Annotated in this window: 52 protein-coding genes (1 of these 52 running past the window's edge); 33 read left to right on the forward strand and 19 right to left on the reverse strand. The window is 60.1% G+C overall.

The window, feature by feature from the left end:
• Window positions 1-1588: SulP family inorganic anion transporter (locus tag B2589_RS13490; protein WP_286816936.1), on the forward strand; the 1588-nt coding region annotated here is incomplete at its 5' end.
• A gap of 87 nt (window positions 1589-1675) precedes the next feature.
• The gene (locus tag B2589_RS13495) at window positions 1676-2335 is read left to right on the forward strand and encodes an energy-coupling factor ABC transporter permease (protein ID WP_286816937.1); all 660 of its coding nucleotides are present in this window, start codon (window positions 1676-1678) and stop codon (window positions 2333-2335) included.
• Here the strand turns inward: B2589_RS13495 and B2589_RS13500 are convergent.
• From B2589_RS13500 to gdhA, 5 genes are all read right to left on the reverse strand, one after another.
• Complete coding sequence (locus B2589_RS13500; protein WP_286816938.1) at window positions 2256-4433, reverse strand: GGDEF and EAL domain-containing protein; 2178 nt, start codon at window positions 4431-4433, stop codon at window positions 2256-2258. The two genes, B2589_RS13495 and B2589_RS13500, sit on opposite strands and share 80 nt — an antisense overlap.
• A 250-nt stretch (window positions 4434-4683) precedes the next feature.
• Window positions 4684-5217, reverse strand: coding sequence for a response regulator transcription factor (locus tag B2589_RS13505; RefSeq protein ID WP_286816939.1), 534 nt, complete (start codon window positions 5215-5217; stop codon window positions 4684-4686).
• On the reverse strand, window positions 5210-6484 hold the full coding sequence (locus tag B2589_RS13510; RefSeq protein ID WP_286816940.1) for a sensor histidine kinase: 1275 nt from the start codon (window positions 6482-6484) through the stop codon (window positions 5210-5212). The genes B2589_RS13505 and B2589_RS13510 overlap by 8 nt, the downstream gene beginning before the upstream one ends.
• A 63-nt stretch (window positions 6485-6547) precedes the next feature.
• Window positions 6548-9121 (reverse strand): PEP/pyruvate-binding domain-containing protein, encoded by a 2574-nt coding sequence (locus tag B2589_RS13515; RefSeq protein ID WP_286816941.1) that lies wholly within the window; start codon window positions 9119-9121, stop codon window positions 6548-6550.
• Window positions 9122-9128: 7 nt separating this feature from the next.
• Entirely contained in the window at window positions 9129-10478 is a 1350-nt protein-coding gene (gene gdhA / locus B2589_RS13520; RefSeq protein ID WP_022990586.1) for an NADP-specific glutamate dehydrogenase, read from the reverse strand.
• A gap of 249 nt (window positions 10479-10727) precedes the next feature.
• Here gdhA and B2589_RS13525 point away from each other — a divergent pair, with 249 nt between their 5' ends.
• From B2589_RS13525 to B2589_RS13540, 4 genes are all read left to right on the forward strand, one after another.
• The gene (locus B2589_RS13525; protein ID WP_286816942.1) at window positions 10728-12728 is read left to right on the forward strand and encodes a TonB-dependent receptor domain-containing protein; all 2001 of its coding nucleotides are present in this window, start codon (window positions 10728-10730) and stop codon (window positions 12726-12728) included.
• A gap of 154 nt (window positions 12729-12882) precedes the next feature.
• Window positions 12883-14514: a BCCT family transporter gene (locus tag B2589_RS13530; RefSeq protein WP_232901686.1), complete on the forward strand. Its 1632-nt coding sequence runs from the start codon at window positions 12883-12885 to the stop codon at window positions 14512-14514.
• Window positions 14515-14577: 63 nt separating this feature from the next.
• Window positions 14578-15633 (forward strand): efflux RND transporter periplasmic adaptor subunit, encoded by a 1056-nt coding sequence (locus B2589_RS13535; protein ID WP_286816943.1) that lies wholly within the window; start codon window positions 14578-14580, stop codon window positions 15631-15633.
• 5 nt (window positions 15634-15638) lie between these two features.
• The gene (locus B2589_RS13540) at window positions 15639-18869 is read left to right on the forward strand and encodes an efflux RND transporter permease subunit (protein WP_286816944.1); all 3231 of its coding nucleotides are present in this window, start codon (window positions 15639-15641) and stop codon (window positions 18867-18869) included.
• A 5-nt stretch (window positions 18870-18874) separates the two neighbouring features.
• Here B2589_RS13540 and B2589_RS13545 read toward each other — a convergent pair whose 3' ends face one another.
• Window positions 18875-19321: a potassium channel family protein gene (locus B2589_RS13545; RefSeq protein ID WP_286816945.1), complete on the reverse strand. Its 447-nt coding sequence runs from the start codon at window positions 19319-19321 to the stop codon at window positions 18875-18877.
• A gap of 135 nt (window positions 19322-19456) precedes the next feature.
• On the opposite strand from B2589_RS13545, the gene B2589_RS13550 reads away from it, so the two are divergent.
• Entirely contained in the window at window positions 19457-20695 is a 1239-nt protein-coding gene (locus tag B2589_RS13550) for an efflux RND transporter periplasmic adaptor subunit (RefSeq protein WP_286816946.1), read from the forward strand.
• Window positions 20692-23853: an efflux RND transporter permease subunit gene (locus B2589_RS13555; protein WP_286816947.1), complete on the forward strand. Its 3162-nt coding sequence runs from the start codon at window positions 20692-20694 to the stop codon at window positions 23851-23853. Before B2589_RS13550 ends, B2589_RS13555 begins: the two co-directional genes overlap by 4 nt.
• Before the next feature lie 10 nt (window positions 23854-23863).
• Here B2589_RS13555 and B2589_RS13560 read toward each other — a convergent pair whose 3' ends face one another.
• Window positions 23864-24259 carry a YkvA family protein gene (locus tag B2589_RS13560; protein WP_286816948.1) on the reverse strand — a complete coding sequence of 132 codons (396 nt, stop codon included), beginning with the start codon at window positions 24257-24259 and terminating at the stop codon, window positions 23864-23866.
• Between the two features lie 124 nt (window positions 24260-24383).
• Window positions 24384-25658, reverse strand: coding sequence for a DASH family cryptochrome (locus B2589_RS13565; protein ID WP_286816949.1), 1275 nt, complete (start codon window positions 25656-25658; stop codon window positions 24384-24386).
• Between the two features lie 152 nt (window positions 25659-25810).
• Between B2589_RS13565 and B2589_RS13570 the strand changes: the two genes are divergently transcribed.
• Window positions 25811-26923: an S-(hydroxymethyl)glutathione dehydrogenase/class III alcohol dehydrogenase gene (locus B2589_RS13570; RefSeq protein ID WP_094624449.1), complete on the forward strand. Its 1113-nt coding sequence runs from the start codon at window positions 25811-25813 to the stop codon at window positions 26921-26923.
• A gap of 61 nt (window positions 26924-26984) precedes the next feature.
• Here the strand turns inward: B2589_RS13570 and B2589_RS13575 are convergent, their stop codons facing one another.
• The 4 genes from B2589_RS13575 to B2589_RS13590 are packed head-to-tail and all read right to left on the reverse strand — an operon-like array spanning window position 26985 to window position 30600.
• Window positions 26985-27773 (reverse strand): alpha/beta fold hydrolase, encoded by a 789-nt coding sequence (locus B2589_RS13575; protein ID WP_022990597.1) that lies wholly within the window; start codon window positions 27771-27773, stop codon window positions 26985-26987.
• A gap of 24 nt (window positions 27774-27797) precedes the next feature.
• Window positions 27798-29000, reverse strand: a complete 1203-nt coding sequence (pcaF, locus tag B2589_RS13580) for a 3-oxoadipyl-CoA thiolase (RefSeq protein WP_286816950.1) — start codon at window positions 28998-29000, stop codon at window positions 27798-27800.
• An 8-nt stretch (window positions 29001-29008) separates the two neighbouring features.
• Window positions 29009-29785 carry a CoA-transferase subunit beta gene (locus tag B2589_RS13585; RefSeq protein WP_022990599.1) on the reverse strand — a complete coding sequence of 259 codons (777 nt, stop codon included), beginning with the start codon at window positions 29783-29785 and terminating at the stop codon, window positions 29009-29011.
• On the reverse strand, window positions 29785-30600 hold the full coding sequence (locus tag B2589_RS13590) for a CoA transferase subunit A (RefSeq protein WP_286816951.1): 816 nt from the start codon (window positions 30598-30600) through the stop codon (window positions 29785-29787). Before B2589_RS13590 ends, B2589_RS13585 begins: the two co-directional genes overlap by 1 nt.
• A 196-nt stretch (window positions 30601-30796) precedes the next feature.
• Here B2589_RS13590 and B2589_RS13595 point away from each other — a divergent pair, with 196 nt between their 5' ends.
• Window positions 30797-31576, forward strand: coding sequence for an IclR family transcriptional regulator domain-containing protein (locus tag B2589_RS13595; protein ID WP_286816952.1), 780 nt, complete (start codon window positions 30797-30799; stop codon window positions 31574-31576).
• Window positions 31577-31579: 3 nt separating this feature from the next.
• Here the strand turns inward: B2589_RS13595 and B2589_RS13600 are convergent, their stop codons facing one another.
• Window positions 31580-32482 (reverse strand): LysR family transcriptional regulator, encoded by a 903-nt coding sequence (locus B2589_RS13600; protein WP_286816953.1) that lies wholly within the window; start codon window positions 32480-32482, stop codon window positions 31580-31582.
• Window positions 32483-32588: 106 nt separating this feature from the next.
• Here B2589_RS13600 and B2589_RS13605 point away from each other — a divergent pair, with 106 nt between their 5' ends.
• The 9 genes from B2589_RS13605 (at window position 32589) to B2589_RS13645 (ending at window position 41543) form a co-directional block, all read left to right on the forward strand.
• Window positions 32589-33710, forward strand: coding sequence for a muconate/chloromuconate family cycloisomerase (locus tag B2589_RS13605; RefSeq protein WP_286816954.1), 1122 nt, complete (start codon window positions 32589-32591; stop codon window positions 33708-33710).
• Window positions 33711-33743: 33 nt separating this feature from the next.
• Complete coding sequence (gene catC / locus B2589_RS13610; protein WP_286816955.1) at window positions 33744-34034, forward strand: muconolactone Delta-isomerase; 291 nt, start codon at window positions 33744-33746, stop codon at window positions 34032-34034.
• A gap of 70 nt (window positions 34035-34104) precedes the next feature.
• The gene (gene catA, locus B2589_RS13615; RefSeq protein WP_286816956.1) at window positions 34105-35046 is read left to right on the forward strand and encodes a catechol 1,2-dioxygenase; all 942 of its coding nucleotides are present in this window, start codon (window positions 34105-34107) and stop codon (window positions 35044-35046) included.
• 116 nt (window positions 35047-35162) lie between these two features.
• A complete protein-coding gene (locus B2589_RS13620; protein WP_286816957.1) occupies window positions 35163-36536 on the forward strand; it encodes a Rieske 2Fe-2S domain-containing protein in 1374 nt (457 codons plus the stop codon).
• On the forward strand, window positions 36533-37024 hold the full coding sequence (benB, locus tag B2589_RS13625) for a benzoate 1,2-dioxygenase small subunit (protein WP_232901696.1): 492 nt from the start codon (window positions 36533-36535) through the stop codon (window positions 37022-37024). Before B2589_RS13620 ends, benB begins: the two co-directional genes overlap by 4 nt.
• Before the next feature lie 20 nt (window positions 37025-37044).
• Window positions 37045-38076 carry a benzoate 1,2-dioxygenase electron transfer component BenC gene (gene benC, locus B2589_RS13630; RefSeq protein WP_286816958.1) on the forward strand — a complete coding sequence of 344 codons (1032 nt, stop codon included), beginning with the start codon at window positions 37045-37047 and terminating at the stop codon, window positions 38074-38076.
• A complete protein-coding gene (gene benD / locus B2589_RS13635) occupies window positions 38073-38852 on the forward strand; it encodes a benzoate diol dehydrogenase BenD (protein ID WP_286816959.1) in 780 nt (259 codons plus the stop codon). The genes benC and benD overlap by 4 nt, the downstream gene beginning before the upstream one ends.
• A gap of 47 nt (window positions 38853-38899) precedes the next feature.
• A complete protein-coding gene (locus tag B2589_RS13640; protein WP_286816960.1) occupies window positions 38900-40246 on the forward strand; it encodes an MFS transporter in 1347 nt (448 codons plus the stop codon).
• 130 nt (window positions 40247-40376) lie between these two features.
• Window positions 40377-41543 (forward strand): benzoate/H(+) symporter BenE family transporter, encoded by a 1167-nt coding sequence (locus B2589_RS13645; protein ID WP_286816961.1) that lies wholly within the window; start codon window positions 40377-40379, stop codon window positions 41541-41543.
• Window positions 41544-41577: 34 nt separating this feature from the next.
• Here the strand turns inward: B2589_RS13645 and B2589_RS13650 are convergent, their stop codons facing one another.
• Window positions 41578-42261, reverse strand: coding sequence for a type 1 glutamine amidotransferase domain-containing protein (locus B2589_RS13650; RefSeq protein ID WP_286816962.1), 684 nt, complete (start codon window positions 42259-42261; stop codon window positions 41578-41580).
• A gap of 173 nt (window positions 42262-42434) precedes the next feature.
• On the opposite strand from B2589_RS13650, the gene B2589_RS13655 reads away from it, so the two are divergent.
• Together B2589_RS13655 and B2589_RS13660 are read left to right on the forward strand one after the other, a co-directional pair.
• Window positions 42435-43202 (forward strand): substrate-binding periplasmic protein, encoded by a 768-nt coding sequence (locus B2589_RS13655; protein WP_286816963.1) that lies wholly within the window; start codon window positions 42435-42437, stop codon window positions 43200-43202.
• Between the two features lie 120 nt (window positions 43203-43322).
• The gene (locus tag B2589_RS13660; protein ID WP_286816964.1) at window positions 43323-44009 is read left to right on the forward strand and encodes a cytochrome b/b6 domain-containing protein; all 687 of its coding nucleotides are present in this window, start codon (window positions 43323-43325) and stop codon (window positions 44007-44009) included.
• Window positions 44010-44022: 13 nt separating this feature from the next.
• Here the strand turns inward: B2589_RS13660 and B2589_RS13665 are convergent, their stop codons facing one another.
• Window positions 44023-44487 carry a c-type cytochrome gene (locus tag B2589_RS13665; protein ID WP_286816965.1) on the reverse strand — a complete coding sequence of 155 codons (465 nt, stop codon included), beginning with the start codon at window positions 44485-44487 and terminating at the stop codon, window positions 44023-44025.
• A 148-nt stretch (window positions 44488-44635) separates the two neighbouring features.
• Here B2589_RS13665 and B2589_RS13670 point away from each other — a divergent pair, with 148 nt between their 5' ends.
• Complete coding sequence (locus B2589_RS13670; protein WP_022990615.1) at window positions 44636-45061, forward strand: hotdog fold thioesterase; 426 nt, start codon at window positions 44636-44638, stop codon at window positions 45059-45061.
• Window positions 45062-45088: 27 nt separating this feature from the next.
• On the opposite strand, the gene B2589_RS13675 is transcribed toward B2589_RS13670, so the two are convergent.
• Complete coding sequence (locus B2589_RS13675; protein WP_286816966.1) at window positions 45089-45628, reverse strand: GGDEF domain-containing protein; 540 nt, start codon at window positions 45626-45628, stop codon at window positions 45089-45091.
• On the reverse strand, window positions 45565-45843 hold the full coding sequence (locus B2589_RS13680; protein ID WP_286816967.1) for a hypothetical protein: 279 nt from the start codon (window positions 45841-45843) through the stop codon (window positions 45565-45567). Before B2589_RS13680 ends, B2589_RS13675 begins: the two co-directional genes overlap by 64 nt.
• A 102-nt stretch (window positions 45844-45945) precedes the next feature.
• Here B2589_RS13680 and B2589_RS13685 point away from each other — a divergent pair, with 102 nt between their 5' ends.
• The 4 genes from B2589_RS13685 to B2589_RS13700 all read left to right on the forward strand — a co-directional run bounded on the left by B2589_RS13685 (window position 45946) and on the right by B2589_RS13700 (window position 48303).
• Window positions 45946-46410, forward strand: a complete 465-nt coding sequence (locus B2589_RS13685) for a YchJ family protein (RefSeq protein WP_286816968.1) — start codon at window positions 45946-45948, stop codon at window positions 46408-46410.
• A gap of 7 nt (window positions 46411-46417) precedes the next feature.
• Window positions 46418-47308, forward strand: a complete 891-nt coding sequence (rarD, locus tag B2589_RS13690; protein WP_286816969.1) for an EamA family transporter RarD — start codon at window positions 46418-46420, stop codon at window positions 47306-47308.
• 119 nt (window positions 47309-47427) lie between these two features.
• Window positions 47428-48030, forward strand: coding sequence for an outer membrane beta-barrel protein (locus tag B2589_RS13695; protein WP_286816970.1), 603 nt, complete (start codon window positions 47428-47430; stop codon window positions 48028-48030).
• A 39-nt stretch (window positions 48031-48069) separates the two neighbouring features.
• A complete protein-coding gene (locus tag B2589_RS13700) occupies window positions 48070-48303 on the forward strand; it encodes a DUF3565 domain-containing protein (RefSeq protein WP_286816971.1) in 234 nt (77 codons plus the stop codon).
• On the opposite strand, the gene B2589_RS13705 is transcribed toward B2589_RS13700, so the two are convergent.
• Window positions 48300-49181 carry a LysR family transcriptional regulator gene (locus B2589_RS13705; RefSeq protein WP_286816972.1) on the reverse strand — a complete coding sequence of 294 codons (882 nt, stop codon included), beginning with the start codon at window positions 49179-49181 and terminating at the stop codon, window positions 48300-48302. The two genes, B2589_RS13700 and B2589_RS13705, sit on opposite strands and share 4 nt — an antisense overlap.
• Window positions 49182-49274: 93 nt before the next feature.
• Between B2589_RS13705 and B2589_RS13710 the strand changes: the two genes are divergently transcribed.
• On the forward strand, window positions 49275-50048 hold the full coding sequence (locus tag B2589_RS13710; RefSeq protein ID WP_286816973.1) for a cation diffusion facilitator family transporter: 774 nt from the start codon (window positions 49275-49277) through the stop codon (window positions 50046-50048).
• Window positions 50049-50055: 7 nt separating this feature from the next.
• Here B2589_RS13710 and B2589_RS13715 read toward each other — a convergent pair whose 3' ends face one another.
• Window positions 50056-51408, reverse strand: coding sequence for a CHAD domain-containing protein (locus B2589_RS13715; protein WP_286816974.1), 1353 nt, complete (start codon window positions 51406-51408; stop codon window positions 50056-50058).
• Window positions 51409-51569: 161 nt separating this feature from the next.
• On the opposite strand from B2589_RS13715, the gene B2589_RS13720 reads away from it, so the two are divergent.
• From B2589_RS13720 to B2589_RS13745, 6 genes are all read left to right on the forward strand, one after another.
• The gene (locus B2589_RS13720) at window positions 51570-52637 is read left to right on the forward strand and encodes a TRAP transporter substrate-binding protein (protein ID WP_286816975.1); all 1068 of its coding nucleotides are present in this window, start codon (window positions 51570-51572) and stop codon (window positions 52635-52637) included.
• A gap of 118 nt (window positions 52638-52755) precedes the next feature.
• Entirely contained in the window at window positions 52756-53877 is a 1122-nt protein-coding gene (potA, locus tag B2589_RS13725) for a spermidine/putrescine ABC transporter ATP-binding protein PotA (RefSeq protein WP_232901711.1), read from the forward strand.
• Window positions 53870-54727, forward strand: a complete 858-nt coding sequence (gene potB, locus B2589_RS13730; RefSeq protein ID WP_022990626.1) for a spermidine/putrescine ABC transporter permease PotB — start codon at window positions 53870-53872, stop codon at window positions 54725-54727. The genes potA and potB overlap by 8 nt, the downstream gene beginning before the upstream one ends.
• A complete protein-coding gene (gene potC / locus B2589_RS13735; protein WP_022990627.1) occupies window positions 54724-55494 on the forward strand; it encodes a spermidine/putrescine ABC transporter permease PotC in 771 nt (256 codons plus the stop codon). The genes potB and potC overlap by 4 nt, the downstream gene beginning before the upstream one ends.
• Window positions 55491-56531: an extracellular solute-binding protein gene (locus B2589_RS13740; RefSeq protein ID WP_286816976.1), complete on the forward strand. Its 1041-nt coding sequence runs from the start codon at window positions 55491-55493 to the stop codon at window positions 56529-56531. Before potC ends, B2589_RS13740 begins: the two co-directional genes overlap by 4 nt.
• A 153-nt stretch (window positions 56532-56684) precedes the next feature.
• A protein-coding gene (locus tag B2589_RS13745) for an extracellular solute-binding protein (RefSeq protein WP_286817003.1) crosses the window boundary here: on the forward strand, window positions 56685-57340 show its 5' portion. It continues 418 nt past the right edge of the window; the window shows 656 of its 1074 coding nt (coding positions 1-656); it begins with the start codon at window positions 56685-56687; the stop codon falls past the right edge of the window.

Consider the following 57340-nt stretch of genomic DNA (forward strand, 5'->3'; position numbering starts at 1 on the left):
GGCGGGCCTGCCGGCCCATGTCGGGCTGTATGCCAGTATCCTGCCGCTGGCGATCTACGCGGTGTTCGGCACCAGCCGAACCCTGTCGGTGGGGCCGGTTGCCGTGGCTTCATTGATGACAGCGGCTGCCCTGGCGCCACTGGCGGAGGCTGGTACGCCCGAATACGTTGCCGGTGCGGTGTTGCTGGCGGTGATGTCGGGCCTGATGCTGACTGTCATGGGGGTGATGCGGCTCGGTTTCCTGGCCAACTTCCTCAGCCATCCGGTGATTTCCGGGTTTATCACCGCCTCCGGCATCGTCATTGCTGCCAGCCAGCTGAAGCACCTGTTCGGTATCCAGTCTTCCGGCCACAACCTGATTGATATCGTCGGTTCGCTGTTCAGCGGCCTGGCTGATACCAACCTGCCCACTTTACTGGTGGGTGGCGGTGCCCTGCTGTTCCTGGTGTGGTCCCGTCGCTACCTGAAGCCGCTGCTGAGCAAGCTGGGCCTGGCGCCCCGTGCCGCGGATATTTTCACCAAGACGGCACCGATCCTGGCGGTGGTGGTGACCACCCTGGTGGCCTGGGCCCTGAGACTGGATGAGCAGGGGGTAAGGCTGGTGGGTGACATACCCTCTGGCTTGCCTGTTTTCACCATGCCCAGCCTGGATCCGTCCCTGTGGTCCCAGTTGGCGGTAAGCGCCCTGCTGATCAGTGTGGTGGGCTTTGTGGAGTCGGTATCGGTAGGCCAAACCCTGGCCGCCAAGCGCAGGCAGCGCATCGACCCGGACCAGGAGCTGATCGGCCTGGGCACCGCCAATCTGGGCTCCGGATTCTCCGGTGGCATGCCGGTAACCGGTGGCTTCTCCCGCTCGGTGGTCAATTTTGATGCCGGCGCGGAAACACCGGCTGCGGGGGCTTACACGGCTGTAGGTATTGCCCTGGCTACCCTGTTCCTGACTCCGGCTATCGCCTGGTTGCCCCAGGCGACGCTGGCAGCAACCATTATCGTGGCGGTGGCAACACTGATCGACCTACCGGCGCTGGTGCGTACATTCCGGTACTCCCGTACCGATTTTGGCGCCATGCTGGCGACGATTGTGCTGACACTGGCCCACAGTGTGGAGGCGGGGATTATCGCCGGGGTGGCGTTGTCTATCGGGCTGTTCCTGTTCCGGACCAGCCGGCCCCACAGTGCCGTGGTGGGCCTGGTGCCGGGTACCGAGCATTTCCGCAATGTGTTGCGCCATGACGTGGAACTGTGCCCGAAGGTAACCTTCCTGCGGGTAGACGAGAGTCTGTACTTTGCCAATGCCCGTTTCCTTGAGGAAACAGTGATGGACCTGGTCAGCCGGGAGCCGGAGCTGACAGACCTGGTGCTGGTGTGCCCCGCGGTTAACCTGATTGATGCCTCGGCGCTGGAAAGCCTAGAAGCCATCAATGAGCGCCTGCACGATGCCGGCGCAAGGCTGCACCTGTCTGAGGTGAAAGGCCCGGTGATGGACCGGCTCAAGGGCACGGAGTTTCTTGAGCACCTGGGCGGTGGCGTGTACCTGAGCACCTATGAGGCCTGGCAGGCACTCACCAAACGGGCGGCGATCGCATGATCTGAGCGCAGTGATCCCATTGACCGGCGCGGGGGTATGTTGAACACTGCCCCCGTGTTTCTTGGCGCTAGTAACCGGTGACCACTGATGGGAATGACTGACAACCTGCTCTCCACTGGCCAGTGGCTGTTCACGGCACTGCTGTTTGTGCTGGTTCTGATTGCGGCACTTCGGGCCGTGGACTGGCGGGCCTTCCGCAACGATGACGCGGCCCAGCACACGCTGTTTGGCGCTGCGGTGGTGTTGGGGTTTGTCTGGCAGTTAAGGGCGGGGATATCGCCCGGGCTGGCCATTCATATTTTCGGTATCACTGTGATTACCCTGATGGTGGGCTGGGCCCTGGCAGTGCTCGCCGGCCTGCTGGCGCTGGTGATTACGGTGATTACCGGGCGCGAACCGCTGATGATGTTTGCCGCCAACGGGCTGGTCACTGTGATGGTGCCGGCCCTGGTGAGCCACGGCATCATGCTGTGGGAGCGTCGGCGTAACTTCCGAAATTTCTTCGCTTATATCTTCTTTTGCGGGTTCTTTGGTGCCGGGCTGTCAGTGGCGGCGGCCGGGGTGGTGATGTGTTTGCTGCTCTGGACCAGCGGAGCCTATAGTTTCGACATGCTGGTGCACGAATACCTGCGCTACCTGCCGCTGTTCATGATTCCCGAAGGCTTTATCAACGGAGCGTTTGTGACCGGCCTGATGGTGTTCCATCCCGACCGGTTGAGCACCCTGGACCAGCGCCGGTATCGCTAGCGGGGGGCTCCGGCTGGGTCTTGCAGGAGGCGTTTTCGCGCCACATGGCCAGCCAGGGCAGCACCTCGGAAGCCGGCATGGGCTGGGCCACGGCATAGCCTTGCACCAGGTTGCAGCCCATGGCCATGAGCGCTTCGGCCTGGGCCATGGTTTCCACGCCTTCGGCCAGGGTCGGTTTTTCGAAGCGCTGGGCCATGAAGATGACACTTTCCACAATCGCCCGGTCACTGTCGTCCTGCAGCATGTCGCGGATGAAACTTTGGTCGATCTTGATCATGTTGATCGGCAGGGTGCGCAGGTAAGTCAGGGATGAGAATCCGGTTCCGAAATCATCCAGGGCAACCTGGAGCCCCAGGGTCTGGCACTTTGCCAGTACGTTTTCGGCGCGCTGAATGTCCTCCAGGGCGGTGGATTCCAGCACTTCCAGTGTGATCTGTTCCGGATTTACCTCCGGGTGGCTTTGCAGGTAGCTTTCCAGGTAGTGCACAAAGCTCCGGTCCATCAGGTGCGGTGCGCCGATGTTAATGCTCACCGCAAGCTGCTCGCCGGCCTCGTTCCACAGGTTCATCTGGTGGATGGCTTCTTTCAGCACCCAGCTGCCCAGCGGTACTTCCAGGTGGCTGTTCTCTACAGCAGGCAGGAACTCCCCGGGCGTGGTCAGGCCCTTGGCCGGGTGGTTCCAGCGGATCAGGGCTTCAAAACCCACTACCTGGTAGTCTGCCAGCCGCACCTGGGGCTGGAAATACAGTTCGAATTCATTGTGCTCCAGCGCATTGCCGATTTCCACCAGCTGGTTGCGGCGCTGGCGCCGGAAGGCGTCTTCACCGGGGTCAAAAATGTGGAACTGGTTACGACCTTTTTCCTTGGCCGCGTACATGGCCTGGTCGGCGTGGCGGATCAGGCCTTCAGCGTCGGTGTTGTCGTCCGGATAAATGGCGGCGCCCAGGCTGGCGGTGACCGTAATAAAGGTATCCGCCACCGGGATCGGCTGGCTCACTTCCGACAGCAGTCGCTGATAGACGATTTCCGGATTGTCGCTCTGAACCAGGATGACAAACTCGTCGCCGCCGATCCGCGCGATGGTGTCGCCCCGTCGCAAGCTGTGGGCCAGGCGGTCGGCCACGGTTTTCAGGGCCTTGTCGCCGGCGTCGTGGCCGAATTCGTCGTTGATGGCTTTGAAACCGTCAATGTCCAGGTAACACACCGAGAGCGAACGTTTCTGGCGGTCGGCGTGCTGGCGGGCCGTGCGCAGGCGTTCCACCAGCAACTGCCGGTTGGGCAGGCCGGTGAGTTCATCGTAGTTAGCAGCCCGGTCCAGGTCCCGGGCATGGTTTTTCAGTGCGGTGATGTCGGAAAACGACGCGACGTGGAAATATTGCCCCGGCTCCTCCAGGTGAACCCGGCTGACCGACAACAACTCCACATATTCCTCACCATTCTTGCGTCGGTTCCACAGCTCGCCACGCCAGAAATCGTTTTGCTCGATAGAGCGCCACATGGACTGGTAATAGGCCTTGGAGTGCCGGCCGGAGCTGAGAATGTTCGGGTTCAGGCCCAGCACTTCTTCCCGGCTGTAGCCCGTGATGCGGGCGAAGGCCGGGTTCACATCCATGATGCGGTTGTGCTTGTCGGTGATCAGGATGGCTTCGTGGCTGCGGTCGAATACGCTGGCGGCAATGCGCAGGCCCCGCTCGCCGTGCTTGCGGTCGGAAATATTGGTCTGGATAACCACATAACCAGGCTCCACACCCTCTGCTTTGCCAATCGGCATGCTGCAGGTGTGCACCCAGTACGGGGTGCCGCTGGCGGTGTAATGCAGGATGTCTTCTTCGAAGGGTTCACCGCTGGCGTAGTGTGCATGGATGCGGGCGATGGTTTCCTTGTCGGTGCCGGTTCCGGGCAACAGGTCAAACGGTTTTTTGCCACGGATATCGGCCAGGGTGTAGCCGGTTTGGGCCTCAAACGCGTCGTTTACCCATTCGATGCGGGCTTCGCCATCCAGGATCAGCACCATGTTGCTGGTGGTGGTAGCGACCAGGGCCAGCCGGGCAGGGGAAATGTCCGCAGGCGGCGTGATGTGTTCCGGGCTTGTCGGCATCTGGGGTAAATCCGGTAATTGACGGTTGGCTTCCCTCCTTGTGAATGCGCCTGAAAGTATAGCAATCGCAACCAGTTTAACCGTCCGTAGAGGCCGAAATGGCCGCAGTGACGGCCAGCTGGTTATCCGTTTATTGCAAAAGCCAGGCGCCGCGCAATCCTAGCGTATACGTGAATTGCGGGCATTACACATTAGTCGGAGGAAATTGATGTCCGTCAAAATTGTGCGGATTGAATAGCTTGCGTTGGAATTATTGCCGCCAGCGGGAATGTTTCTGCAGCTTTCTTTGCAAGGTGCGCCGGTGCATGTTCAGGGCTCGGGCGGTGGCGGAGATGTTGCCTTCGTGTTCGTTCAGCACCCGCTGGATGTGCTCCCATTCCATTTCTTCCACCGAGGGTGGCTCCGGGCGCAGTTCGGGCGGGGCATCCAGCGGCTCAAAGCCGCTGATCAGCTGCTGTACGGTCACCGGTTTGCACAGGTAGTTGGCAGCCCCCCGGCGCATGGCCTCCACGGCAGTGGCAATGCTGCCGTAGCCGGTGAGCACCAGTACGTCCAGGTCCGGGTTGGTGTCGAGAAGTTCCGGCAGCAACTGAAGTCCGCTCTCGCCGGCCAGGTTCAGGTCGAGCACGCAGCGGCGGATGTTGTGGGCATCCAGCGCATCCAGGGCGCTGTCGTGGTTGCTGGCGGTGATGGCCTCGATACCCTGCCGGGCCAGGGAGCGGCTCAGCACCTGCAGGAAGGCCAGGTCGTCATCAACAATCAGCCATTGTTCCTGTTCAGACATGCTCTGGCTCTCCTGCAGTGGGTGTTGAGGCCTGCGGCAGATCGATCACCATGGTGGTGCCGGCGTTACCCGTCCGGGCTTTCAGGTTGCCGCCCAGCCGCTGGATGGTGGCATTAGACAAAAACAGGCCAACTCCCAGACCGTTCCTGGAATCGACTATGTCTTCGCCGGGGGCTCCGGCCAGGGCGGCCTCCAACCCTCCACCGTGGTCTTCGACCACGATCTCTATGCGGCCGTTATCGGTTTGCCGACTGCTGACTGCTACCCACTGGGGGCTGGCGGTCAGGGCATTGGCCAACAGGTTCAGGATGGCCTGGTCGAGGGTGGCGTCGACCGCAATGCGGCCATCGGGATGATCCTTTGCCCACTGGATAGGGCCGGATGGCCACAGCAGGGTGGCGGATTCCCGCAACCTGGCCAGCCACTCACCTACTGGCAGGGTTTCCAGTTGGGCGGTCTTGGCTTCTACGGCGGTTTTGGTGAGCTGCTGCAGGTGGCTGCTGCACAGCATCACCTGCTGGCCCATCATGTCCAGGTCTTCTTCCAGCTCCGGGTTGCCCTGGCCGCTGTGGGAACGGATTTCATCCAGCAGCAAGGTCATGGTGTTCAGTGGTGTGCCGAGCCGGTGTGCAACCGCCGCCGCCGAGAGGCCAAGGGCAATCACCTGCTCATCCCGCAACCGGTTTTCCCGGAACCGGGACAGCTGGCTTTGCTGGTGTCGCAGGCGACGGGCCAGGGTGCCCACCACCAGCAGCAGAATGCCGGCGGTCAGGGCAAAGGTCACCCACATGCCGACAAGGTGTAGCTGGGCGAGGTCGCCACCGTGGTGATCGTGCACCACCGGGGTGTGCCAGATGACGAGGGCGGTGTACACGGCAATGCCGGTGAGCGTCAGCGCAATGCTCTGGCGGGTTGGTACCAGGATAATGGCCACGGCAATGGGTAGCAGCAATACCGACACCAGCGGATTGGTATAGCCGCCGGTGTAGAACAGCCAGAGACCGATCAGGGTCAGGTCCGTGGCCAGGGTCAGGCTGACCGGAACCGAGGATTCGGGCGGTTTGCGGTTGAACCAGAGCCAGCCAAGGGTGGCCAGCACGCCATACAGCAGGCAAACCAGCAGGGCCTCGGCCCGATGCGCCAGCGTGATGACGGATTCGGCAACGGTAATAGCCACCAGTTGCGTGGTGATGATGGCCAGCCGCATGCCCAGCAGGTAGCGGGCAGCCTGGCGAAAACCGGTCTGAGAGTGAGTGAGCCATTCCATGAGGGCATTCTAGCAGCAAGCGGCTGCGGCGCACCTGAACAACGTGCGACCTTTTGTCAGGGGTTAATCGGTGAAATAACACACCAGTTGCTGGCTTACCACATCGCCGGTCAGTTGCAGCTGGCCCCGGGTGATGTGATGGACTTCCACGGCTTCTGCGGTCTGTCCGGCTTGTTCTATCGGCTTGCAGGGTGGCAGGCGATCGGGGTGGTACTGGCAATGGGCGGTATCCGGGAACAGGGCCGCATAGGCTATGCCGGTTTCCACCAGGTCCTGGAAGAAATGCGAACCGTAGGACAGGTCCGGCACCATGTCGCCGGCGTTTTCGGACACTTCCACCAGCGCGGCCACGCCGGCAATGTCGGAAAACCGCACCGGAACCCCCAGTTCCGGGCTGCTGGTGCCCCAGCGACCGGGGCCGACCAGCATTGTGGGTTCGGCCGATGCTCGCACGGTTTCACCGACCAGTCGTGCTACCTCGTAGCGCTCACTGGTATTCAGGCCGGCATAGACGGCGGCGTTTACCCGGATCACCCTTGTGATGGCCAGGTTGATGTTGCCGCCCATGAAATGGCCCCGGGTCCGGAACAGCAGCCGGGGCTCGGGCAGCGGGTCCGGAATCTGCACCGGGCCGGTTTCGCCAATGGTGGCCAGTGGGCGGCATTGCACCAGGTTGAAAGACGGCTCTCCCTCGGCATTCAGATGCAGGGTAAATTCCACATCCACCGGATGCCGGTAACCGGCTTCCAGGGTGGCCAGCAGGCTCGATAGCCGGCTGATAAACCGGCTGCCCTGCACCAGCGGCCGGAAGGTCAGGCGCCAGACCGGGCCATCAAGGCCGATCTGCTCGGCCCTGGCGGTGGCGTCCCGGTCGATTTCGGCAAGGTGGTTCATGGGCAGGTTTGGCGCAGATGGAAGCATCTGGCTCAGGGGCCGGGTTTCGAGGCCCCCGGTTTCCAGGTCCAGCAGGTCCACCAGGTGCTGGGAGAACCGGAAGCTTTCGTCCTGGTTGCGGAACGGTTGCCGGGTGGGATGGTCCAGTGCCATCACGCAGGCGTGGTCGCCTTCAATACGGTCCACCGCCCGGGTGCCCAGGCCCATCACCAGTCGCACCATGCCGGCTTTCGGGTCCATGTTGCTGTCCCAGGCAAAGGTGTTGCGGGACACCCCCACGCCGGCAGCATCCGGCAGGTAATAGCGGTTGTGGAACCGGCCGTTTACCCGCTGGATCAGCAGTGCCATGGGTTCTTCCCGCTGGTCCAGGCCCCGCTGTTTGCGGTACACCAGCGCATCTGTGCTCATGGACGATGCATACACCTGCCGGATGGCATCTTCCAGCGCGGCCAGTCGCTGTTCGGGCGAGCCCTGGTTGACCAGGAATACGCTGTCGTACTTGCCCGCAAAGGCATTGCCGAAACCGTCTTCCTGCAGGCTGGATGAGCGCACCAGGATCGGGTACTGGCCGTAGTGGTCCAGCAGGCGCTCCAGGTCGGCCCGGATTTCATCGGGAAAGCGGCCTTCCAGAATACCGTTTTGCAGGGCCGGGGCTTCTGCCAGGTAACCGGTGGCGGAGCGCTGGCGCATGATCGCCGGCCACAGGCCGTTGTGCACCAGGAAGGCATAGTAGGCATCGGTGCCCAGATAGCTGGAGTCGTGGGGTTCCAGCATGTCCTGCCATTGTTGCGGATCGTCTTTCAGCAGGATGTTCCGGGCAATCAGCATGCCCGTAGCCTTACCGCCGATATAGCCGCTGCCCACCAGCCGGCCGCGGATGGCCAGCAGGTCTTCCAGCGACAGATAACGGCGGGCCAGTTCCAGTATCTGCGGGTCCCGGCTGACCAGAACCTGCAGCACCTGCTCCTGCAGGTTGGCAATGGCGGCGGGATCGTTTTCGGACAGGGCCCGGCTGGCGTCCTGGAACAATCGGTCCCAGTAATCCAGAAGGGGCTGCCGGTGCAGGCCTTCCTGTTCCAGGCTCGCCTGTAACCGGGTGGCATCGCTGCTGTCGGTAATCGGGCAGAACTGGCCGTTATGCTCCCGGTGGGGCAGGAACATGGTGGGTGATTGCCGGCGCCAGGCCTTGATTGGCTGTACCTGCACATTGTCGCCATGGCGGCGAACGTCCAGCATTACCTGGGTGGTCTGGCGGATTCTGTCCAGGGTCATCCGGGAGTGGCGCTCCGGGTGCAGCGCAAACCAGGCCACGGTATCCAGCTCGAACAGGAACGGACATACCACCCGGAAGAAATTACCCACCATGGCGTCGGTGGCCCAGGCATTGAGCAACTCGCTCAGGCTGTCACAGACATAGAACGCGCCGCGACCGTGTTGCTCGATCAGGTGCCAGACCCGGCTGGTGAAGCTTTCAAAACCGCCAAGGGCGTCGATTTCGATCGTGCGGACGGCAGGGTGGTTTTCAATGATCGGCGGATGGTCGCCAAACCGGAGGTAGAGAATCTGCCGGCCGGCATCGGCGGCGGCATCAACGAAGGGAAGGACGAAACGGCGATAGTCATCAAGGTGGGAGACCCGCCAGACAACGTTATCGCCGATTCTGAGGTAATCCAGAACCTCGTCCAGTCCGGCCAGACCGGTAGATACCCGGTCTTCGGACTGGCGAGGTTCTTCGCCGTTCATGGCAGGATCAGATAACGCCCATGGCGTTCATGGCCTTGGCAACCCGCAGGAAGCCATTGATGTTGGCACCCAGTACGTAGTTGCCTTCGGCGCCGAACTCGGCCGCGGTCTCGTAGCAGTTCTTGTGGATATCAATCATGATTTCCTCAAGGCGCTTCTGGGTGTAATCGAAGGTCCAGGAGTCACGGCTGGCGTTCTGCTGCATTTCCAGCGCAGAGGTGGCAACACCACCGGCGTTGGCTGCCTTGCCCGGGCCGTAGGCGATCTTGGCGTCCTGGAAGATGATGATGCCTTCCGGGGTGGTCGGCATGTTGGCGCCTTCAGCAACGGCGATACAGCCGTTTTCGACCAGGGTCTTGGCATCGCTGCCGTTGAGCTCGTTCTGGGTGGCGCAAGGCAGGGCCACGTCACACGGAACGCTCCAGATGTTGCCGTCTTCCACGTACTTGGCGTCTTTGTGGAACTCGGTGTAGGCACTGATGCGACGACGCTCAACTTCCTTGATACGCTTGAGGGTCTGCAGGTTGATGCCGTTCTCGTCCACGATCATGCCCTGGGAGTCGGAGCAGGCAATGACCTTGGCGCCCAGCTCGTGGCACTTGTCGATGGCGTAGATGGCCACGTTACCGGAGCCGGAAACCACGACAGTCTTGCCTTCCAGGGAGTCACCACGGGCTTTCAGCATTTCGTGGGTGAAGAATACAGTGCCGTAGCCGGTAGCTTCGGTTCGGGCACGGCTGCCGCCCCAGTCCAGGCCCTTGCCGGTGAACACGCCGGACTCGTAACGGTTGGTGATGCGCTTGTACTGGCCGAACAGGTAGCCAATCTCGCGGCCGCCCACGCCGATGTCACCGGCAGGAACGTCGGTGTACTCGCCCAGGTGACGGTACAGCTCGGTCATCAGGCTCTGGCAGAAACGCATGATTTCGTCGTCGGACTTGCCCTTCGGATCGAAGTCGCTGCCACCTTTACCGCCGCCAATGGGCAGGCCGGTCAGGGCGTTCTTGAAGATCTGCTCGAAGCCCAGGAACTTGATGATGCCCAGGTAAACGGAAGGGTGGAAACGCATGCCGCCTTTATAGGGCCCCAGGGCGCTGTTGAATTCAACACGGAAGGCGCGGTTGATGTGGATCTCGCCGCTGTCGTCCTGCCAGGGTACACGGAAGATGATCTGGCGCTCTGGTTCGCAGATGCGCTGGATGATCTTCTTGTCGGCGAACTCGGGGTACTTCACCAACACAGGCCCCAGAGTTTCCAGCACTTCATGAACCGCCTGGTGGAACTCTTTCTCACCGGGGTTGCGGTGCAGAACGTCCTGGTAAATCGGTTCCAGCTTTTCGTCGAGTTTTGCTGTCATGGGATAAGCCCTCGGAATTCGCGTATTGAAAGCCGCAAGAATTTGCGACCACCCAAAAAAAGGGACGAGATTTCACCACATCTGACGGTAGTTTTGCAAGTGCAGGGCGAAACAATGTGCTTCAGCACCTATCGGAGATACCCCCAAAGAGGTGCGGCATTGTGTCTCAAGCCAGGCTTAAGGAAGGGTCTTACAATTCCGGATCATTAGTCATGCAACCAACTAAAACGATCCAAGGACTGCCAACCGATGTTGAGACAAACCCGCCTGGCTCGCTGTATCAGCCTTGTGATGGCCGGCTATGCCGTCGCACCCCTTGCCAATGCCCGGTCCGAAGCTGAAAACCCGGTGGTCATCCGGGTAACCGAAGGCCAGTCCGCCGAAGCGGCCAGGCTTTCTGCGGCGGCTATCCAGACCGAGCCGGTACAACGGTTGTCGTCTGATGCGTCTGTGTCGCTGTCCCGTATGGGTGGCCGTGGCCTGGACCCGGTAATCCGTGGCCAGAACGAAGAGCGGGTTGAGGTATTGCTGGACGGCATGCGGGTGGAGGGCGCCTGCCCGAGCCGTATGGATCCGCCCACCAGCCGGTTGAGCACGGCGCTGGCGCCGGTGCTGGAAGTGCGCACCAGCAACCGCACCCTGCGCTGGGGGCCGATTGCCGGCGGCCAGGTGGTGGCCACCACTGCAGCTCCGGAATTTGCGGATGACAACCGCACAACCGGCCACCTGACCCTGGGCGGCGCCGACAATGGCGAAGGCAAACTGGTGAACGGCAGCGTGGCGGCCGGTAGCAAGGATGCCTTCATTCGATTGGCCGGCGGATACGACGAAGCGGACGACTACGAAGACGGCGATGGTAGCGAAGTTCGCAGCTCCTATGAAAACACCGAAGGCCGGGTGGATGGTGCCTGGACAGCTGACAACGGTCTCTACATCAAAGGCATGGTCAGCCGCCAGGAAGAGCGGGATGTCAGCTTCCCGGGCCGGGGTATGGACGCGCCGAAAACCGATACCGACCTGTATCGACTGGAGCTGGGTGCGCCGGTGGCCAATGGCGGCTGGAACCTGATGGCCTGGCAGGCGGACGTTGACCATGTGATGGATAACTTCAGTCTGCGTGAGCAAACGGCTCCCATGAAAATGTTGACCGCCTCGGAGACGAGTACTCAAGGCGTGCGACTGGTGCTGGATCAGACCATCAACTACACCAAAGACATTGCTATCGGTGTCGATGTGGAAAGCAACGACTGGGATGCCGCCCTGAACAACGTGGATAAAGACGTTGTGGCCTCTTACATGTGGCCGGGCGTTGAGAGAGATCGGGTGGGTGTGTTTGTTGAAGCCTTCCACCAGATCCGCATGAACACCCGGTTGGGTGCCGGTATTCGTTACGACCGTGTAGAGATGCAGGCCACCAAGGCTGACCAGACCTACATGCTTAAAAAGCCAGATGGAACCATGGTGTCGATGAGTGCGGCCAAGGCTTACGAGCAGGTATATGGCACCACCAGCACCGATGCCAATGATGACAACGTCAGTGGCTTTGTCAGTGGTGAGTGGCGTTACGCGCCGAACCGTAGCCTGGATGTCGTGGCCAGCCACAGTGTGCGCAGCCCTGGAGTGACCGAACGCTACGTCAACAAAATGTTGGGTTGGGTGGGTAACCCGGGCCTGGATACCGAAAAGCACAACAAGCTGGAAATCAGCCTGTCGGGCCGTGAAGGCAACTGGAACTGGCGTCCGGCGGTCTGGGTAGACCAGGTGGACGACTATGTTCTGCGTTCCCAGGACCGCTACCACAACATTGATGCCCGCTTGCTGGGTGTCGAAGGCCAGCTGGGCTGGAGCAACGGTACCTGGAGCACGAACAGCAAGCTGGCGTCTGTAAGGGGTGAAAACCGGGATGCCGACAAGGCGCTGCCGCGGATTCCGCCGATTCAGTTTATCCAGACCCTTGGCTGGCATCATCAGGGTCACACCCTGGAAGCTGAATGGCAACTGGCGCGCCGGCAGGATCGGGTAGACCTGGAGTCTGGCCTTGATCCCAGCACCTCACCGGGTTACGGCGTCTTCAACCTGTCCGGTACCCATCCGCTTATGGCCAACCTGAGCCTGACCTGGGCGGTCGATAACGTGTTCGACAAGACCTGGGCATCCCACGTGAGCAAAGCGGATGCTCTGGGCGAGGAGTTTTTCAAGGTCAACGAACCGGGCCGTACCGTGCGCGCAGCACTCACGGCCCGGTGGTAAAGACGATTATGGCGGTTACCCGCTTCTCATAGCCGGCGGGTGACATTTATACCCCGGGCAGATGTTGAGTCTGTCCGGGGTTTTTTTGTGCCTTTCTGCAGGGGGGCTAGAATGGGACGCTATCAATTCAGCAAGATCAGGTAAAAGGGTGGTTATGAGTCATCGTCCCGGTTGGGTTTTCTACAGTTCATTTGTTCTGCTGGCGGTCTTTGTGGTGGCCGGCGGGCTGATGCCGGACCAGTTGTCCTTCTATGCCCACAAGGCCCTGGAGTTCACCACCCTGCACTTTGGCTGGCTTTATCTGTTTGCCACCTCGGGTTTCCTGGTGTTCTGCATAGCGATTGCCGGCAGTGACTACGGCCGGATACGCCTGGGGGCCGACGGCGAGGCGCCGGAGTTCTCCTACCTGACCTGGCTGGGCATGATCTTTTCCGCCGGTATGGGGGTGGGGCTGGTGTTCTGGGCGGTGGCCGAGCCCATGAGCCACTTTGTTTCGCCGCCGTTTGGTTCCGCTGAACCGGAAAGCCCGCAGGCGGCCAGTATGGCCATGCGTTATTCGCTGTTTCATTGGGGCTTTCATCAATGGGCCAACTTTGCCCTGGTGGGGCTGGCCATTGCCTATGTGCGTTTCCGGCTGCAGCGCCCCGGCCTGATCAGTGAAGCCTTTCGCTCCACCATGGGCGACCGGGTGGATTCCGGGGCCGGCCATGCCATCAATATCCTGGCGGTGGTCTCCACGGTGTTCGGGGTTGCCACCACACTCGGGCTGGGGGTTATCCAGATTAACAGTGGTCTGGGGGCGGTGGCCGGCACGGCATTCGGGGTCAGCCAGCAGCTGTTCATCCTGGCGGGAGTGGCCGCGGTATTTCTGCTGTGTTCGCTGGCGCCGCTGGAAAGCGGTATCCGATACGTGAGTGATGCCAACATGGTTCTGGCAGCGGGGTTGCTGGTATTCGTGTTTTTCTTCGGGCCCACCGATTTCATTACGGCGGCCATGACCAATGCCATCGGGGATTACTTTTCCAACATGGTGGGCATGAGCCTAGTGATGACACCTTATACCGGCGACGACTGGGTAGAGCGCTGGACCATTTTCTACTGGGCCTGGGGGCTGTCGTGGGCGCCGTTTGTAGGCAGCTTCATTGCCCGTATTTCCCGCGGCCGCACCATCCGAGAGTTCGTGTTCGGGGTGATCGGCATGCCGGTGCTGCTGAGTATTGTCTGGTTCTCCACCTTTGGCGGTTCGGCGCTGTATTTCGAACTGTTCGAGGGCGCGGCGCTGGGCGAGGCGGTGACCACGGAAATGAGTTCGGCCTTGTTTGCCACCCTGGAATACCTGCCGGGTACCGCCATTCTGGGCGGGCTGATGCTGGTGCTGATCGTTTTGTTTGTTATTACTTCCGCTAACTCGGCTACCTTTGTATTGGGGATGTTCACCAGCAAGGGGGTGCTCAACCCGAAACGCTGGTCCCGCTTGACCTGGGGCATAGTGCAGGTGTCTGTGGCCGGTGTACTGTTGCTCAGTGGCGGGCTGGAGGCGTTGCAGACCATCTCCATACTGGCAGCCTTTCCGTTCATGATGCTGATGATCTTCATGGCAACGGCACTGCTGAAATCCCTGCGTAACGAACAGCGCCAGATCGAGCTGCACGAGGCCATGACCCGGGAGCGCCTGCTGCGGTTGCTGGCGGAAAGTGACGACCTGGGTGACAAAGGCTGGAAACCAGCCGAAGAGGGCGGCTCAGAGGCTCCGCCGGAACAGCCGGAAAATAACCCCCGGGCCTGATTTCATCGGGTGAAAAGGGTGCTAGAATTCGGTTATTAGCAAATACCAAAAAGGAATAAGTTAATGGCTAAGCGCGCGTTGATCGGATGGATGCTGGCACCCTGGTTACTCTTTCCCATCGCAGCTCCGGCACAGGATCTCCAGGCCACGCCGGTAACCCGGGCGCCGTTCAATGAAACCGTACACCTTGACGGGCTGATCGAAGCGGTTCAGCAAAGCACGGTGTCGGCCCAGACCAGCGGTACGGTGGTCGAGCTGCCGTTTGATGTGGACGATTCGGTAGCAGCCGGAGACCTCATCGTGCGCCTTGAAGACAGCGAGCAGCAGTCGCGCCTTCGGCAGGCGGAAGCCGGCCTTGGAGAAGCCCGCTCCGGTTTGCAGGATGCCCGGCAGCAGTACACCCGTATCGAAGCCATCCATGAGCGGGGCCTGGTGTCGCGGCAAGAGTTTGACCAGGCCAGGAACAACCTCAGTGCGGCCATGGCCCGGGTGGAGCGGGCGGAAGCCTCTGTGGCAGAAGCGCAGAAACAACTGGACTACACCCGCATTATTGCCCCTTATGGCGGAATCCTGACCGAGCGCCATGTGGAATTGGGGGAGTCGGTGAACCCGGGCCAGCCGCTGCTCAGCGGCCTGTCGCTGGAGCAACTGCGGGTGGTGGTTGACCTGCCCCAGAAGTACGCAGACCTGGCCCGCAGCGAACGCCAGGCCACCGTTACCCTGGCTGATGGCCGGGTCCTGGAAACCGGGGAACTGACGTTCTATCCCTACGCCAATCCGGAAACCCACACCTTTCGCCTGCGGCTGCGCCTGAATGAGCCCAATGGCAGCCTGTTCCCGGGCATGCTGGTGAAGGTCAGTGTGCCGGTAGCCAGCCGGGAGGCCCTGTGGGTACCGGCCAGCGCGCTGATTCAGCGCAGCGAACTGCGGGCCGTGTTTGTGCTGGACAGCCAGGATCAGCCCCGTCTGCGCCAGGTCCGCCTGGGTGTTCGCGAGAACGACCGGCTGGAGGTGCTGGCCGGGCTTTCGGAAGGCGAACGGGTGGTGACCAATCCGGATGAGCTGGTGGGCAGCGAACGCTTGAGCCTGTCTGAAAACGCCCGGGCTGAAGGGGAGTAATGGCCGTGAGTGATAAGCTGCCGCCGGTCGGCCCGTCCGGAGCCATTGCCCGGGTATTCCAGAACAACCACCTGACGCCGCTGCTGGCGATCCTTGCGATTATTCTTGGTGTCCTGTCTGTCGTGGTGACACCCAAGGAAGAAGAACCTCAGATTGATGTCACCATGGCGGACATCATGGTGGCCATGCCCGGTGCCAGCACCCGGGAGGTTGAAAGCGCCATTGCCACACCTGCCGAGCAGGTAATGAGCGAAATCAAGGGCGTGGAGCACGTGTATTCTGTGTCCCGCCAGGGCCAGGCGGTGATCACCGTGCAGTTCGAGGTGGGCATCGCCCGCCAGGATGCCCTGGTTCGGCTGTACAACCAGGTGTATTCGAACCAGGACTGGTTGCCGCAGAATCTCGGCGCCTCCCAGCCGGTCATAAAACCCCGGGGCATTGATGATGTGCCGGTGATGACCTTGACGCTGTATGACCCCACCGGTACCCACAGCGGAGAAGAACTTACCCGCCTGGCGCATATGCTGGAAGTGGCCCTGAAGCGGGTGCCTGGTACCCGGGATATCTACACCGTGGGCGGCGTGCCCGACCGGGTGGATATCGTATTTGATCCGGCGCTGCTGGCCGGTTTCGGCCTGACCACGGCGGATATCGAAAGCGCCCTGCAGTCTGCCAACGCTTCCAGCCAGGAAGCCCGGGTAACCCGGGATAATCTCTCGATACCGGTGCAGGCCGGTACCCTGTTGCAGTCCCTCGAAGACGTAAAGCGCCTGGTGGTGGGGATGCACCAGGGCGCGGCTGTGTGCCTGGATGATGTGGCGGAGGTTCGTCGCGGCAGTACCGTACCCGACCAGAGCGTGCTGGCGGGCTTCGGACCGGCCCATGGGGATGAACGGGCAGGGAAGGCCGGCGATGTCTACCCTGCGGTCACCCTCGCGATTGCCAAGAAACCGGGTGAAAACGCCATCGATATCACTACCGCGATCGAACAGCGCCTGGACCAGCTGCGCAACCGGGCACTGCCGGCCGACGTGGAGGTGCTGGTTACCCGTGACTACGGAGTGACCGCGTCCGACAAGGCGCAGAAGCTGATTTCCGACCTGGTCTCCGCCACCCTGGCGGTGATGCTGCTGGTGCTCGCCTTTATGGGCTGGCGCCAGGCGCTGATCGTCGGTATTTCGGTGCTGATCACCCTGCTGCTGACCCTGGTGTTTTCCTGGGCCTGGGGCTTTACCCTCAACCGTGTCTCGCTGTTCGCGCTGATTTTCTCCATCGGCATCCTGGTGGACGACGGCATTGTCATTACCGAGAACATTAACCGCCGCATCCAGAACAGCCGTCGGGCCATAAAAGACATTATCCCGGTGGCAGTGGATGAAGTGGGTACACCCACTATTATGGCCAGCCTGACTATCATGGCGGCCCTGCTGCCCATGGCGTTTGTCTCCGGGCTGATGGGCCCCTACATGAGCCCGATTCCGATCAACGCATCGGCCGGTATGGTGGTGTCCCAGGTTGTGGCGTTTGTGGTGGCGCCCTGGCTGGCCTTCCGGCTGCTCAAGCACAAGAAAGGCGAGGCCCTGGAAGAGGGTGGCGATTCCGGCAGCTCTGCCGATGGCGTCAGCCCGGTGTCCCTGAAAATTTTCAACACGGTGCTGGGGCCGTTTTTGGGTGAACACGCCTGGCGCCGGCGTTTGCTGGCGCTTGGGGTGGTCCTGCTCACTCTGGGCGCGGCCTCTTTGCCGGTATTCCAGGCGGTGATCCTGAAAATGCTGCCTTTCGACAACAAGTCGGAATTGCAGGTGGTGGTGGATATGCCCGAGCGCACACCCATGGAGCAAACCCAGCGGGTGCTGACCGAAATGGGCCATTACCTGGAAACCGTGGACGAAGTGGATAACTGGCAGGCCTATGCCGGTACCGCTTCACCGATCAATTTCAACGGCCTGGTGCGCCAATATTATCTGCGCAGCGAGCCCTACCAGGGTGATATCCAGGTCAACCTGGCCAGTGCGGAGGCGCGCAGCCGCCCCTCCCATGACATCACCCAGGCCCTTCGTGGCCCGCTTACCGAGATTGCTGACCGGTATGGCGCCAAGGTGAAAATGGTGGAAGTGCCGCCGGGGCCGCCGGTGATGTCGCCGCTGGTAGCGGAAGTCTACGCCGCCGATGGCTTCCGCCGGGCGGAGCTGGCCAACCTGATTGCCGGAGATATGGCAAACATTGAGGGGCTGGTGGATATCGACACCACCCTGGAAGCACCTACCCGCCAATGGGAAGTGGTGGTGGACCGGGCCCGGGCGGCCCGGCTGGGTGTGTCCCAGGCCCAGGTGGTGGCCACCCTGCAGACGACACTGGGCGGCATGAATGTCAGTTACCTGCACGATGAACAGGCCAAGTACCCGGTGCCGATCCGGGTGATTTTGTCTGAGGCCGACAAGGCCCAGCCGTCTGCCCTGTTGTCGATCAAGGTGCGCAGCCGCAGTGGCGAGCTGGTGCCACTGGCCAGTGTGGCCGAGGTGCGGGAAGCGGACTGGATGGGCGCTATCTATCACAAGGACTTGCTGCCGGTGACCTACGTGACGGCGGATATGGCCGGCGAGATTGATTCACCGCTATACGGCATGTTCCGGATGGTCAGTTTGCTGAACGAGCAGGAGCAGGCACCGGAGCAGTTCTTTATCCAGCAACCGCCGCTGCCGGAAAAAGGTACCCTGAAATGGGACGGCGAGTGGCAGATCACCTACGAAACCTTCCGGGATATGGGCGCTGCCTACAGTGTGGGTGTGTTCATGATCTTCGTACTGCTGGTGGCCCAGTTCCGCTCCTACATCCTGCCGCTGGTGATCATGGCGCCGATTCCGCTGACCATGATCGGCATCATGCCCGGCCATGCCCTTCTGGGTAAGGAGTTCACCGCCACCAGTATGATCGGCATGATCGCCCTGGCGGGGATTATCGTACGTAATTCCATCCTGCTGGTGGTGTTTATCAAGCAGCTGCTGGACGAAGGCATGGAGCTGGAGAAGGCGGTGGTGCTGGCCGGTGCCGTGCGGATCAAGCCCATTGCGCTGACGGCGGTGTCTGCCGTAGTAGGAGCTTACTTCATCCTCAGTGACCCGATCTTCAACGGCCTGGCGATTTCGCTGGTGTTCGGGCTGGCCATGTCCACGCTGTTCACGGTGATTGTGGTGCCGCTGCTGTACTACACCCTGGCCCGCTGCAAGTGGGTTTGAAGCCGCTAGCGGGCGGGCCAGTAGCGCTGCATTTCCAGGAACAGGAATGAGGCGCTCCAGGTCAGCAGCAGAAACCCGGTAAGTCCCTCAATGCCTGTCAGGTAGCGCAGCTGGCCGAGGGGCACAATGTCGCCGTAGCCCAGCGTGGTGAAGGTGCTGAAGGAAAAGTAGACGCAATCGAGCAGGCTGCCCGAGAAGTTACCGGTCAGCAGGCCCCAGCCGTCGGCGTGGTGCATGAACCAGAATGTGGTGGCGAACACCCATACCTGCAGTGCGTGGGAAATCAGGCACCCCAATACCGCCACAATCAGGCGGAAATGGTGGCTCTTTCTCATTTTGCCGAGCATGGTGCTCAGGCGCAGCAAGGTTTCGTTATGGATAAACACCACAATGCACACCAGGGCGCAGCTGAGCAGGACAACGTTCAGCAGTGTGTCGTGGGTGCTCGGCATTGAGCGGGCTTCCTGGTCAAGAAGGGGCCTGTGTGAATTTGTCGCAGGGTGCGGTCAATCGGATCCGCCCTGAAAATTGTATAGTAGTTTTAGCGCGTTAACGCGACCCTGCCAACCGGAACAAGAAACCTGGCTATGTTTAAACGTCTGTTACCCCTGATCATCCTGGCTGTCGGTGTACTGGTTTTTATTGCCCTGAAAGCCACCCGTCCCGAACCGGCGGAGGTTACGGCCACGGAACGCAGCTGGCGTGTTGAGGTGCAAGCCATTACACCGGGCAGCCAGGTGCCGGTATTGCCCCTGTATGGCGAGGTACTTGCACCGGACCAGCAAACCATCACTGCCACGCTGGCGGGTCGGGTGGCGGAGCGCCCGGCGTCTGAAGGGCTGAGCGTGAAGCAGGGCGATTTGCTGCTGGCGCTGGACGAAGCGGACATCGGCCCGGCATTGGCCCAGGCCCGGGCCCAGGTGGATGACCTGGATGCCCAGATAAGCTCCGAACAGGTGCGCTACCGCAACGACCAGGAAGCCCTGAAAAGTGAGCAGGCCATTGTTGCCAATGCCCGGCGCCAGTTTGAGCGTATTGAGTCGCTGGTGGGGCGCAACCTGGCCTCCCGGGAAAACCTTGAGGGAGCAACCGATGCCCTGGCCCGTGCCGAACTGACGGTCAGCACCCGGCAGCGGGCTATCCAGGAGCATCCCGCCCGCCTGCAAAGCCTCGAGGCCAAACTGGCCCAGGCCCGGGCTAATCTTTCCGCGACGGAACGGGATGTCGACCGGGCCAGGGTGGTGGCACCGTTTGACGGTGTGGTGACCGGTATTGAGGTGGCCGTAGGCGATCAGGTATCCCGCAACGAGCCTCTTCTGACGGTGTATCCCACCCGGGGCCTGGAAGTGCGGGCCCGGGTGCCCCAGGTATTCCAGAACGAACTGATCACCGCGCTCGGGCAGGGGCAAACCCTGACCGCGATTTCAGATAATGGCCATGAATTCGTCCTGGCCCGCTTTGCCGGCCTGTCAGCCCCGGCCGGTACCGAAGCCGTGCTGGAACTGCAGGGCGAACCCGGTGGCCTGCGGCCCGGGGCGTTGCTGCCCCTGACCCTTGAACGACCCGCCCGGCAACAGGCGGTGGACGTGCCGTTCAGCGCCCTGTATGGCGCAGACAGTGTTTACCTGATGACCGATGATGGCCGAATGCAGCGGGTTGAAGTAGAACGCATCGGCGAGGCCCGCAGTGAAAACGGCGAACGCCGGTTGCTGATTGCCGGAGAGCAGCTCACCCCCGGTGCCCGCCTGATCACCACCCACCTGCCCAATGCTGTGACCGGCCTGAAAGTCGAACTGGCAGATGCTGACGGGGAGCCTGCCCAGTGAAGCGAAAGCAGGGCGTAATCGGTTTCTTTGTTCATCACCGGGTTGCCGGCAACCTGGTGATGCTGGTGATGTTGCTGGGTGGCGCACTGGCGCTGACCCGGATGAATATCCAGTTTTTCCCCACCTTTGCCCTGGATGTGGTCAGCGTGCGGGTGGTCTGGAGCGGTGCCTCTGCAGAAGACGTGGAGCGCGGTATTACCGACCCGCTGGAGCAGCGCCTGCGCAGTGTCGATGGCCTGAAAAAGATGACGTCCACCTCCGCCCAGGGGGTGTCCTCCATCAGCCTGGAATTCCATGAAGGCACCGACCCGATCCAGGCGGTGGACGATGTACGCCAGCAGGTGGATGAATTCAACAACCTGCCCGGCGACGCCGAGGAACCTCAGGTAGCCCGGGTGGAGCGGTATGAACCGGTGGCCCGGCTACTGGTATACGGCGAGGTGGACCGCAGCGAGCTGCGCCAGCTGGTGTACCGGTTTGAAGACGAGCTGCTGGAGCGGGGTATTGACCGCATCAATATCCGTGGTCTGCCAGAACAGCAGGTCAGCGTGGATGTGTCGGTAGAACGGCTGGAAACCCTGGGGCTGTCGCTGGAGCAGATTGCTGACCGCGTTGCTTCCCTGTCCCGGGATTTGCCCGCCGGCATGATGGCCCAGCAGGACGCCACCCGGGAATTACGTTCGGTAGAGCAGCGTCGCAGCCCCCAGGCTTTTGAAACGATTCCGGTACTCAGCGGAGACCGCATTCGCTTGCAGCTGGGTGATATCGCCATCATTCGCCAGGAAGCCCGGGACAACCAGACGGTGATGGAAAACGAAGGCCTGCCGGCGGTGGAGCTGCAATTGCAGCGGGCGGAGAACGGCAATTCGCTGGCGGCGGCCCGGGTGCTGGAAAGCTGGCTGGAAGACACCCGCCCGGTATTACCACCCACCATCAAAATGCAGGTGTATGACGAAACCTGGCAGCTGCTGGAAGACCGGATTTCCCTGCTGGTGAACAATGGCCTAAGCGGCCTGGTGTTGGTGATCGCCCTGCTGTACCTGTTTCTGCCCGGGCGGGTGGCGGCCTGGGTGGCCATCGGCATTCCCACCGCCTTTATGGCCGCGCTGGCGGTGCTGTGGCTGTTGGGTGGCTCTATCAACATGATGTCGCTGTTTGCCCTGATCATGGCTCTGGGGGTGATTGTGGATGACGCCATCGTGGTGGGCGAGGATGCCGACGCCCATGCCCGCATGGGAGAGCAATCCATCTACGCCGCCGAAGGCGCCGCCAAGCGCATGGTGTGGCCGGTGCTGGCCTCGTCCCTGACCACGGTGGCTGCGTTTATGCCGCTGCTGGTGGTGGGCGGTATTATCGGCAACATTCTGGGCGATATTCCGCTGGTGATGATCTGTGTTCTGGTGGCGTCGCTGCTGGAATGCTTTGTGGTACTGCCGGCTCACCTGCGCCATGCCTTTGTGGTCAAGGACAAGGGCGACAAGCTACCGGAGCAGGGCGCTCGCCCACGCGGCAACCCGGTAAGCCGGTTCCGGGATCGTTTTGAGCAGAGCTTTGATCGTTTCCGGGAAGGCCCGTTCCGCCGGTTTTCCCGGTACAGCCTGAAACACCGCGGCGCTACCGTGGCCAGCGCCCTGGCCCTGGCGATTGTGACGGTGGGCCTGTTGGCCGGCGGCCGCCTGGGCTTTAACTTCTTCCCCACACCGGAGCCTTCCGTGTTCTATGCCAATGCCAGCTTTGTGGCCGGCACGGACAAAGGCACCGTGGAAGATTTCATGCGCCAGATGCAGCAGACCCTGAACGAAACCGAACAGGCCCTGGGCGGTAACCTGATCCGCCATGCGGTAACCACCTTCGGGGCCACCCAGGGTGCTGAAGGCAGCTCCCGTAACGATGACGAACTGGGCTCCATGCTGGTGGAGCTGGTGCCGTCGGACCGGCGGGATGTTCGTAACCCGGAGTTTATGCGGGAATGGCGCAGCCGCATGGCGCTGCCCGCCGGGCTGGATGCCCTGAACATCAATGAACGCCAGGCCGGGCCTCCGGGGCGGGATGTGAACGTACGCCTGAGCGGCGATAACGCAGAAAACCTGAAACGGGCCGCTGACGAAGTGGCTCAGGCCCTGAGCACCCTGCCCGGGGTGCTGGATGTGGAAGACGACATGCCCTGGGGCCGGGAACAACTGATCTACCAGGTGAGCCCGTTTGGTGAGGCCCTGGGCCTGACCACGGTGGACCTTGGCCGGCAGTTGCGGGCGGCCTTTGACGGCCGGATCGCCCAGATCTACCAGGATGGCCGGGACGAAGTGGAAGTGCGGGTGCAGCTGCCCCGGGATCAGCGGGAACAGTATTCCACCCTCGAGCGCATGACCGTGCGCCTGCCCGACGGCCGGTTTGTGCCTCTGGCCCAGGTGATGAACCTGGATCACCGTCAGGGCTTCCAGGCTCTGCGCCACGCCGATGGCAAGCTGGCGGTGGAAGTGACGTCGGCACTCAATACCCGGGTGGCCACGACCGACCAGGTTATCGAGAGCCTGCAGGCCGGCGCGCTGCCGGATATTGCCAGCCGTTATGGTGTGCGTTACAGCTTCGAAGGCCGTTCCGCTGACCAGCGCGAAACCATGGACGACATGAAAACCGGCCTGGTGATCGGTGTTGCGCTGATGTACGTGGTGCTGGCCTGGGTGTTTGCGTCCTGGAGTCTGCCGCTGATTGTGATGGCCATCATCCCGTTCGCCCTGGTGGGTGCCCTGTTGGGGCACTGGATCATGGGGCTTCAGCTGACGATTCTGTCGTTGTTTGGCCTGTTCGGCCTGTCCGGTATCGTGGTCAACAACGCGATTATCCTGGTGGCTTTCTACAACCAGCAGCGACAGAAGGGCCTGGGCATTACCGATGCCCTGAACGAAGCGGCGGTGCAGCGGGTGCGGGCAGTGTTGCTGACTTCCCTGACCACCATCGGCGGCCTGTTGCCCTTGCTGTTTGAAACCTCCCTGCAGGCCCAGTTCCTGATTCCGATGGCGACATCCATCGCCTTTGGCCTGGGGTTGGCGACCTTCCTGGTGTTGCTGGTGATTCCGGCACTGTTGTCCTGGGTGGAGCAGTTCCGGGAATGGCGGGCCAGCCGTCGGGGCCCGCAGCCGGAGGTGTCGGAAGCCTGAGTGCCGTTACTCAGGTTTCCTTGAGGTCTTTCCAGGCCGCGTACTTGTGCAGGTCGGATTCCACCAGTTTCAGGCACAGGGCAACCACGCCGGCATCATCCAGCAGGCCAAAGCCGAAAATGAGGTCCGGAATCAGGTCCAGCGGGTTCATCACGTACAGCAGGGCGCCTGCGATGGCGGCAATGGATTTCCAGGGAATGGCCCGGTAGTCGCCGCGCCAGTAGTCCCGGATCAGCGAGAACATCAGGTGGATGTCGGTGCCAAAGCGCTTGAGCTTGCCGCTGTTTTTCACTTTGTCTTGGATGGCTTTCTGTCGCTCCAGCAGGGATTGCAGGTCCTCTTTCTGAACCTGGCTGGCTTCCTTGTCCAGCTGATGCTTAGCCGTTTTATCTGTAATCCACGCCATACACTCTTACCTTACTAAACGTTGGTGCGCCTAAGATAACCCGTCAGCCGACAAAAATCCGCTTCGCCAGGCTGGCTCCCTTGAGGCCCTGGGTGGCAGGGTTGTTACCAGCCCTGCATGTTATTCAGGCTTCGCCTTGCCAGCGTGCCACGAAATGCCCTTCAGGATCGTACTGGCTGGCTTGCTTGTCCAGATTAAACTGGCGCAATCCACGGGGGTCTGCGCCCACGCCGGCGAGGTACTGCCAGTTGCCGTAGTTACTGGCGACATCGTAGTCCACCAATTGCTGCTCAAACCAGGTGGCGCCGTAACGCCAGTCCTGGGCCAGTTCATTGACCAGGCAACTGGCCACCAGTTGCCGAGCCCGGTTACTGATATAACCTGTGAGCCGGAGCTGGTTCATGGCGGCGTTGACCAGCGGGTAGGGTGTGGTGCCCCGGCACCAGCTCTCGAAATCTGGCCGATTGAAGGCGTTGTCGCGGCTTTGCTGTTGTACGCCATCTCGCAGGAACAGCCACCGGCCGTGCTTCATGGCGTACCAGTAGAAGTATTCCCGCCACAGAAGCTCGAACCACAGCCAGTAGGTGGAGTCGTTGCTGGTTTCGGACTGCTCGTATTCGTCAATCATGCCGGTCACCTCGCGCACCGACAGGCAGCCGTTGGCCAGCCAGGGTGACAGGCGGGATGACGCCAGCGGATCATCCAGTGCGTTGCGGGTTTCCTTGTAGCGGGCTATGCCATGGCTGACAAACAGGTATTCCCGCAATTGCCGCAGCCCGGCTTCTTCACCACCCCGGAAGCCGGCATCGTGTTCCGGTTCGGTAATCGGTGGGCAATCGCCCCGGTTGTCCTTCGCAAATCCCGGAGGCGGCGGCAGGGCCGTCATGGTGCGGATACGTAGCCGGTCGGTGCAGCGGTCACCCTGTTTCTCCACCAGCTTGCGGAACTGGGAGAAGGTGTGGGGTAAGTCGGCCAGGTCCATGGGCAGGGATTTTTCAGTGAACAGGCTCAGGGTTTCAAATTGCTGGAAGTGCACATCCGGCAGCTTCTCCTGAAGGCCCTGCCATTGACTAGCTTCTTCTGTGCCTGGCTGCCGGGTGCGGATTACCTGGTTGACCTGGTGTTGTTGTACCAGTTCGGGAAGCACGTTTTCCGGCTCCCCAAACGCGATGTGGAGGCGCTGGCCAAGGGGCCGGAGATTGCGTTCCAGGGTCATCAGGCTTTGCCACAGGAAACGCCAGCGGTGTTCGCCCATGGCGCTGAGCCCGAGCGGCCCGGGTTGGAACCAGCGGGGCTCTACCACGTACACGCACAGCAGCATGTCTGAGCGGCCGGCGGCCAGCAGGGCAGCGTTGTCGTGCATGCGAAGATCGCGGGTAAACCAGTAGAGTGTGCGCACCTGAAGGGCCCTTTCTGACAGTTCGGGAATCTATACGCCCGCGCCTGCGTATGAGATTGCAGCGCGGGAAAGCCTGCAGCCGGCAGGCGTGTTAAAGTTAAGAGTGTATCCCGCAAGCCTGACCCGACCAAACGGAAACGAGGAGACTGAACGTGATCAAATCCCGCGCAGCTGTGGCATTTGAAGCCAATAAACCGCTGGAAATTGTTGAAGTGGATGTGGCACCACCCAAGGAAGGCGAAGTGCTGGTGAAGATCGTGGCAACCGGTGTGTGCCATACCGATGCCTACACCCTGTCCGGCGCTGACCCCGAGGGCCTGTTTCCGACCATTCTGGGCCACGAGGGTGGCGGCATTGTCGAAGCCGTGGGCCCGGGTGTAACCGGCCTGGAAGTGGGCGACCACGTGATTCCGCTGTACACCGCCGAGTGCGGCAAGTGTAAATTCTGCACCTCCGGCAAGACCAACCTGTGTGGCGCTGTGCGTGAAACCCAGGGCAAGGGTGTGATGCCGGACGGCACCTCCCGCTTCTCCTACAAGGGCCAGCCGCTGTACCACTACATGGGCTGCTCCACCTTCTCTGAATACACCGTGCTGCCGGAAATCTCCCTGGCCAAGATCCCCAAGGAAGCGCCCCTGGACAAGGTGTGCCTGCTGGGTTGTGGCGTAACCACCGGCATCGGTGCGGTACTGAACACCGCCAAGGTTGAGGAAGGTGCGACTGTGGCTATCTTTGGTCTGGGTGGCATCGGCCTGGCAGCCATCATCGGTGCGACCATGGCCAAGGCTGGTCGCATCATTGCCGTCGACATCAACCCGGGCAAGTTCGACATCGCCAAACAGCTGGGTGCTACCGATGTGGTTAACCCGAACGATTACGACAAGCCGATCCAGGAAGTCATCATCGAGATGACCGATGGCGGTGCCGACTACACCTTTGAGTGTGTGGGCAATGTGAAGCTGATGCGTGCGGCGCTGGAAGCCTGCCATAAGGGCTGGGGTGAAAGCACCATCATCGGCGTGGCCGGTGCCGGTGAAGAGATCAGTACCCGCCCGTTCCAGCTGGTAACCGGCCGGGTATGGCGCGGTTCCGCCTTCGGTGGCGTGAAAGGCCGCACCGAGCTGCCGTCTTACGTGGAAAAAGCCGAAAAAGGTGAAATCCCGCTGGATGTGTTCATCACCCACGAGATGAAACTGGAAGACATCAACAAGGCGTTTGACCTGATGCACGAGGGTAAGAGCATCCGGTCGGTGATTCACTTCTGATCATTGCTGGCCAGAAGTGAATCAACGAGTTGCCGGGGCGCGGGTGTTTGCCCGCTCCCGGTTAACTCAGGCTTTGCAGGAGTTGCGAGGCCAGGGTCTGAGGGCATTCAACGGAAGGTACGTGCCCGATCCCATCCAGAATAACCGGGTCCGAAGCGCCACTGAACTGTGCCAGTGCTTTCAGGGACTCTGGTGGTGTTGCCAGGTCTTCGGAGCCACCGATCAGCAGTAACGGTACCTTGTGTCCGTGCAGCTTTTCCCGGAAGTCCGCTTTGCCCAGCATTTCGCACAGCAGTGCATAGCTGTTGGCGTCGCCCCGTCCCATGATCACTTTCCAGCCGTCCAGAAGCGCAGGCTGTTCCTGACAGGCATTTGGGCCGAACCAGCGGGGTACGATTTCGCCGGCCATCGCCACCAGGCCTTTCTCTCGAACGTTGGCCGCACGCAGGCTCCAGGCCTCCTCGGTGCCAATGATGGCGCCGGTGTTGGTCAGTGTGGCAGTTTCAAGCTGCTCGCTATGGGCGGCAATCAGCTGCTGACCGATTACCCCGCCGATAGAGGTGCCGGCAAAATGAAAGCTGGATACCCCGGCTTCTTTCGCCAGTGCCAGGGCTTCCTGTGCCAGATCTTCCGGGGTGATCTCTCCGGCCGTTTCGGGCCAGGCGCCACTTGCACCGTGCCCGGGCAGGTCCCAGGTCAGAACCCGGAACTTTGGTAACAGCGTGGGCAGCATGTCGTCCCAAACCCCCTGGGTCATGCCCAGAGGGTGTGCCAGCATCAATAACGGCTTTTGGCTGTCGCCCAGCAGGCGATAGCAGATGGTGCGGCCGTTGTGATTCAGAAAAGCCATGTTGTCTCCTCAGAATGGGTCCGATCAGACCCGTTCAATCAGTGTAGCAATACCCTGACCCACGCCCACACACATGGTGCACAGGGCGTAGCGGCCGCCAGTGCGCTGCAGTTGGTGTGCCGCAGTCTGCAGCAGGCGCGCGCCGGACATGCCCAGTGGGTGGCCTAGGGCAATGGCACCACCGTTCGGGTTCACCCGGGGGTCGTCATCGGCAACGCCCAGCTCCCGCAGCACAGCCAGGCCCTGGGCGGCGAAGGCTTCGTTGAGCTCAATCACGTCGATATCATCGATGCTGATGCCCTGTTTTTTCAGCAGCTTCTGGACAGCCGGGACAGGGCCAATACCCATGATCCTCGGTTCTACGCCAGCGGTCGCCATGCCCAGAATTTTCGCCATAGGCTTCAGCCCGTGCTGTTTGACTGCTGCTTCGCTGGCCACCAGCATCGCGGCGGCGCCGTCGTTGACGCCCGAAGCGTTGCCGGCGGTCACACTGCCGTTTTCACGGAATGGAGCTGGCAGGGCCGCGAGTTTCTCCAGGGTACTGGCGCGGGGATGTTCGTCGGTGTCGAACACCAGCGGGTCTTGTTTGCGGCGCGGAATGGACACCGGCACGATCTCTTCGGCAAATACACCTTCCTGCTGTGCCCGAGCGGTTTTCTGCTGGGAGCGGAAGGCGAACAGGTCCTGATCTTCCCGCGACACCTTGTACTGCTCGGCCACGTTCTCCGCCGTTTCCGGCATTGAATCGACGCCGTACTGCTTTTTCATCAGCGGATTCACAAAGCGCCAGCCGATGGTGGTGTCTTCGACCTTCTGGCCGCGGGAGAACGCGGAGTCAGCCTTGCCCATCACGTAGGGCGCGCGGGACATGGATTCCACGCCGCCGGCCAGTACCAGGTCCATTTCACCGGCGCGGATGGCGCGGAAGGCAGTGCCCACGGCGTCCATGCCGGATCCGCACAGCCGGTTGAGGGTGGTGCCGGGCACGGAAGTGGGCAAGCCCGCCAGCAGCGCAGACATACGCGCTACGTTGCGGTTGTCTTCACCGGCCTGGTTGGCGCTGCCCATCATTACTTCGTCGATGGCGGCCGGGTCCAGTTCCGCCGCCTGCTCCAGCACGGCCTTGAAAATATGGGCGGCAAGGTCGTCCGGGCGCACACTGGCCAGGGTGCCGCCGAAACGGCCGATGGCGGAGCGGCGGGGATGGCAAATGAATACGTCAGTCATGGTGGACCTCACTGTTGGCCGGAATGATGGGCATTGGTGCGGGTTTTCAGGTCCCGCAGCACTTTGAGTTCCTCGGCGGTCGGCGCCGGGGTGGTTTCCAGCTGCTCGGCGAAGCGGATGTCCCAGCCGGTCGCCTCGATCACGTCTTCCCGGGTCACGTTCGGGTGCAGGGAGGTGACCACGAGCTCCTTAGTCTCCGGATCCGGCTTGAGGATGCACAGGTCGGTAATGACCACCGTGGGGCCACGGCCAATGTTCGGTACGTTGTCCCGGGCCTTGCCGTCACGGCCGAAGCCGACGGTGGTCACGAAGTCCACATCCTTCACGAAGGTGCGCCTGGAGTGCTTCACGGTAATGAACACTTCCTTCGCGTTGGTGGCAATTTCCGGGGCGCCGCCACCGCCGGGCAGGCGAACTTTCGGCTCGCGGTAATCGCCGATCAGGGTGGTGTTCAGGTTGGCGTAACGGTCGATCTGGGCGGTGCCCAGGAAGCCAACGCTGATGTGGCCGCCCTGCAGCCAGTAGCGGAACATCTCAGGCACGGAAACCGTGGTCAAGGCCGATTCGCACAGCTCGCCGTCGCCGATGGACAGTGGCAGCACGTCCGGCTTGGTTTGCAGGGTGCCGGATTCGTAGATCAGGGTGACATCCGGAGCGTGGGTCAGGCGAGCCAGGTTGGCGGCCTCACTGGGCAGGCCGATACCCACGAAGCAAGTCATGTCGTTGGTCAGCGCACGGGCAGCGGTAACGCTCATCATTTCTGAAGATGTGAATTCAAGGCTCATCACGCGGCTCCTTTCTCGAATACGTTTTCTTGCAGCCAGGTCTGGAAGGTCTCGCGGTCGCGGGCAATGCCGTCCCAGTCCTTATAGAAGGCGTTGTCACGGTCGTAGTAGCCCAGTGCGTACGAGGGCTTGGCGCCTTTCGGGGCTTCGGCAATTGCAGTGATCGCCCAGGACGGCAGCACGCAGGCATTAACCGATGCGCCCAGGTCATCCACGATTTCCTCGACGGTGACAATGCTGCGCTTGGCGGCCAGTACCACTTCTTTCTGGATACCGACGATGCCTTCAATCAGCACATTGCCCTTGCGGTCGGCCCGCTGGGCATGGATTACCGCCACGTCCGGGCGAATCGACGGCACGGCCGCCAGGCGCTCACCGGTGAACGGGCATTCGATGAACTTGATCTGGTCATTTACTTTCGGCAGATCGCTGCCTACATATCCGCGCAGAACTGCCAGCGGCAGGCCGGCCGCACCAGCTTCATAGGCGTTGGCCATGGCCGCGTGGCTGTGTTCGAGAATCTCCAGCTGGTTCGGCCAGCCCTTTTCAACAGCATCCCGCAGGCGGTGCAGGGAGCCCACACCCGGGTTGCCGCCCCAGGAGAAGATCAGTTTTTTGGCACAGCCGGCACCGATCATCTGGTCATACACCAGGTCCGGGGTCATGCGGATCAGGGTCAGATCCCGCTTTTCCTGACGGATGATTTCATGGCCCGCAGCAAACGGGATCAGGTGGGTGAAGCCTTCCATCGCCACGGTATCACCGCTGTTGATGTACTTGCTCACCGCTTCCTTGAGGGGAAGAAACTCGGCCATCGCAATGCCTCCTGTGTCACTTTTGTGATGAGTTCGCTGTACGAACATAAGTTTAATATGCGAACATGATGGCGCGATTGGTTTTGGGTCGTCAAGTACAAATTTTGTTCACAAGGCAAAATGTACAGTTGTTCGTTGTGCGAACACGCTGTGGGCGTGCGAAACTAAGGCCAGTAACGGTACTTAAGGAGTCAGAATGGACGAGCAGATTCTCAAGCCCGGTGATCGGGATTACGTGGGAGCGTTGGCTTCGGGGCTGGAGGTGTTGCAGGCTTTTGACGGGGAGCATCCAAGAATGACCCTGAGCGAAGTGGCGGCGCGTACCGATATGGACCGGGCCAAGGCCCGTCGCTTCCTGCTGACACTGCATGCATTGGGCTTTGTGAAGCGAGCCGGCCGACAGTTTGAGCTGACCCCGCGGGTGCTTCAGCTGGGTTATGTCTACCAGGCGTCGAACCAGTACCGGGCTGTTATTCAGCAGTACCTTGAAGACGTCACAGCTGAACTCGGGGAGTCGTCTTCGCTGGCCGTGCTGGACGGTGATGACGTGGTTTACGTGGTGCGCTCTGCAGCCCGCCACCGGTTGATGGCCATTACCCTGTCTGTAGGCACGCGCTTGCCTGCGGCCTATACCTCGATGGGGCGGGTGCTGTTGGCTCAGTTGCCGGATAATGAATTGAAGGCGTATCTCGACAGGGTCAGGCTCGAGCCATTTACCGAGTTTTCCATTACCGACAAACAGGCGCTTCGGAACGAAATAGATAAGGTTCGCGAGCAGGGCTATGCAATGGTTGACCAGGAGCTGGATCAGGGATTGCGCTCGGTTGCAGTGCCAGCATTCGCTGGCAGTGGCGAGTTGCTGGGTGCCCTGAACATCAGTACCAACGCAGCACGGGTGGATATGGATACCCTGATGAACGCCTACCTGCCACGCCTTCAGGATGTTGCGGAGAAGATTCGCCAGGCCGCCCGTTAGCACTCACGGATAACGACCGGTCAGCCGGTTCTCCACCAGCTCTGCCAGAATGGTATTGGTCAGGCGCATCACCGCATTTGGGTTCTCGCCCCTGCGGCGGGAGGCAATAACAGGGGTGGTGATGTTGTCATCCTCCAGTGGCATATAGTCGACCCCTTCACGGTGCAGCCGGCGAACCTGCTCCGGTACCAGGGTAAAGCCCATGTCGGACGCCACCAGCGACAATGCGGTCTGCACATCGTTCACCTGCTGGATTACGTGGACTTTCAAGCCCCGACGGTGAAAAAGGCCCTGGGTAATATCGGAGAAGTTGGGCCCGGCGCCGGCTGGAAAGGTAACCATGGGCACCTCCGAGAGCTCTTTCATAGAAGGTGGATGCCGGGTGAGCGGATGGTTAGCAGGGACGGCAGCAACCATTGGCTCGTCAAACAGAAGTTCCTGATCTACGTCCGGATCCTGAATGTGGAGCCGGCCAAAGCCGATATCGATCTTGCCAGCTTTCAGGGCTTCCACCTGCTCCCGGGTTTTCAGCTCATGCAGCACAATTTCCAGGTTTTTGTTCTGGCGCAGTCGGCGCACCATCAGTGGCAGCTGGCCGTAAAACACTGAAGGCACGAAGCCGATCGAGAACAGGGTTTTCCGATGCTGGGCAATCCGGCGGGTGTCGTCTACGGTGGCATTTACTTTGTCCAGTACCTGCTTGGCCTGCTCCAGAAAGTACTCCCCCCCAGTGGTCAGTTCCAGGCCTCGTGGTTTACGAATGAACAATTCTACGCCCACTTCCTCCTCCAGCTGTTTGATGGCCCGGGTCAGGGGCGGCTGGGCGATAAACAGTTTTTCGGCAGCGCGGGTCAAGTTGCCGGCCTCGGCCACCGCGACGAAGTACCGCAAGTGTCTCAGCTCCATCCATACCTCCAGGGTATCGGTTATTACTTAATCAATATTGGTTCACGTTAGTGAAACTTCGTACTGTTCGAATCACAGGATTTTTACCTTGCGATTCGGAGCAGCCATGTCAGCCACCATTCAGTCCATCGAAGCGATCCTGGTCGAGATCCCGACCATTCGCCCGCACAAGCTATCTATGACAACCATGGGGGTTCAGACCATGGTGATTGTGCGTGTGAAGGATTCTGATGGCCTGGAAGGCCTCGGCGAGGCAACCACTATCGGTGGCCTGGCCTACGGCCCGGAAAGCCCCGAAAGCGTGAAGCTTACCATTGATACCTATTTTAAACCGCAACTGATTCATCAGCCAGCCAGCAACATCAATACCCTGAGGGTAATGTTAGACCGCTCCACTCGTGGCAACAACCTCGCCAAGTCCGCTATCGAGACCGCGCTGCTGGACCTTCAGGGCAAGCGTCTGAACCTTCCGGTATCCGACCTGCTCGGCGGTGCCTTGCACCAGCATATTCCGGTGCTGTGGACCCTTGCCAGTGGCGATACCGACAAAGATATCGAGGAAGCTCTGGGCCTGATCGAAACCCGTCGTCACTGCGACTTCAAACTCAAGATTGGTTCCCGCCCGGTAATGGATGACGTTCGCCATGTGGCGGCCATCAAACAAGCCGTGGGTGACAGTGCGAGCGTTCGTGTGGATGTGAACCAGGCCTGGGATGAAGCGACCGCAGCAAAAGGCATGGCCGAGTTGCAGGCTGCCGGTATTGACCTGGTGGAACAGCCCACCCCGATGAAGGATCACGCCGCACTGGTGCGTCTATCCGAAAAATTCCATCTGCCCATTCTGGCCGACGAGGCCGTGGCCGATGCCAAGGATATGTACAGCCTGGCGGCCGCCGGCTTCTCAGGTGCCGTGGCCATGAAAATCGCCAAGGCGGGTGGTCCGGTAAAGGCTCTGCAGCAGGCTGCGGTGGCTCAGGCAGCGGGTATTGGCCTTTATGGTGGCACTCTGCTTGAAGGCACCATCGGCACTGTCGCTTCCCTGCATGCCTGGTCGACCCTGGAAACACTGCATTGGGGTAGCGAGATGTTCGGCCCCCTTCTGATGAAAGACGACATTGTAGTCACGCCACTGAATTTCCAGAACAACGGTGTCGACTTGCCTCAGGGCCCAGGCCTGGGTGTGGAAATTGATGAAGACAAGCTGGCCCGGTATCGCCGTAAAGCCTGATACGCCAAAGATTCAGTAAACGGAGGAAAGCACATGCTGTTCAAAGTCGAAATGAAGGTAAATATCCCCCACGACATGCCCGCTGAAGTAGCTGCAGACATCAAGTCCAGGGAGAAAGCCTACGCCCAGGACCTGCAAGAACAAGGCAAGTGGCGTCACCTGTGGCGGGTAGCTGGCAGCTACGCCAACGTCAGCATTTTTGACGTAGCAGATAACGCCGAGCTGCAAGACCTGATCAGCAACCTGCCGTTGTTCCCTTATATGGACATCACTGTCGCACCCTTGTGCCGGCACCCGTCTTCGATCCATGAGGATGACCGTTAATCACACACCTTGTTGCCAACTGATGAACTGATACGAGCAACAAAAATAACAGTAACCGAGGAGAACAATCATGACCGTCAAGACCATGCAAACTGCGGAAGTGAAGAACCTGCTGGAGAAAGTGGCCGGCTTCAACCAGGAAGGTGGAAACGAGCGCGTAAAGAAAATTGTTCATCGCCTGATGCACGATATTTTCCAGCTCGTTGAAGACTTTGATGTGACAGCGGAAGAGTTCTGGCAGGCCGTTTACTACGTTGGCGACCTGGGCAAGAACGGCGAAGCCGCACTGCTGGCGCCTGGCCTGGGAATGGACAAGTACCTGGACATCCGGATGGATGCCGAGGACGAGCAAGCCGGCCTGGCTGGTGGTACGCCGCGCACCATTGAAGGCCCGCTGTATGTAGCCGGTGCCCCTATGAGCGAAGGCTTTGCCCGCATGGACGATGGTTCTGACGAAACCGCCGAGACCATGATCCTGACCGGTCAGGTGACGGACGAGAACGGTCAGCCGGTTGCTAACGCCGTGGTTGATGTTTGGCACGCCAACACCATGGGCAACTACTCTTACTTTGACCAGTCCCAGAGCGACTACAACCTGCGTCGCCGCATCAAGACTGATGAAAACGGTCGCTATACTGCCCAGTCGATCATTCCGGCGGGTTATGGTTGCCCGCCCGAGGGTTCTACCCAGGCGCTGCTGAACTTGCTGGGTCGTCACGGTAACCGTCCGGCGCATATCCACTTCTTTGTCTCCAAACCCGGTTACAAGCACCTGACTACCCAGATCAACCTGGCCGGTGATGAGTACACCTACGATGACTTTGCATTCGCCACCCGTGAAGAGCTGGTGGTTGAAGCCAATCGCATTGAGGATCCTGCCAAGGCTGAGCAATTCGGTTTGAACAAGCCGTTCACCGAAGTGGGATTCAACATCCAGCTGGTCGCTACCGACAAACCTGAGCTGCAAAGTCGCCACGAGCGCAAGCGCGCCCTGGAAGGCGAAGCGGCCTGATTTCAACCCTTTAATCCCGACGTTCTTGTGATCCGACCGGCCTGTCCATTCAGGCCGGCCAGGGGGCCCTCACGCCCGAAAAACGGTTTTCACAACAACAAAATGGAGTGACGAACATGACTCGCCAACTCGACCGACTTGAGAAAACGATCCGCAACGCGGTGGAAGCCGATGCACAAACCGGTCACTACCGCTGTGACCGCAGCATCTTCACCGACGAAGAGCTGTTTGAGCTGGAGATGAAACACATCTTCGAAGGCAACTGGATTTTCCTGGCACACGAGAGCCAGATCGAGAATCCGGGCGACTACTACACCACCACGGTGGGGCGTCAGCCGGTGATCATCACCCGGACCAAGGATGGCGAGCTCAAGGCGATTCTGAACACCTGTACCCACCGCGGCGCGACCCTGTGCCGCAAGAAGCGCGGTAACAAGACTTCCTTCACCTGCCCGTTCCACGGCTGGACCTTCAAGAACGACGGCAAGCTGCTGAAGGCCAAGGATCAGAAGAAGGGCGGTTACCCGGACAGCTTCAACGTTGACGGTTCCCACGACCTGAAACAGCTGCCGAAGTTCGAAAACTACCGCGGCTTCCTGTTCGGCAGCCTCAACTCTGACGTGTTGCCGTTGGAAGAGTACCTGGGCGAAACCACCAAGGTGATCGATGCCATTGTGGACCAGGCGCCGGAAGGCCTGGAGATCCTGCGTGGTGCCTCTACCTACACCTACGAAGGCAACTGGAAGCTGACCGCAGAGAACGGCGCAGACGGCTACCACGTCAGCACCGTGCACTGGAACTACCTGTCCACCATGGGACAGCGTAACTACGAGAAAGGCGGCACCGAGGCGGTAGACGCCAAGAGCTGGTCCAATGAAGGCGGTTTCTACTCCTTCGAGAACGGCCACATGATGCTGTGGACCCGCCTGACGAACCCGGAAGTGCGCCCGGTCTATAACCAGCTGGAGCGCCTGGAAAAGGAAGTAGGTGAGGCGAAGGCCGACTTTATCGTGCGCACCACCAAGAATCTGTGCCTGTATCCGAACGTGTACCTGATGGACCAGTTCTCCACCCAGATCCGGGTGCTGCGCCCGATCGACGTCAACAAGACCGAGATCACCATCTACTGCTGGGCACCCAAGGGTGAATCCGCCGAAAACCGCGCCAAGCGCATCCGCCAGTACGAAGACTTCTTCAACGTGTCCGGCATGGGCACGCCGGATGACCTGGAAGAGTTCCGCGCTTGCCAGCAGGGCTACTACGCCAAGGGTACCAAATGGAACGACATGAGCCGTGGCGCCCAGCACTGGATTGAAGGCGCGGACGACTGGGCCAAGGGTATCAATCTGAAGCCAATCCTCAGTGGCGCCAAGCCAGAAGATGAAGGCCTGTACGTGACGCACCACCAGCATTGGGTGGAAGAGATGACCAAGGCGATTGATACCGAGCGCGCCCGCTTTATTTCCCTGACCGAGGAGGCTTCCGCATGAGCATGTCATACGAGCAGATCCAGGCCTTTGTCTACCGGGAAGCCCGCCTGCTGGATGATCGGCAGTGGGATGAGTGGCTGAAGTGCTACCACGAGGACGTCACCTACTGGATGCCGGCCTGGGACGATGACAACGAGCTGACCGAAGATCCGCAGACCGAGATTTCACTGATCTACTACCCGAACCGCAACGGTCTGGAAGATCGCGTATACCGGTTGAAGACCGAGCGCTCCGGTGCCAGCTCTATTCCCGAGCCGCGCACCGTGCACCTGACCAGCAACCTGGAAATCCTGGAGCGGGACGGTGACACCGTGAAGCTTCGGTTCAACTGGCAGACCAACAGCCACCGTTATCACACGACCCAGTCCTTCTTCGGCGTGTCTTTCTACACCCTGGACTGCAGCGGCGAGCAGCCGCTGATTACCGAGAAGAAGGTGGTTCTGAGCAACGATTACATCAATCAGGTGATTGATATCTATCACCTGTAATTGATGGGGAGAGCATCATCATGAGTTACAACATCGCGCTTAATTTTGAAGACGGCGTTACCCGGGTGATCACCTGCAACGAAGGTGAAACCGTTCTAGACGCCGCCTACCGGGCCCAGATCAACCTGCCAATGGACTGCTCCGACGGTGTCTGCGGAACCTGTAAGGGTTCCTGCCACCAGGGCGAGTTCGACATGGGCGACGAGTACATCGACGAGGCACTGTCTGACGAGGAAGCCGAACAGGGCATGGTGCTGACCTGCCAGATGGTGCCCTCCAGCGACTGTGTGGTCGAGATTCCGGCGGCCGCGTCCCTGTGCAGCAAGGCCGGTAACGAGGCCGTGACCGGCACCGTGGGTGAGGTCAACCTGATTTCCCCCACCGCCATCGAACTCAAGGTTACTGCAGACGCCGACATCGGTTTCCTGCCGGGCCAGTACGTGAACATCCAGGTGCCCGGCACCGAGGAAACCCGTGCTTACTCGTTCAGCTCCCTCCCGGGCAGCCGCGAGCTGAGCTTCCTGATCCGCAACGTGCCCGGTGGCCTGATGAGCTCCTGGCTGGTGGGCAAGGCCAAGACCGGCGACAAGGTGACCCTGACCGGCCCCATGGGTGTGTTCTACCTGCGCCCGGTTCAGCGCCCCGTGCTGATGCTGGCCGGTGGTACCGGCCTGGCTCCGTTCCTGGCCATGCTCGAAAGCCTGAAGGAAAAAGGCTGCGACCAGCCCACTCACATGATCTACGGCGTGACCAACGACGACGACCTGGTGGGGCTGGAAGCCCTCGAAAAGTTTGCCGAAGAGATTGAAAACTTCAGCTTCAAGACGGTAGTGGCCAGCGACGAAAGCACCCATCCCCGCAAGGGCTATGTTACCAACCACATGGAAGATGCGCCCATCAACGACGGTGATGTAGACGTGTATCTGTGCGGGCCGCCTCCGATGGTCGACGCGGTACTGGGTTACTTCCGGGAGCAGGGCATTGAGCCCAACTCCTTCCACTACGAGAAGTTCACCCCGAGCGTATCCGCCGTTGAGGAGAAAGTGGCATGACCCCGCGTTTCACCGGCAAGGTGGTGGTGGTCACCGGTGCTGCCCAGGGCATTGGCCGGCGAGTGGCCGAACTGGCCGCCGCCGAAGGTGCCCGCCTGGTACTGGTGGACATCGCGGACTACGTGCAGGGCGTTGCCGCCGAGTTGCGCGACCAGGGCTCTGAAGCCCTGGCCGTGCAGGCCAACCTGGAAACTTGGGAAGGTGCGGAAATGGTGATGGCCAAGGCCCATGAGCAGTATGGCCGCATCGACATCCTGGTCAACAACGTGGGCGGCACCATCTGGGCCCAGCCGTTCGAGCATTACCAGCCGGAACAGATCCAGAAGGAAATCCAGCGCTCGTTGTTCCCGACCCTGTGGTGCTGCCGGGCGGTGCTGCCTTACATGGTGGAACAGAAGGGCGGTGCCATTGTGAACGTCTCGTCTGTGGCGACCCGTGGTCTGATGCGGGTGCCCTACGGCGCCGCCAAGGGCGGGGTCAACGCCATGACCGTAAACCTGGCTTTTGAATACGCCGAGCACGGAATTCGCGTGAACGCTACAGCCCCGGGTGGGACTGAAGCACCGCCCCGACTGACGCCCCGCAACACCGAGCAGCAGGGCGAGCGGGAACAGGCCTGGTATCAGACCCTGATCGACCAGACCAACGCCACCAGCTTCATGCACCGCTACGGCACCCTCGATGAGCAGGCGCAGCCAATCCTGTTCCTTGCTTCTGATGCTGCCAATTACATCACCGGAACCATCCTGCCCGTGGCCGGGGGCGACTGCGGCTGACGGGCATTCAATCCAGCCTCCAACAAAAACAAGACATGGAGAAAACGATGAGAAACATAGACATCAATGACGTTATTGATAATGCCACCTTCACCAGGTTCCACTGGCAAGTGCTGTTCTGGTGCACCCTGATCATCATCTTTGATGGTTATGACCTGGTGATCTACGGGGTGGTACTGCCGCTGCTGATGGAGCAGTGGAACCTGAGCCCGTACGTGGCCGGACTTCTGGGTAGCAGTGCCCTGTTCGGGATGATGTTCGGTGCTATGGGCTTCGGCATGTTGTCCGACCGGCTCGGGCGCAAGAAAACCATCCTGATGTGTGTGGTGCTGTTCAGCCTCACCACCGTGATTAACGGCTTTGCCACCACGCCTTGGCAGTTCGGCATTCTGCGCTTTATTGCCGGCCTCGGCATTGGCGGGGTTATGCCCAACGTGGTCTCGCTGATGAGCGAGTATTCACCCCAGAAAAGCCGCAGCACCCTGGTTGCCCTGATGTTTTCCGGTTACGCGGTGGGCGGCATGATGTCGGCTGGCCTGGGTATCTGGATTGTTCCTAACTTCGGTTGGGAAATCATGTTCTACCTTGCAGTCGTCCCGCTGCTGATGTTGCCGCTGATAATGAAGTTCCTGCCGGAGTCTGTGGCGTTTCTGATGGCGCAGAAGCGCGAAGGGGAGGCCCGTAGCATTCTGCAGAAAGTGGCACCGGTGCGCCAGATCAGCGAGATGGATACACTCTCTGTGCCGCTGACTACCGTGAGCAAGGCGCCGGTTCTGGAATTGTTCCGGGGCGGCCGTGCCTTCAGCACCGCGATGTTCTGGATTGCCTTCTTCTGCTGTCTGTTGATGGTCTATGCCCTGGGCTCCTGGTTGCCCAAGCTGATGTCCCTGGCCGGCTATGAGCTGAGCTCCAGCCTGATGTTTTTGATGGTTCTGAATATTGGTGCGATTTTCGGTGCGGTTGGTGGCGGCTGGCTGGCAGACCGGTTGTCGCTGCGCACGGTGCTGGTTACTTTCTTTATTCTGGCATCGGTATCACTGGTAATGCTGGGCTACGAGAGCCCGATGTGGTTCCTGTATACCCTGATGGGCATTGCCGGCGCGACCACCATTGGCTCCCAGATTTTGCTGTACGCTTACGTGGCCCAGTATTACCCGACGAATATTCGCTCAACCGGGTTGGGCTGGGCATCGGGCATCGGCCGTAATGGAGCCATTGTCGGACCAATTATTGGTGGTACCTTGCTGGCCCTGGCCTTGCCGCACCACATGAACTTCCTCGCCCTGGCTATACCCGGTGCCATTGCCACTGTTGCCATTGCCCTGGTGGGCCGGAGGTTCGCCTCGGCGCCAGCGCGTGAGAACGCAGAGGTGAGCCTGGCAACCAGTAATTAAGAAATCAGCGTTGATGTGACCTGAGGGAGACAGTCAGTCATTCGGACCCCTCTTTGCCCCGGCACCACAGTGACCGGGGCTTTTTTGCTGTTACATGGCTCAAACAGAACTTAATAACAAGGAGCTGAATATGCCCCAGCTGTTTCGGGACTTGTCTGTGTCTGCGGTTGCCGCAGGGTTTCTGGCGGTACTGGTGTCCTATGCCGGGCCATTGGCGATTTTCTTCCAGGCCGGGGCGGCGGCGGATGTATCGCCGGAGATGATGACCTCCTGGGTCTGGGCCATCTCCATGGGGGCGGCGGTTTCAGGAATCTTACTGTCGATCTGGCTGCGTGCGCCGGTGGTGACTGCCTGGTCGGCGCCGGGCACGGCCTTATTGGTGGTACTGTTTCCGGAGCTATCCCTCAACGAAGCGGCAGGTGCTTACATCACCTCCGCGCTGATTATCTTTTTCATTGGTGTTTCGGGTACCTTTGATGCCTTTGTGCGTGCCGTCCCCAAGGGGGTGGCAGCGGGCATGATGGCGGGGATCCTGTTTCAGTTCGGTCTCGGGGCTTTCGCTGCCATTGAAACCACGCCGGCACTGGCCATCGGCATGCTGGTCGCCTATGTGGCCTTCCGTCGCTTTACCCCCAAATACACCCTGGTGCTTTTGCTGTTTGCCGGGGTCATCCTGGCGGTGGTGCTGGAAGATGCGTCGCTGGCCGGCGTTAGCCTGGGCTTGGCGGTGCCGAAGTTCATCACGCCGGAATGGAGCTTCGGCGCTACCCTGAGCCTGGCCATTCCCCTGGTGCTGGTCAGCCTGACAGGCCAGTTCCTGCCCGGCATGGCGATTCTCCGGGGTGCCGGCTATCGGGTGAAAGCCAAACCGGTGATTGCGGTCGCCAGCCTGGTGTCCCTGCCCATGGCGCTATTTGGGGGCATTACCACAGTGGTGGCGGCGATTACGGCGGCTATCTGCACGAGCGAGGATGCCCACGAAAATCCGGACAAGCGTTATGTGGCCGGTGTATTTAATGGTGTGTTCTATCTGGTGGGAGCGGTCTTTGCCGGCACCATCGTCGCCTTGTTCACCTCGTTACCTTCGGCCTTTGTTGCAGTTCTGGCGGGCCTGGCACTGCTGGGTGCCATTGCCAACAATCTGTTTGCGGCACTGGAGGAGGTCAGCCACCGGGAGGCATCGCTGATTACCTTTCTGGTAACGGCGTCCGGGTTATCGCTGTTCGGACTGTCGTCGGCTTTCTGGGGGGTGGTGATCGGTTACGGTTGTTACCGGGTACTCAACGGAGGGAAATAAGGTTGGGCTGACGGACGCCAGCCCAACCGGGACGTCAGCCTTCCTGCAGCGCCTGCAGCACAGCCTTGGCGGCCCCTTCTGAAGATGCCGGGTTCTGGCCGGTAATCAGCTTGCCATCCACCACAATGTGCGGTGCCCAGTCATCGCCGCGGCTGTAGCGGCCGTTGTTCTGCTTGAGCATGTCTTCCAGCAGGAAGGGCACGATGTTGGTGAGCTGCACGGCTTCCTCTTCGGTGTTGCTGAAGCCGGTAACTTCGCGGCCACCGACGATGTTCTGGTCCGGCTTAACGAACACATTCTTGAACACGGCCGGGGCGTGGCACACGGCACCGATCACCTTGTCCTGCTCGTAGGCGGTTTTGATCAGGGCGACAGACTTCTCGTCCTCCGCCAGGTCCCACAGGGGGCCGTGGCCGCCGGGGTAGAAAATGGCGTCGTACTGGTTCATGTCCACGTCGGCCAGTTTTTTGGTGCTGGCCAGCATTTCCTTGGCATGGGTATCTGCCATGAAGCGTCGGGTGGAATCAGTGAGTGCGTCTTCGGCTTCGCTGTTAGGGTCTACCGGCGGCTGGCCGCCTTTGGGAGAGGCCAGGGTGATATCCGCGCCAGCATCCTTGAATACGTAAAAGGGCGCGGTGAATTCTTCCAGCCAGAATCCGGTTTTATGGCCGGTGTCGCCCATCTGGTCGTGGGATGTCAGTACCATCAGAATTTTCATATCGGTCGATCCTCCTGTCGGGAATCGGGGAGTTTGTTCGGGCGTTACTCTACAGGTAGTGGTGCCCGGGATGTAAATTTCAACAGGAATTACGGCAACAAGACGGGAATGGATGCCCGGAGTGTCTATACTCTGGTTACATATTGCTCAATGGGTCAGGGAAAGTGTCCGCAATGAAGGTAACGCTCATCAAGGCAGCCATGCTGTGCCTGTTCGTGCTGGCTGCAGTGCCTGCATGGTCGCAGCAAGGGGCAGAAACCGTGGAGCCGTTGACGGTGGTGGTCGGAGTGGATCACGCGCCACCTTACCGGATCCTGGAGCCGGGCCGGAAGACCGGGCTGTACCTGGATATATTCGAGGAAATGACCAATCGCCTAGGCTGGGATGTCGAATACCGGGAAGCGCCGTTTCGCCGGCTTCAGCTGATGTTGCACCGGGGCGAGATCGACATGATGCTGGGCCTGGTGCGTAACGGCACGCGGGAGCAGTGGATGGAGTTTGTGGCGCCGGCCTTCCCGCCTGAGCGGCGGTTGTTTTTCTACCTGGATGACGCCAATCGTGTAGATCGCTACCAGGACCTTTATGGCAAAACCATCGGCTTACTGGAAGGTGGTAGTTATTTCAGCCGGTTCGATAAAGACCCGGAATTGATGAGGGCCTCGGCTGCCCATTATGAAAACCTGATGCTGATGATGCAGAAGGGCCGGGTGGATGTGGTCGTTGCGCCGGAGTTGGTAGGGCTGTACACAGCAAAGAATCTGGGTATTGAGGCCCGGGCCTCACCGTTTTTTGTGCCGGGGGAGCGATCCTGGATTGTGGTGTCCGGGCAATCACCGGCCGTTCGCTATGCCGATGATATCCGGGCTGCCCTGAAGCTGATCGAGCGTGAAGGCATCCGGGAGAACCTGGTGCTGAAGTACCTGGAACAGCCGCTTCCCTGACACGCCTGTCGGGAGCCCCTCCCTTATCGGAATTTGATCCCGGTCTGCCCACCATTAACGGAACTTAGTATGCTCACGGTTGTCTTGAGGCAGAACCTGTTGTGAGCATAAGGAACTCGTATGACAACCATTCGGTTATGGGATTTACCGATACGCCTGTTTCACTGGTTGCTGGTACTGGCGGCTGTGGGTGCCGTGATCAGTATTAAATCGGGCGCGATTAACTGGCATGAACGCTTTGGCCTGGCAGTAGTCGGGCTTTTGTCGTTCCGTATTATCTGGGGTTTTACCGGCTCTACCTATGCCCGGTTTGCCAGCTTTGTTCGTGGGCCGGGAGCCATCATCGATTATTTGCGCGGACGCTGGCAGGGGGTAGGCCACAACCCGCTGGGGGCGCTTTCCGTGCTGGCGCTGATCGGCCTGTTCGGCTTCCAGGCGGCAAGCGGGCTGTTCGCCAACGATGAAATTGCCTTTAACGGCCCACTGACGCCGCTGGTGTCATCGGCCTGGAGCGATACCCTGAGCAGCTGGCACCGTTTGACGGAATGGTTCTTGTACGGGTTGGTCATTTTGCATGTGGCAGCCGTAGTGCTGTATTCGAAAGTGAAGAAAGACAATCTGCTGAAGCCGATGATTACCGGTAAAAAGCCGGTTGAGAAGGGTCTGGCGGAAGATGCCCGGGGCGGTGGTGCGGTAGCGTTTGTGATTTCACTGGTGCTGGCGGGGATTGTGGTTGTCGGTGCCAGTGGCAGCTTTGTCTCGCCGCCACCGGCACCGGAGCCCGCACCCCAGAACCTGGGGTGGTAAGCCCGGGGCAGTCTTACTTCGCGCGGAAGTTGTCGTGGCAGGCCTTGCAGGTCTCGCCCACGGCAGCAAACTGGCGCGCCAGGGCGGCTTTATCACCGCTAGCAGCAACTTCTTGCAGCTTGTTGGCTTCACGGCCGAAGTTCATGCCCACTTCACGGGCTTTTTCCGGCTGCTCGAAAAACTCAGGCTTCAGGCGGGTGTTCTCGGCTTTGTCCAGGGTGGAATCCGGGCTGTAGAGTGCGCCCATGCCGGAGTTGGCCACTGCGGCAATGGCATTGGCTGCGGCTTTCATCTGGTCGGCGTTGAACTCAACCTCGCCATCGACCGCCTGCGCCTTGATCTTGCCCATGTTCCAGGACATGAACTGGTAGGCTGCCTGGCGGGCTTCAATCTGGTCTTCAACACTCATCTGGGCGCTTGCCGGCATGGCGAAAGACAGTGCCAGAGCGGCGGCGGCTACGAAACTTGTTTTCTTCATTTCAGGTCCCTCTCGTATGGTTTGCGTTTGGTCTGATTGGTCTTGCTGCAAAAATGCCTTATAAAGGTTTGGTTATGAGCATGCTACCTGTATAGACTCATTGCTGACAGTTATAAGAGCCTAAAGTTCAATCCGGAGAAATTCCACCATGGCAATATGGACAGTAACCCCCGATCTTGACCAGATGATGGCACACAGCCAGAAAACTGCCGTCAGTCACATGGGCATTGAATACCTTGAGGTCGGTGACGACTATGTGAAAGGCCGCATGCCGGTCGATGAACGCACGGTTCAGCCGTTTGGCATTCTGCATGGGGGCGCGTCGGTATTGCTGGCGGAAACGCTCGGCAGTATGGCGGCCAATTGTTGCCTGAAAGACAAGAACACCGTGGCTGTAGGGCTCGATATCAATGCCAACCACATCCGCCCGGTGACCGGCGGCTGGGTGTATGGCACCGCCCGTGCCCTGCATATCGGCAGTGCGACCCAGGTCTGGGAAATCCGGCTGGAGAACGAACAGGGCAAGGTAACCTGCATCTCGCGCCTGACCATGGCGGTTACCAAGCGGCCATAACGAGCGTCCGTAAACCCGGAAGCGGGGTCAGTCCGAGCAGGTGCTGACCCGGCCCCGGCCTTGGTCCTTGGATTGGTAGAGTGCCCGGTCGGCCCGGTGCATCAGGTCTTCCAGGGTCTGGTCGCCCACAATGAGGCGGGTAATGCCAAAGCTGGCACTGGCGTGAATGGAACGGCCTTTGTGGTGGATGACCAGCTCGTTGAGCATTTCAAGCATCCGCTCCGTCAGTTCGATGGCTTCGCCTATCGTGGTGTCCGGCAGCAGCAGCGCGAACTCTTCGCCCCCCAGCCTGGCGACAATGTCCGATTCCCGAACCCGGTTCTGCAGCAGCCGGGCGATCTGCCGGAGCACCTCGTCGCCGGCATCGTGGCCATAGGTGTCGTTAACCTGCTTGAAGTAGTCCAGGTCCATCATCACCATGGCCAGCGGGCTGGCATGGCGCTTGGCGTGGCGGAGCAATTGCCCGCCAAACTCGTAGAAGGCGCGGCGGTTGTGAAGACCGGTCAGCTCGTCTTCCAGGGCTGCGGCCCGGGCTTGCTGGTGAGCCTCCTGGAGTTCCAGTTCCACTTGCTTGCGCCGGGTGATATATCGGTGGCAATTTCCAGTCGCACCAGCCGGCCGTAGGCGTTCATATACAGCAACTCGTGGGTCTGGAAGTCGGAAACGTAAACCAGGGCATCAAGGTTATCGAGTACAGCCTGAAGCCCGGCCGCCGGAGTGGTCCCGGAGGCAGGAAGGCCTGCATCGGCAGGCAGGTTGAGAGAGGGGATACCTGATTTCATTGCGTTGTTTTCGTTTGTACTGTTCCCTGTCATCACTGCAGTATGGCCTTTTTATACACAGGCTGTCTGTACTGAAATTGATACCGATTGTGGTAATTGACTATGTCTGATTCTAATGACGGCCAGATTTGCCCCTGTGGCGGTGGCCAGGTTTATTCCGCCTGCTGTGGTCGTTGGCATGCCGGTGCGCCTGCACCGTCGCCCGAGGCCCTGATGCGCTCCCGCTTCACAGCCTTTGTAACCGGAGACAGCAACTACCTGCTGGCTACCTGGCACCCGGACACCCGCCCGGAAAGCTTGTCACTGGACGGCTCTCCCGAGTGGACAGCTTTGCAGATTTTCAGTGCCGGTGAGCAGGGAGCGAAAGGCCTGGTTCATTTTCGGGCCATCTACCGGACAGGATCTGGTTGGGGATACCTGGAAGAACACTCGGACTTTGCAAAAGAAGGCGGGTACTGGTTCTACGTGGCCGGTGAAACCAGCGAAGGCACCCTCAAGCCTGGCCGTAACGAGCCCTGCCCCTGTGGTAGCGGGCGAAAGTACAAATCCTGCTGCCTGAACGGATGAACCTGTTATGACCAATACAGCGCCGGAAACCGGCAAGGGTGTGGCCTATGGCCTGGCGGCCTACACCATGTGGGGCAGCTTTCCCCTGTACTTTGCCCTGTTTGAGGGTATTCCGGCCTGGGAGGTACTCATCCACCGGGTGATCTGGTCATGCCTGTTCCTGGCGGTCGTGATTTCCCTGCTTCGGCGCTGGCCGCCAGTCACCGCAGCCCTGAAACAGCCGAAAAATCTGGGCTTTGTGCTGGGCTGCTCGGTGTTTATTGCTGCTAACTGGGGTATCTATATCTACGCCGTGGAAACCCGCCATGTGCTGCAGGCCAGCCTGGGCTACTTTCTTACGCCCCTGGTAAACGTCGCTATGGGCTTGTTGATACTCGGTGAGCGCATTTCCCGCCTGCAGGTGGTGGCGGTTGTGATGGCCGGCGTTGCCATCCTCTACCAGTTCTTCCTGCTGGGCGAGCTGCCCTGGATAACCCTGGCGCTGGCGTTCAGCTTTGGCACCTATGGCTTGTTACGCAAGAAGGTGGAACTGGATGGCCTGTCCGGCCTGTTTGTGGAAACCCTGTTGCTGCTGCCGCTGGGGTTGCTGACGCTGGCCTGGTTGTCCTCGCAGAATCTTTCGCACTTTACCGATAGCACCTACAGCACGTTATTACTGCTCTCCAGCGGTGCAGTCACCGCCATTCCCCTGCTGGCCTTCGCAGGTGCGGCGCGCAGGCTGAAGCTCTCCACCGTGGGTTTTCTTATGTACATTAACCCCACTATCCAGTTCCTGATCGCGCTTTATATCTTCCATGAACCACTGAGCACTGCAAAGCTGGTCAGTTTTGTGATGATCTGGGTAGCGCTGGCGCTTTACTCGTGGTCTGCGTGGGTGGGGCGGGCACGCACTGTGTAAAATCCTGAAAAATATGCAGAGTAAAGGCAGGTTTATGTCGGCTCTGCAGGTACCATCCTTATCATTCGTTGGTTAAACCTTTCTTTGGTAAGGATGAAATGATGAAAACAGGTAAGTTGATGGCTTCTCTGGTAGCCGGTGTTGCGTTGTCTGGTTCTGCCTCCGTGGCGCTGGCACAGCAAGGCTATGCGGGTATCAGTCTGGGGCAGGCTGAGGTTAAGGATTTTTGTGACGGTCTGTCCGGCTTGTCCGGTGTGGACTGTGATGACACTGCATTGAGTGGTCGGCTATACGCCGGCGGTTTCTTCGATGAGTATCTGGCATTTGAAGCAGGCTATCGTTATATCGATGAAACGTCGGTGGAAGCCTCAGAATCCGGAGTCGCGTCCCTTGGCTTTGATGCCTCTTACCACATGTTCGACAGCTCTTTGCTTATCTTTACCCCTGAGTTTGGGCCGGTTCGGCTGTTTGCCAAGGCTGGCTTGCAGTTCTGGCGTCAGGATATGGATGCGCAGTTGACCTTGGGGTCGGATGGGATTAAGGGCTCGGAACATGAATCTGGCCTGGCTTTCCGCACTGGCGCCGGCGCGACCATCGACTTTACCGAGTCCTTCGGCCTCCGGCTGGAGTGGGACTACCTGCAGAATGTGGGTGATGATGTCCTTGATAACCTGGAGTCGGATATCCACATCTTCTCCGTCGGGCCTGAATTCCGTTTCTGAGGCCGGCATAGCGTTTGATAGCCGGTGTGAGGTTTTGACATGAAACAGCCCATCACCGGCTATCACAAAGACGATGAAAACCACTGGGTAGCCCAGCTGGCGTGTGGGCATAACCAGCATGTGCGCCATGATCCGCCCTGGGTGAACCGGCCCTGGGTTGTTACGGTAGAGGGGCGGCAGTCCATGTTGGGGTTCGAGCTGGACTGTGTGAAATGCGACAACGGCGCGCCGGCGGATGAGCGCCCGGAGCTGCCGCAAGGCCCTCAGGCCTAGGCCAGCGTTTCCAGATAGGCTTCAAGTTCGTTGGCCAGCCAGCCCACCACGGCGCCCCCTTGCGCCTGTTCCGATTCCAGTGAACTGAATACCTTCCACCAGCGGGCACTTCGATGGTGGATGGTTTTCAGCTGTTCCTTTCTTAACGCCTCTGCAATCAAAGGTAACGGCAAGTCGGCCCAGCCGGCGCCGTCAATCACCGCGTCCCGTATCAGCTCGTACTGGGTGAAGGCCAGGTAATTGGCGGTTTCCGGCGAGTCTGCCACCAGCACTGAATCCTGCATGTAGGCAATAGTGATTTCGGTGTGGCTGATCAGGTCGTCCTGGGTTACCCGTTTCAGTTGGCTAAGCGGATGCTCTGGCGCAGCCACAGTCAGCATGCGCACGTCAGCCAGCTCGCGGAACCATTGATAGCCCTCATTCATCAACTCCGGCATCAGGCCGTAGGCGACATCCACCGACTGGTTGCGGACCAGCGAGGGCAGCTCTCGCGGAGGGGCAAGATAGATCGACAGGCTGGTTTGGGGGAAGCGTTGTTTCAGCCGGCGCAGGATATCCCGCCAGATGTCCTCTGGAATGGAGTCGTCCCGGGCAATGCGCAGTACCGATTCCGCCCCGCTCAGGTGATGCTGGCAGCGGGCCAGTATCTGGCCGGCCACCTGGTCGAAACGCCGGCAGTCGGTAAGGATGGACTGGCCAATGGCGGTCAGGTGCAGCTGGTTACCACTGCGCTCGAACAGCTCCACGCCCAGCTCATCTTCCAGCGATGCCAGCACGGTACTGACTGTAGTGCGGCTGCGGTTCAGCTCCCGGGCAGCGGCGGCTACGCTGCCGTTGCGCACTACGGAAAGGAAGGTTTTGATCTGGGAGGTTTTCATGGGCTTACCTATGCGACGGATTTTCCGTCGCTCAGCGACTCACGCCTTTTGAATGATGCCGATAATATGGCCGGCAATTCTCAGGAGGTCAAAATGTTTACTTCTCTGGCGCGGGAAAATCTGGCGCTGACGTTATCTGCCGTGGGTGCGGGCCTGTTTGCCCTCGCCGGCATTACCTGGGGCCTTTGGGTCGATTCACTGGTTATTCTCTTCGACGGTGCTTATTCCCTGATCAGTCTGGGGCTGTCGCTGCTGTCACTCTATGCCGCCCGCCTGGTGCGCCGGCCCGCCAATGAAGACTATCCGTTCGGAATGGGTGCGGTGGAGCCGCTGGTGATTGCCGTGAAAGGCCTGGTGATCGGGTTGGTGTGCGTGCTGTCACTGGCCTCTGCCGTGGTGTCGCTGCTCCAGGGTGGCCGGGCCGTTGCTGCGGATATGGCGATGATTTTTGGTGCAGTGAACGTGGTGGGCTGCCTGTCTGTGTGGGTTTACCTGCGCTGGTCGAGTTTCCGCAATGATTCGGGGCTGGTGAAAGCCGAACAACGCCAGTGGCTGATGGACAGCGCTCTGAGTGCCGCCGTCATGATCGGCTTTGCGGCTGCCTGGATGCTTGAGCGCAGCCAGTGGTCAGAACTGGCGGTGTATGCCGACCCGGTGATGATGCTGGTGATCTCGGTTTACTTTATGACCGTGCCGGTGAAGATGGTCCTGGAATCGGTTCGGGAACTGCTGCTGGCGGCACCCCGGAACGAAGCCCTGGACGACATCCACGAGACCCTGGAAGACCTGGGCCTGAACCCGGAGCAGGTCAAGGTGGCCAAGCTGGGCCCCAACCTGTTGCTTGAAGCTCGCATGGTGCGTATCTGATTCCAGCTCAGCCCAGACCGAGCCCGCCCATAGCCAGAATCTGGCGGCGGGTGTCGGCTTTTTCCTGCCCGATCAAGTCAATGATCCCGGCAACCGCCTCCGGCAGGGTTTCCGGGGCATCTTTCCGGAACTGTTCCAGCAGTTCCAGCTGTATGTGCAGGTCCTGGAAACGGCCGTAAAGGTCTTGCCGCTTTCTGAGGGTTTTCAGGTCCTGCTTTCTCGCCCCGGGGTCCAGCTCCATTAAATAGCGTATGCGTTTGAGTTGCTTGCGCAGCTTGTGGAAATCTTCATCCGGAGCGGTATGCAGCAGTTCTGCCGTCCCCCGGTTGAAACTGCGCAGCCGTTTCAGAATGGCCTTGCGGATGTCTCCGCCACTGAGGCCAGATACCAGTTTACGAAATTTGCCGGAGTCTATTTCGCTTTCCCAGCTGTGCAGGCTGTTGCGGTAGCGGACGCTGCCGAGGCGTTTGGCCAGGCGTTTCTGGCGGCTGGCGGCCTTGCCTCCGGCCCAGGTTTCCAGTGCCGCACGTAACTCCGGGGTATCCGGACACAGCGCAGGCAAGTCCGCCAGGAATACGTGCAGGTCCCGCAGCCGGCCGGTTGCCCGGGCATGCCGCTTGAGTTGGGCAACGGCCGGGCGCAGTCGGGTGGTGCCGCTTACTTCAGCAATGGCTTCGGCCAGGGCCCGGCTGCGGCGCAGGGCAATGCGGTACTGGTGCAGGAATTCGTCATCCAGCCCGAGTATCACGCCCGGCTCCAGTTGTTTCAGGCGCTCAGCCTGAAGCTGCAGGGTAGCCGGAAGGTCGGTAATGGCGCCTGGCGCTGGTCGCTTTATCGGGTTCCGGTGTTTGCGTTCGAATTCCCGGTAACTGTAGTTTCTGGGTATGAGAAAGTGTTCCAGTGTGCCGGAGTTTTTATCGAGCTTGCGCCAGTGCTTACCGGGCAGGCGAATGTGCAGGAAGCTGGCGGTAGGCAGGGCCATCGGCGCGTGCTTCGCCAGCCAGTCGGCCAGCTCCTGTAACGCGGGGTTATGACCGATGACAACAACGCGTTCAGTGCTGTCGTCCAGCTTTTTCAGCCACTCCAGAAGACGTTTGAAGTCGAAAGTATAGAGGCCCGGGTCTATATGAAACCGGTCTTCGGGCAGGTCTGCGGGCAGAATGCCCCGGGCGGTTTGCCGGGCCCTGGTTGCATCACTGGCAAAGACGTCGCTCGACTGGAACACCTCCAGCCGCTGAAGGGCCTTGCCCAGAGGCTGCAGCTGCTGCTCGCCCCGGTTGTTCAGGGGGCGGTCCCGGTCGGCCAGACTTTCATCGGCCCAGCTGGATTTTGCGTGGCGGATAAGAAACAGGTGCTTCATGGTGCTCGTCCTGATTGTGCACTCGGTCAGCGGTCAGTGTGGCACAGCTGCAAGTCGTTTACATGACGGCGCCGGATTGGCGTAGGGGGCTGCCGCAGGTATCATGTTTTACCGTTCCCTGAACAGTTCAGACCAATAACACAATAACGGAAGCCAACACCATGCACATCCGTAAAACACTCCTGGCGGCGGCAGCGGTTGCTGTGGCGGCCTTTAGTTCGTCGGCCCTGGCCGAGAAATATACCCTGCGCCTGGCCGAAACCTGGGGCCCGAATTCCCCCATTCTTGGCGAGACCACCAAGCACTTTGAAGACATGGTGGAGAAGATGTCTGCCGGCCGGATTGATGTTCGCATTGATTCTGCCAACAAGCACAAGGCGCCTTTCGGCATTTTCGACATGGTGCGTAACGGCCAGTACGACATGGGCCACACCGCCTCTTATTACTACAAGGGCTCCATCCCCAACGCCATGTACTTCACCACCGTGCCGTTCGGTATGCTGGCTCCCGAGCAGTATGCCTGGTTCTACTACGGTGGCGGCATGGAGCTGATGCAGAAAGTGTATGAGCCCTTCGGCCTGCTGTCGTTCCCGGGCGGCAACACCGGTAACCAGATGGGTGGCTGGTTCAACAAGGAAATCAATTCCCTGGAAGACCTCAAGGGCCTGAAAATGCGTACCCCGGGCTTTGCCGGCGAGGTGATGGCAGAGCTGGGTGTGTCGGTGACCAACCTGCCGCCGGGTGAGCTCTACACGGCACTGGATCGTGGCACCATTGATGCGCTGGAATGGGTAGCACCGGCCCTGGACTTCCCCATGGGCTTCCACCAGATTGCCAAGTACTACTACTCAGGCTGGCAGGAGCCGGGCGCGGAAGTGCAGTTCCTGGTTAACCAGAAAACCTGGAACAAACTGCCGGAAGACCTGCAGGAAATCCTGCGGGTAGCCATGCGTACCGCTGCCTATGACATGTATGCCAAGAGCACCAACGACAGCGCCGATGCCTGGAACCGCATGCAGAAAGACTATCCGGAGGTAACCCACAAGGTGTTCCCGCCGGAAGTGATTGAAGCCCTGCGCGAGACCACTCACCGGTTGCTCGAAGAGGAAGCCGAGAAGGATCCGCTGGCCCGGGAAATCATCACGTCTATCCGTGAATACCTGGCGGGCGTGCGCAAGTGGACTAACATTTCCGACAAGGCTTACCTGAACAGCGTGGCTGATCAGTAAGTATCCGTTTCAGCAGGCTGGAACAAAAAAGGCGTGAGGGTAATCCGAAACCCTCGCGCCTCTTTCTGTTCGGGGCTGTTTCTGGAAAAATACGCCGCTCAAACTTTGGGCAGGGCCGATGAAACAGACACTGCTATCTCTGAGCAATCTCACCAAGCAATTTGACGGCAAGAAAGTACTGGATTCGCTGGATCTCGAGATATTCGATGGCGAGTTCATTACCTTGTTAGGGCCGTCCGGTTGCGGAAAAACCACCCTGCTGCGGATGATGGCGGGTTTCGAGCACCCGGATGAAGGGTCCATCACCCTTGGCGGGCAGGATCTGACCCATACGCCGCCGGAGCACCGTCCGCTGAATACGGTGTTCCAGAACTACGCGCTGTTCCCCCATATGTCGGTGTTCGACAACGTGGCCTATGGCCTGAAAATGGAGAAGCGGCCAAAAGAGGAAATCCAGCAGCGGGTAGAAGAAGCCCTGGCCATGGTGCAGCTGGAAGACTTTGCCCGGCGTAAACCGCATCAGCTTTCGGGCGGCCAGCAGCAGCGGGTTGCGATTGCCCGGGCGGTGGTAAAGCGGCCGAAAATGTTGCTGCTGGACGAACCCCTGTCTGCCCTGGACTTCAAGCTGCGTCGCACCATGCAGGTGGAGCTCAAGCGGCTGCAGCGGGAGCTGGGCATTACCTTTGTGTTCGTCACCCACGACCAGGAAGAAGCGCTGTCGATGTCTGACCGGGTGGTGGTGCTCAAAGACGGCCATATCCAGCAACTGGGCACCCCGCGCGAGGTCTATGAACGCCCTGCCAACCTGTTTACCGCCCGATTTGTGGGCGAAACCAACTTCTTCCCGGGCCGGGTGGATGCCGCCAACGGCGATGACACCATCACCGTGGACGTGTTCGGCCTGAAGCGCACCTTCCGCAAACCCGACTTCCCGGTTACAGAAGGGCAGGGCCTGCACGTGCTGCTGCGCCCCGAAGATATCCGGGTGCTGGCGCCGGAGGATGAAGACGGCGTGGCCGGCAAGGTGGTGGAGCGTAACTACAAGGGCAGCACCCTGGATTCGGTCATCCACCTGAGCGATGGCACCGAAGTGCTGGCATCGGAATTCTTCGATGAAGACGACCCCACCTTTGATTACCGGCTGGGCGAGCCGGTGAAGGTCAGCTGGGTAGACGGCTGGGAATGGCTGTTGCCGGAAGAACACACCGATATTACTGAAGAAGAGCCGATTGATGGGTAGCGTCAGGCAGCAGCCGTTCCGTGCGGCGGTGCTGGTGCTGGTGTGGGGCTGGTTGCTGTTCCTGGTGTTCACCCCCAACCTGCTGGTGGTGGGTGCCAGTGTGATGACCCGGGACCCGGGCTCGTTCATATCGCTGCCCCTGAACCTGGATGCCTACCGGCAGTTGCTGAATCCCCTGTACCTGGACGTGTTCCTGCATTCCCTGTACATGGCCGCCATGACCACGCTGATCTGCCTGTTGATTGGTTATCCCTTTGCCTGGGCGTTGTCGAAGGTGCCCAAACAGCGCCAGGTGTTGCTGATCTTCCTGCTGATTGTGCCCTTCTGGACCAATTCGCTGGTGCGTACCTACGCCCTGAAATTGCTGCTGGCCACCAACGGCTTGCTCAACAACGCCCTGATGTCCCTGGGCCTGATTGAAGAGCCCCTGAAGATGCTCTACACCGAGGGTGCGGTAATTGTCGGGCTGGTGTACCTGCTGCTGCCGTTCATGATCCTGCCGCTGTACGCGGTGTTTGATGACCTGCGGGAAGACTATTTGCGGGCCTCCCACGATCTGGGGGCCGGCCGGTTGTCCACCTTCATCCATGTGATTGTGCCACTGACCCTGCCCGGCGTGCTGGCGGGTGTGATGCTGGTATTGTTGCCGGCCATGGGGCTGTTCTTTGTGCCGGACATCCTGGGGGGCTCCCGCAACCTATTGGTAGGTAACGTGATCAAGAACCAGTTCCTGGACGCCCGCAACTGGCCCTTCGGTGCGGCCGCCAGCATTGTGCTGACCCTGGCGATGGCGTTCCTGATGTTCGCCCACCGGCTGAGTAAACGGCGGATCGGGGAGGACGGCGTATGAACCGCTGGTTGCCCCGCACCTACCTGACCCTGGTGTACCTGCTGCTGTACGTGCCCATTGTGGTGCTGGTGGTGTTCTCCTTCAACGAATCCCGCACCGGTTACGAATGGGGCGGCTTGAGCCTGCGCTGGTATGAAGCCCTGTTCAACAACCGGGCCATGGTGCAGGCCATGTGGAATTCCCTGTGGCTGGCGCTGTCTGCGGCTACCGTGTCTACCCTGATTGGTGCGCTCACCGCCCTGGCCCTGCACCGTTACCGGTTCCGGGGCAAGAAGGTGCTCAACGGCATGTTGTTTATCGTGATGATGTCGCCGGAGATTGTGCTGGCCATCTCCCTGCTGGCCCTGTTCCTACTGGTGGGGCTGCAGCTGGGTTACGTGTCCCTGCTATTGGCCCACGTAACCTTCTGCCTGCCGTTTGTGGTGATTACCGTGATGGCGCGCCTGAGCGGCTTTGACGAGCGCCTGCCGGAAGCCGCGCGGGACCTGGGTGCCTCCGATTTCACCATGACCCGCACCGTGCTTATCCCGGTGATCATGCCGGCATTACTGGCAGGCTGGCTGCTGGGGTTTACACTGTCACTGGATGATGTGGTGGTCAGCACCTTCGTTAGTGGCCCGAGTTATGAAATTCTGCCTTTGCGCATCTATTCCATGGTGCGGGTAGGCCTGAAACCCGAGGTAAATGCCCTGGGCACACTGTTGCTGGTGTTTTCACTGGTCATGTTGATCTTGTCTCAATGGATACTGTTAAGGAGCAAACGATGAAGAAACTGGCACTGGCCGGCGCGCTGGCACTGGGCCTGGCGGGCTGCAGTGGTTCCGAGGAGCCGCAGGTACTGAACCTGTACAACTGGTCTGAGTACATGCCCCAGGAAGTTCTGGACCGCTTCACCGAGGAAACCGGTATCCAGGTGGTGTACACCACCTACGACAGCAACGAAGCCATGTACGCCCGGCTGAAGTTGCTGGACGAGAGCGCCGCCTATGACCTGGCCGTGCCGTCTACCTACTACGTGAGCAAGATGCGCCAGGAAGGCCTGCTGATGCCTGTCGACCACAGCAAGATCGAAGGCTTCGACAACCTGGACCCGGAACTGGTGAACCTGGATGTCGATCCGGACAACCAGTACAGCGTGCCGTTCCTGTGGGGCACCACCGGCCTTGGCGTGGACACGGCTGATGTGGACGGCGAAGTGACCGCCTGGGCAGACCTGTGGGATGAGCGCTTTGAAGGCCGGGTGATGCTGACTAACGACATGCGTGAAGTCTTCCACGTAGGCCTGCGGGTTCTGGGTTACTCCGGTAACAGCACGGATCCCAAGGAAATCGAGGAAGCCTACGAGAAGCTGACCGAGCTGATGCCGTCTGTACGGACCTTCAACTCCGATGCCCCGCGCATGCCGTACCTGGAAGGTGAAACCGACGTGGGCATGATCTGGAACGGCGAAGCCGTGATGGGGCGTGACACCCTTGAGTCCCTGGAGTATGTGTATCCGGAAGAAGGCATCATCGCCTGGCTGGACAGCTTCGTGATTCCGAAGAACGCCAGGAACCCGGAAGCCGCCCACCAGTTCATCAGCTTTGTGCTGCAGCCGGAAATCTCTGCCCTTATCAGCGAAGAGATCGGCTACGCCACACCGAACCTGGCTGCCCGGGAACTGCTGGATGACTCTGTGGCAAATGACCGTGCCAGCTATCCGAACGCCACCGACATGATCAATGCCGAGTTCCAGACCGACATTGGTGACGAGGCGCTGCAGGTGTACGCCAAGTACTGGGAAATGCTGAAGTCCGGTCAGTAAGCCTTTCCTGGCGTATCAGCGATCAAAAAAACGGAGGCTTCGGCCTCCGTTTTTGCATCCGGGTTTCACAAAACTGAAATACATGGTCTATAACTTCCTGATAACAAAACGTTAGCGAAACCGCATAACACTGTTTCAGGGGAATGAATGAACATGGCACTGCGCAAGACACGGATATCAGCACTGGCCACCCTGCTGGCCGCCACGACCGCCTCCGGTAACCTTCTGGCTGAAGAACTTCGACTGATCACCTGGGGCGGCTATGCCCCGGATGAGGTGGTGGCCCAGTTCGAAGAAGAGACCGGCATCGATGTGCAAATTACCCTGTCCAACAACGAAGACATGATCTCCAAGCTGCGGGCCACCGGCGGCGCCGGTTTCGACCTGGCCCAGCCCAGCCAGGATCGCATCGTGGGCGTGCAGCGCCAGTTCAACATCTACAAGCCCATCGACTACAGCCGGGTTAATACCGATCAGCTGCAGCCGTCGATGGTCAAGGCCACCCGGGAATCGACAGCCCTGAACGGCCAATCCTTCGGGGTGCCGTCTGTCTGGGGTACCAGTGGTTTGATCGTACACAGCTCGGTGGCAGATACCGTCACCGACTACACCGATCTGTGTGACCCGGCGGTGGCCGGCAAGGTCAGCTACCGGCTCAAGCGCCCGACGCTGATGGGCTTTGCCTTCGCCATGGGCATGGACCCGTTTGCTGCCTATAACGATCGCGATGAGTACCAGTCCATCATGGCGAAAGTGGAAGACAAGCTGATCGACTGCAAGGCCAACGTGAAAACCTACTGGACCGGCGG

The sequence above is a fragment of the Marinobacter sp. UBA3607 genome, from assembly GCF_002375525.1.
Taxonomy (GTDB): domain Bacteria; phylum Pseudomonadota; class Gammaproteobacteria; order Pseudomonadales; family Oleiphilaceae; genus Marinobacter; species Marinobacter vinifirmus.

Bases quoted from the DNA above. Each gene is read 5' to 3' on its own strand.
- B2589_RS13495 (WP_286816937.1), top strand. From the start codon at position 1,676: ATGGGAATGACTGACAACCTGCTCTCCACTGGCCAGTGGCTGTTCACG.
- B2589_RS13500 (WP_286816938.1), bottom strand. From the start codon at position 4,433: ATGCCGACAAGCCCGGAACACATCACGCCGCCTGCGGACATTTCCCCT.
- B2589_RS13505 (WP_286816939.1), bottom strand. From the start codon at position 5,217: ATGTCTGAACAGGAACAATGGCTGATTGTTGATGACGACCTGGCCTTC.
- B2589_RS13510 (WP_286816940.1), bottom strand. From the start codon at position 6,484: ATGGAATGGCTCACTCACTCTCAGACCGGTTTTCGCCAGGCTGCCCGC.
- B2589_RS13515 (WP_286816941.1), bottom strand. From the start codon at position 9,121: ATGAACGGCGAAGAACCTCGCCAGTCCGAAGACCGGGTATCTACCGGT.
- gdhA (WP_022990586.1), bottom strand. From the start codon at position 10,478: ATGACAGCAAAACTCGACGAAAAGCTGGAACCGATTTACCAGGACGTT.
- B2589_RS13525 (WP_286816942.1), top strand. From the start codon at position 10,728: ATGTTGAGACAAACCCGCCTGGCTCGCTGTATCAGCCTTGTGATGGCC.
- B2589_RS13530 (WP_232901686.1), top strand. From the start codon at position 12,883: ATGAGTCATCGTCCCGGTTGGGTTTTCTACAGTTCATTTGTTCTGCTG.
- B2589_RS13535 (WP_286816943.1), top strand. From the start codon at position 14,578: ATGGCTAAGCGCGCGTTGATCGGATGGATGCTGGCACCCTGGTTACTC.
- B2589_RS13545 (WP_286816945.1), bottom strand. From the start codon at position 19,321: ATGCCGAGCACCCACGACACACTGCTGAACGTTGTCCTGCTCAGCTGC.
- B2589_RS13550 (WP_286816946.1), top strand. From the start codon at position 19,457: ATGTTTAAACGTCTGTTACCCCTGATCATCCTGGCTGTCGGTGTACTG.
- B2589_RS13560 (WP_286816948.1), bottom strand. From the start codon at position 24,259: ATGGCGTGGATTACAGATAAAACGGCTAAGCATCAGCTGGACAAGGAA.
- B2589_RS13575 (WP_022990597.1), bottom strand. From the start codon at position 27,773: ATGGCTTTTCTGAATCACAACGGCCGCACCATCTGCTATCGCCTGCTG.
- pcaF (WP_286816950.1), bottom strand. From the start codon at position 29,000: ATGACTGACGTATTCATTTGCCATCCCCGCCGCTCCGCCATCGGCCGT.
- B2589_RS13585 (WP_022990599.1), bottom strand. From the start codon at position 29,785: ATGAGCCTTGAATTCACATCTTCAGAAATGATGAGCGTTACCGCTGCC.
- B2589_RS13590 (WP_286816951.1), bottom strand. From the start codon at position 30,600: ATGGCCGAGTTTCTTCCCCTCAAGGAAGCGGTGAGCAAGTACATCAAC.
- B2589_RS13595 (WP_286816952.1), top strand. From the start codon at position 30,797: ATGGACGAGCAGATTCTCAAGCCCGGTGATCGGGATTACGTGGGAGCG.
- B2589_RS13600 (WP_286816953.1), bottom strand. From the start codon at position 32,482: ATGGAGCTGAGACACTTGCGGTACTTCGTCGCGGTGGCCGAGGCCGGC.
- B2589_RS13605 (WP_286816954.1), top strand. From the start codon at position 32,589: ATGTCAGCCACCATTCAGTCCATCGAAGCGATCCTGGTCGAGATCCCG.
- catC (WP_286816955.1), top strand. From the start codon at position 33,744: ATGCTGTTCAAAGTCGAAATGAAGGTAAATATCCCCCACGACATGCCC.
- catA (WP_286816956.1), top strand. From the start codon at position 34,105: ATGACCGTCAAGACCATGCAAACTGCGGAAGTGAAGAACCTGCTGGAG.
- B2589_RS13620 (WP_286816957.1), top strand. From the start codon at position 35,163: ATGACTCGCCAACTCGACCGACTTGAGAAAACGATCCGCAACGCGGTG.
- benB (WP_232901696.1), top strand. From the start codon at position 36,533: ATGAGCATGTCATACGAGCAGATCCAGGCCTTTGTCTACCGGGAAGCC.
- benC (WP_286816958.1), top strand. From the start codon at position 37,045: ATGAGTTACAACATCGCGCTTAATTTTGAAGACGGCGTTACCCGGGTG.
- benD (WP_286816959.1), top strand. From the start codon at position 38,073: ATGACCCCGCGTTTCACCGGCAAGGTGGTGGTGGTCACCGGTGCTGCC.
- B2589_RS13640 (WP_286816960.1), top strand. From the start codon at position 38,900: ATGAGAAACATAGACATCAATGACGTTATTGATAATGCCACCTTCACC.
- B2589_RS13645 (WP_286816961.1), top strand. From the start codon at position 40,377: ATGCCCCAGCTGTTTCGGGACTTGTCTGTGTCTGCGGTTGCCGCAGGG.
- B2589_RS13650 (WP_286816962.1), bottom strand. From the start codon at position 42,261: ATGAAAATTCTGATGGTACTGACATCCCACGACCAGATGGGCGACACC.
- B2589_RS13655 (WP_286816963.1), top strand. From the start codon at position 42,435: ATGAAGGTAACGCTCATCAAGGCAGCCATGCTGTGCCTGTTCGTGCTG.
- B2589_RS13660 (WP_286816964.1), top strand. From the start codon at position 43,323: ATGACAACCATTCGGTTATGGGATTTACCGATACGCCTGTTTCACTGG.
- B2589_RS13665 (WP_286816965.1), bottom strand. From the start codon at position 44,487: ATGAAGAAAACAAGTTTCGTAGCCGCCGCCGCTCTGGCACTGTCTTTC.
- B2589_RS13670 (WP_022990615.1), top strand. From the start codon at position 44,636: ATGGCAATATGGACAGTAACCCCCGATCTTGACCAGATGATGGCACAC.
- B2589_RS13680 (WP_286816967.1), bottom strand. From the start codon at position 45,843: ATGAAATCAGGTATCCCCTCTCTCAACCTGCCTGCCGATGCAGGCCTT.
- B2589_RS13685 (WP_286816968.1), top strand. From the start codon at position 45,946: ATGTCTGATTCTAATGACGGCCAGATTTGCCCCTGTGGCGGTGGCCAG.
- rarD (WP_286816969.1), top strand. From the start codon at position 46,418: ATGACCAATACAGCGCCGGAAACCGGCAAGGGTGTGGCCTATGGCCTG.
- B2589_RS13695 (WP_286816970.1), top strand. From the start codon at position 47,428: ATGGCTTCTCTGGTAGCCGGTGTTGCGTTGTCTGGTTCTGCCTCCGTG.
- B2589_RS13700 (WP_286816971.1), top strand. From the start codon at position 48,070: ATGAAACAGCCCATCACCGGCTATCACAAAGACGATGAAAACCACTGG.
- B2589_RS13705 (WP_286816972.1), bottom strand. From the start codon at position 49,181: ATGAAAACCTCCCAGATCAAAACCTTCCTTTCCGTAGTGCGCAACGGC.
- B2589_RS13710 (WP_286816973.1), top strand. From the start codon at position 49,275: ATGTTTACTTCTCTGGCGCGGGAAAATCTGGCGCTGACGTTATCTGCC.
- B2589_RS13715 (WP_286816974.1), bottom strand. From the start codon at position 51,408: ATGAAGCACCTGTTTCTTATCCGCCACGCAAAATCCAGCTGGGCCGAT.
- B2589_RS13720 (WP_286816975.1), top strand. From the start codon at position 51,570: ATGCACATCCGTAAAACACTCCTGGCGGCGGCAGCGGTTGCTGTGGCG.
- potA (WP_232901711.1), top strand. From the start codon at position 52,756: ATGAAACAGACACTGCTATCTCTGAGCAATCTCACCAAGCAATTTGAC.
- potB (WP_022990626.1), top strand. From the start codon at position 53,870: ATGGGTAGCGTCAGGCAGCAGCCGTTCCGTGCGGCGGTGCTGGTGCTG.
- potC (WP_022990627.1), top strand. From the start codon at position 54,724: ATGAACCGCTGGTTGCCCCGCACCTACCTGACCCTGGTGTACCTGCTG.
- B2589_RS13740 (WP_286816976.1), top strand. From the start codon at position 55,491: ATGAAGAAACTGGCACTGGCCGGCGCGCTGGCACTGGGCCTGGCGGGC.